Annotated in this window: 65 protein-coding genes (2 of these 65 only partly in view); 27 read left to right on the top strand and 38 right to left on the bottom strand. The window is 61.2% G+C overall.

Features of this window, described 5'->3' with window-relative positions; all coding sequences use genetic code 11:
* The 8 genes from LGT41_RS01200 to LGT41_RS01165 all read right to left on the bottom strand — a co-directional run.
* Positions 1-520: the 5' portion of a type II secretion system F family protein gene (locus LGT41_RS01200; protein WP_274128177.1), read on the bottom strand. Its footprint begins 443 nt before the window's first position; the window shows 520 of its 963 coding nt (coding positions 1-520); the start codon lies at positions 518-520; the stop codon falls past the left edge of the window.
* Position 521: 1 nt separating this feature from the next.
* Positions 522-1,970 (bottom strand): TadA family conjugal transfer-associated ATPase, encoded by a 1,449-nt coding sequence (locus LGT41_RS01195; RefSeq protein ID WP_274128176.1) that lies wholly within the window; start codon positions 1,968-1,970, stop codon positions 522-524.
* 10 nt (positions 1,971-1,980) lie between these two features.
* Positions 1,981-3,201: a CpaE/TadZ family protein gene (locus tag LGT41_RS01190; RefSeq protein WP_274128175.1), complete on the bottom strand. Its 1,221-nt coding sequence runs from the start codon at positions 3,199-3,201 to the stop codon at positions 1,981-1,983.
* Between the two features lie 290 nt (positions 3,202-3,491).
* Positions 3,492-4,115, bottom strand: coding sequence for an OmpA family protein (locus LGT41_RS01185; protein ID WP_274128173.1), 624 nt, complete (start codon positions 4,113-4,115; stop codon positions 3,492-3,494).
* 4 nt (positions 4,116-4,119) lie between these two features.
* Positions 4,120-5,463 (bottom strand): type II and III secretion system protein family protein, encoded by a 1,344-nt coding sequence (locus LGT41_RS01180; RefSeq protein ID WP_274128172.1) that lies wholly within the window; start codon positions 5,461-5,463, stop codon positions 4,120-4,122.
* A 133-nt stretch (positions 5,464-5,596) separates the two neighbouring features.
* Positions 5,597-6,442, bottom strand: coding sequence for a Flp pilus assembly protein CpaB (gene cpaB / locus LGT41_RS01175; protein ID WP_274128171.1), 846 nt, complete (start codon positions 6,440-6,442; stop codon positions 5,597-5,599).
* A gap of 104 nt (positions 6,443-6,546) precedes the next feature.
* Positions 6,547-6,732: a hypothetical protein gene (locus LGT41_RS01170; RefSeq protein WP_274128170.1), complete on the bottom strand. Its 186-nt coding sequence runs from the start codon at positions 6,730-6,732 to the stop codon at positions 6,547-6,549.
* Between the two features lie 116 nt (positions 6,733-6,848).
* On the bottom strand, positions 6,849-7,046 hold the full coding sequence (locus tag LGT41_RS01165) for a Flp family type IVb pilin (RefSeq protein ID WP_274128169.1): 198 nt from the start codon (positions 7,044-7,046) through the stop codon (positions 6,849-6,851).
* Between the two features lie 350 nt (positions 7,047-7,396).
* Between LGT41_RS01165 and LGT41_RS01160 the strand changes: the two genes are divergently transcribed.
* Positions 7,397-8,842 carry a UbiA family prenyltransferase gene (locus LGT41_RS01160; protein WP_274128168.1) on the top strand — a complete coding sequence of 482 codons (1,446 nt, stop codon included), beginning with the start codon at positions 7,397-7,399 and terminating at the stop codon, positions 8,840-8,842.
* Here the strand turns inward: LGT41_RS01160 and LGT41_RS01155 are convergent.
* Genes LGT41_RS01155 through LGT41_RS01135 form a run of 5 tightly spaced genes read right to left on the bottom strand, consistent with a single transcriptional unit; the run spans position 8,839 to position 13,210 of the window.
* Entirely contained in the window at positions 8,839-9,576 is a 738-nt protein-coding gene (locus tag LGT41_RS01155) for an SDR family NAD(P)-dependent oxidoreductase (protein WP_274128167.1), read from the bottom strand. The two genes, LGT41_RS01160 and LGT41_RS01155, sit on opposite strands and share 4 nt — an antisense overlap.
* Positions 9,573-10,895: an FAD-binding oxidoreductase gene (locus tag LGT41_RS01150; protein WP_274128166.1), complete on the bottom strand. Its 1,323-nt coding sequence runs from the start codon at positions 10,893-10,895 to the stop codon at positions 9,573-9,575. The genes LGT41_RS01155 and LGT41_RS01150 overlap by 4 nt, the downstream gene beginning before the upstream one ends.
* Positions 10,896-10,899: 4 nt before the next feature.
* Positions 10,900-11,862 carry a lysylphosphatidylglycerol synthase transmembrane domain-containing protein gene (locus LGT41_RS01145; RefSeq protein ID WP_274128165.1) on the bottom strand — a complete coding sequence of 321 codons (963 nt, stop codon included), beginning with the start codon at positions 11,860-11,862 and terminating at the stop codon, positions 10,900-10,902.
* Between the two features lie 13 nt (positions 11,863-11,875).
* Entirely contained in the window at positions 11,876-12,505 is a 630-nt protein-coding gene (locus LGT41_RS01140) for a CoA transferase subunit B (RefSeq protein ID WP_274128164.1), read from the bottom strand.
* Positions 12,506-12,508: 3 nt separating this feature from the next.
* Positions 12,509-13,210 (bottom strand): CoA transferase subunit A, encoded by a 702-nt coding sequence (locus LGT41_RS01135; RefSeq protein WP_274128163.1) that lies wholly within the window; start codon positions 13,208-13,210, stop codon positions 12,509-12,511.
* A gap of 147 nt (positions 13,211-13,357) precedes the next feature.
* Between LGT41_RS01135 and LGT41_RS01130 the strand changes: the two genes are divergently transcribed.
* Positions 13,358-13,723: a diacylglycerol kinase gene (locus LGT41_RS01130; protein ID WP_274128162.1), complete on the top strand. Its 366-nt coding sequence runs from the start codon at positions 13,358-13,360 to the stop codon at positions 13,721-13,723.
* Here LGT41_RS01130 and LGT41_RS01125 read toward each other — a convergent pair.
* Positions 13,697-14,068 (bottom strand): hypothetical protein, encoded by a 372-nt coding sequence (locus LGT41_RS01125; RefSeq protein WP_274128161.1) that lies wholly within the window; start codon positions 14,066-14,068, stop codon positions 13,697-13,699. The genes LGT41_RS01130 and LGT41_RS01125 overlap by 27 nt on opposite strands.
* 132 nt (positions 14,069-14,200) lie before the next feature.
* Between LGT41_RS01125 and LGT41_RS01120 the strand changes: the two genes are divergently transcribed.
* Positions 14,201-14,374: a hypothetical protein gene (locus LGT41_RS01120; RefSeq protein ID WP_274128160.1), complete on the top strand. Its 174-nt coding sequence runs from the start codon at positions 14,201-14,203 to the stop codon at positions 14,372-14,374.
* Between the two features lie 36 nt (positions 14,375-14,410).
* Here LGT41_RS01120 and LGT41_RS01115 read toward each other — a convergent pair whose 3' ends face one another.
* Positions 14,411-14,641: a hypothetical protein gene (locus LGT41_RS01115; protein ID WP_274128159.1), complete on the bottom strand. Its 231-nt coding sequence runs from the start codon at positions 14,639-14,641 to the stop codon at positions 14,411-14,413.
* Positions 14,642-14,781: 140 nt separating this feature from the next.
* Between LGT41_RS01115 and LGT41_RS01110 the strand changes: the two genes are divergently transcribed.
* Positions 14,782-15,243: a YbjN domain-containing protein gene (locus LGT41_RS01110; protein ID WP_274128158.1), complete on the top strand. Its 462-nt coding sequence runs from the start codon at positions 14,782-14,784 to the stop codon at positions 15,241-15,243.
* Positions 15,244-15,369: 126 nt separating this feature from the next.
* Positions 15,370-15,834: a YbjN domain-containing protein gene (locus LGT41_RS01105; RefSeq protein WP_274128157.1), complete on the top strand. Its 465-nt coding sequence runs from the start codon at positions 15,370-15,372 to the stop codon at positions 15,832-15,834.
* Positions 15,835-15,843: 9 nt separating this feature from the next.
* On the opposite strand, the gene rimO is transcribed toward LGT41_RS01105, so the two are convergent.
* A complete protein-coding gene (rimO, locus tag LGT41_RS01100) occupies positions 15,844-17,232 on the bottom strand; it encodes a 30S ribosomal protein S12 methylthiotransferase RimO (protein WP_274128156.1) in 1,389 nt (462 codons plus the stop codon).
* Positions 17,233-17,293: 61 nt separating this feature from the next.
* The gene (locus LGT41_RS01095) at positions 17,294-18,064 is read right to left on the bottom strand and encodes an SDR family NAD(P)-dependent oxidoreductase (protein ID WP_274128155.1); all 771 of its coding nucleotides are present in this window, start codon (positions 18,062-18,064) and stop codon (positions 17,294-17,296) included.
* A gap of 519 nt (positions 18,065-18,583) precedes the next feature.
* Here LGT41_RS01095 and LGT41_RS01090 point away from each other — a divergent pair.
* Complete coding sequence (locus tag LGT41_RS01090; protein ID WP_274128154.1) at positions 18,584-20,590, top strand: hydantoinase/oxoprolinase family protein; 2,007 nt, start codon at positions 18,584-18,586, stop codon at positions 20,588-20,590.
* Here LGT41_RS01090 and LGT41_RS01085 read toward each other — a convergent pair.
* From LGT41_RS01085 to LGT41_RS01075, 3 genes are all read right to left on the bottom strand, one after another.
* Positions 20,587-21,348 carry an ABC transporter permease gene (locus LGT41_RS01085; RefSeq protein WP_274128153.1) on the bottom strand — a complete coding sequence of 254 codons (762 nt, stop codon included), beginning with the start codon at positions 21,346-21,348 and terminating at the stop codon, positions 20,587-20,589. The genes LGT41_RS01090 and LGT41_RS01085 overlap by 4 nt on opposite strands.
* Positions 21,345-22,277 carry an ABC transporter ATP-binding protein gene (locus tag LGT41_RS01080; RefSeq protein WP_274128152.1) on the bottom strand — a complete coding sequence of 311 codons (933 nt, stop codon included), beginning with the start codon at positions 22,275-22,277 and terminating at the stop codon, positions 21,345-21,347. Before LGT41_RS01080 ends, LGT41_RS01085 begins: the two co-directional genes overlap by 4 nt.
* 65 nt (positions 22,278-22,342) lie before the next feature.
* The gene (locus LGT41_RS01075) at positions 22,343-22,819 is read right to left on the bottom strand and encodes an Lrp/AsnC family transcriptional regulator (RefSeq protein WP_274128151.1); all 477 of its coding nucleotides are present in this window, start codon (positions 22,817-22,819) and stop codon (positions 22,343-22,345) included.
* Positions 22,820-22,957: 138 nt separating this feature from the next.
* Between LGT41_RS01075 and hppD the strand changes: the two genes are divergently transcribed.
* Both hppD and LGT41_RS01065 read left to right on the top strand, forming a co-directional pair.
* The gene (gene hppD / locus LGT41_RS01070; RefSeq protein ID WP_274128150.1) at positions 22,958-24,061 is read left to right on the top strand and encodes a 4-hydroxyphenylpyruvate dioxygenase; all 1,104 of its coding nucleotides are present in this window, start codon (positions 22,958-22,960) and stop codon (positions 24,059-24,061) included.
* A gap of 134 nt (positions 24,062-24,195) precedes the next feature.
* Complete coding sequence (locus LGT41_RS01065) at positions 24,196-24,567, top strand: hypothetical protein (RefSeq protein WP_274128149.1); 372 nt, start codon at positions 24,196-24,198, stop codon at positions 24,565-24,567.
* Between the two features lie 54 nt (positions 24,568-24,621).
* Here LGT41_RS01065 and LGT41_RS01060 read toward each other — a convergent pair whose 3' ends face one another.
* Positions 24,622-25,797 (bottom strand): type III PLP-dependent enzyme, encoded by a 1,176-nt coding sequence (locus LGT41_RS01060; protein WP_274128148.1) that lies wholly within the window; start codon positions 25,795-25,797, stop codon positions 24,622-24,624.
* A gap of 414 nt (positions 25,798-26,211) precedes the next feature.
* Positions 26,212-26,361, bottom strand: a complete 150-nt coding sequence (locus LGT41_RS01055; RefSeq protein WP_274128147.1) for a hypothetical protein — start codon at positions 26,359-26,361, stop codon at positions 26,212-26,214.
* Here LGT41_RS01055 and LGT41_RS01050 point away from each other — a divergent pair.
* From LGT41_RS01050 to LGT41_RS01040, 3 genes are read left to right on the top strand one after another with little or no spacing between them, the layout of a single operon-like run.
* Positions 26,360-26,854, top strand: coding sequence for a thioredoxin family protein (locus LGT41_RS01050; protein WP_274128146.1), 495 nt, complete (start codon positions 26,360-26,362; stop codon positions 26,852-26,854). The genes LGT41_RS01055 and LGT41_RS01050 overlap by 2 nt on opposite strands.
* Complete coding sequence (locus tag LGT41_RS01045; RefSeq protein ID WP_274128145.1) at positions 26,823-27,167, top strand: ArsR/SmtB family transcription factor; 345 nt, start codon at positions 26,823-26,825, stop codon at positions 27,165-27,167. Before LGT41_RS01050 ends, LGT41_RS01045 begins: the two co-directional genes overlap by 32 nt.
* On the top strand, positions 27,167-28,366 hold the full coding sequence (locus LGT41_RS01040; protein WP_274128144.1) for a winged helix-turn-helix domain-containing protein: 1,200 nt from the start codon (positions 27,167-27,169) through the stop codon (positions 28,364-28,366). Before LGT41_RS01045 ends, LGT41_RS01040 begins: the two co-directional genes overlap by 1 nt.
* On the opposite strand, the gene LGT41_RS01035 is transcribed toward LGT41_RS01040, so the two are convergent.
* The 4 genes from LGT41_RS01035 to LGT41_RS01020 form a co-directional block, all read right to left on the bottom strand.
* Positions 28,363-29,250 carry an esterase-like activity of phytase family protein gene (locus LGT41_RS01035; protein ID WP_274128143.1) on the bottom strand — a complete coding sequence of 296 codons (888 nt, stop codon included), beginning with the start codon at positions 29,248-29,250 and terminating at the stop codon, positions 28,363-28,365. The genes LGT41_RS01040 and LGT41_RS01035 overlap by 4 nt on opposite strands.
* On the bottom strand, positions 29,226-30,086 hold the full coding sequence (mepA, locus tag LGT41_RS01030; protein WP_274128142.1) for a penicillin-insensitive murein endopeptidase: 861 nt from the start codon (positions 30,084-30,086) through the stop codon (positions 29,226-29,228). The genes LGT41_RS01035 and mepA overlap by 25 nt, the downstream gene beginning before the upstream one ends.
* On the bottom strand, positions 30,086-31,441 hold the full coding sequence (locus LGT41_RS01025) for an MFS transporter (protein ID WP_274128141.1): 1,356 nt from the start codon (positions 31,439-31,441) through the stop codon (positions 30,086-30,088). The genes mepA and LGT41_RS01025 overlap by 1 nt, the downstream gene beginning before the upstream one ends.
* Before the next feature lie 82 nt (positions 31,442-31,523).
* Entirely contained in the window at positions 31,524-32,072 is a 549-nt protein-coding gene (locus tag LGT41_RS01020) for an acyl-CoA thioesterase (RefSeq protein ID WP_274128140.1), read from the bottom strand.
* A gap of 122 nt (positions 32,073-32,194) precedes the next feature.
* Between LGT41_RS01020 and LGT41_RS01015 the strand changes: the two genes are divergently transcribed.
* Positions 32,195-32,482, top strand: coding sequence for a YggT family protein (locus LGT41_RS01015; protein ID WP_274128139.1), 288 nt, complete (start codon positions 32,195-32,197; stop codon positions 32,480-32,482).
* 49 nt (positions 32,483-32,531) lie between these two features.
* Here LGT41_RS01015 and LGT41_RS01010 read toward each other — a convergent pair whose 3' ends face one another.
* Genes LGT41_RS01010 through LGT41_RS00995 form a run of 4 tightly spaced genes read right to left on the bottom strand, consistent with a single transcriptional unit; the run spans position 32,532 to position 35,034 of the window.
* A complete protein-coding gene (locus LGT41_RS01010) occupies positions 32,532-33,002 on the bottom strand; it encodes a GNAT family N-acetyltransferase (RefSeq protein WP_274128138.1) in 471 nt (156 codons plus the stop codon).
* On the bottom strand, positions 32,999-33,421 hold the full coding sequence (locus LGT41_RS01005; protein WP_274128137.1) for a hypothetical protein: 423 nt from the start codon (positions 33,419-33,421) through the stop codon (positions 32,999-33,001). The genes LGT41_RS01010 and LGT41_RS01005 overlap by 4 nt, the downstream gene beginning before the upstream one ends.
* Positions 33,399-33,800: an ACT domain-containing protein gene (locus LGT41_RS01000; protein WP_274128136.1), complete on the bottom strand. Its 402-nt coding sequence runs from the start codon at positions 33,798-33,800 to the stop codon at positions 33,399-33,401. Before LGT41_RS01000 ends, LGT41_RS01005 begins: the two co-directional genes overlap by 23 nt.
* A 4-nt stretch (positions 33,801-33,804) precedes the next feature.
* Positions 33,805-35,034 carry an argininosuccinate synthase gene (locus tag LGT41_RS00995; RefSeq protein WP_274128135.1) on the bottom strand — a complete coding sequence of 410 codons (1,230 nt, stop codon included), beginning with the start codon at positions 35,032-35,034 and terminating at the stop codon, positions 33,805-33,807.
* Positions 35,035-35,208: 174 nt separating this feature from the next.
* Between LGT41_RS00995 and LGT41_RS00990 the strand changes: the two genes are divergently transcribed.
* The 5 genes from LGT41_RS00990 (at position 35,209) to LGT41_RS00970 (ending at position 39,504) form a co-directional block, all read left to right on the top strand.
* On the top strand, positions 35,209-35,865 hold the full coding sequence (locus LGT41_RS00990) for a sulfotransferase family 2 domain-containing protein (protein ID WP_274128134.1): 657 nt from the start codon (positions 35,209-35,211) through the stop codon (positions 35,863-35,865).
* A 121-nt stretch (positions 35,866-35,986) separates the two neighbouring features.
* Positions 35,987-36,736, top strand: coding sequence for a hypothetical protein (locus LGT41_RS00985; RefSeq protein WP_274128133.1), 750 nt, complete (start codon positions 35,987-35,989; stop codon positions 36,734-36,736).
* 15 nt (positions 36,737-36,751) lie between these two features.
* Entirely contained in the window at positions 36,752-37,504 is a 753-nt protein-coding gene (locus LGT41_RS00980; protein ID WP_274128132.1) for a hypothetical protein, read from the top strand.
* On the top strand, positions 37,501-38,733 hold the full coding sequence (gene ilvA, locus LGT41_RS00975; protein WP_274128131.1) for a threonine ammonia-lyase IlvA: 1,233 nt from the start codon (positions 37,501-37,503) through the stop codon (positions 38,731-38,733). The genes LGT41_RS00980 and ilvA overlap by 4 nt, the downstream gene beginning before the upstream one ends.
* A 9-nt stretch (positions 38,734-38,742) precedes the next feature.
* Positions 38,743-39,504 (top strand): alpha/beta fold hydrolase, encoded by a 762-nt coding sequence (locus LGT41_RS00970; protein WP_274128130.1) that lies wholly within the window; start codon positions 38,743-38,745, stop codon positions 39,502-39,504.
* A gap of 4 nt (positions 39,505-39,508) precedes the next feature.
* Here the strand turns inward: LGT41_RS00970 and LGT41_RS00965 are convergent, their stop codons facing one another.
* Positions 39,509-39,904, bottom strand: a complete 396-nt coding sequence (locus LGT41_RS00965; RefSeq protein ID WP_274128129.1) for a MerR family transcriptional regulator — start codon at positions 39,902-39,904, stop codon at positions 39,509-39,511.
* Between the two features lie 75 nt (positions 39,905-39,979).
* Here LGT41_RS00965 and LGT41_RS00960 point away from each other — a divergent pair, with 75 nt between their 5' ends.
* Positions 39,980-40,303, top strand: a complete 324-nt coding sequence (locus LGT41_RS00960) for a hypothetical protein (protein ID WP_274128128.1) — start codon at positions 39,980-39,982, stop codon at positions 40,301-40,303.
* A 3-nt stretch (positions 40,304-40,306) separates the two neighbouring features.
* Positions 40,307-40,522, top strand: a complete 216-nt coding sequence (locus tag LGT41_RS00955; protein ID WP_274128127.1) for a GDCCVxC domain-containing (seleno)protein — start codon at positions 40,307-40,309, stop codon at positions 40,520-40,522.
* Here LGT41_RS00955 and LGT41_RS00950 read toward each other — a convergent pair.
* Positions 40,519-41,700, bottom strand: coding sequence for an acetyl-CoA C-acyltransferase family protein (locus tag LGT41_RS00950; RefSeq protein WP_274128126.1), 1,182 nt, complete (start codon positions 41,698-41,700; stop codon positions 40,519-40,521). The genes LGT41_RS00955 and LGT41_RS00950 overlap by 4 nt on opposite strands.
* A gap of 79 nt (positions 41,701-41,779) precedes the next feature.
* Entirely contained in the window at positions 41,780-42,403 is a 624-nt protein-coding gene (maiA, locus tag LGT41_RS00945) for a maleylacetoacetate isomerase (RefSeq protein ID WP_274128125.1), read from the bottom strand.
* 73 nt (positions 42,404-42,476) lie between these two features.
* Between maiA and LGT41_RS00940 the strand changes: the two genes are divergently transcribed.
* Positions 42,477-43,661, top strand: coding sequence for a serine hydrolase domain-containing protein (locus LGT41_RS00940; RefSeq protein ID WP_274128124.1), 1,185 nt, complete (start codon positions 42,477-42,479; stop codon positions 43,659-43,661).
* Positions 43,662-43,990: 329 nt separating this feature from the next.
* Here LGT41_RS00940 and LGT41_RS00935 read toward each other — a convergent pair whose 3' ends face one another.
* On the bottom strand, positions 43,991-44,500 hold the full coding sequence (locus tag LGT41_RS00935; RefSeq protein WP_274128123.1) for a GNAT family N-acetyltransferase: 510 nt from the start codon (positions 44,498-44,500) through the stop codon (positions 43,991-43,993).
* Between the two features lie 281 nt (positions 44,501-44,781).
* Here LGT41_RS00935 and LGT41_RS00930 point away from each other — a divergent pair, with 281 nt between their 5' ends.
* From LGT41_RS00930 to LGT41_RS00920, 3 genes are all read left to right on the top strand, one after another.
* Positions 44,782-46,305, top strand: a complete 1,524-nt coding sequence (locus LGT41_RS00930; RefSeq protein WP_274128122.1) for an ABC-F family ATP-binding cassette domain-containing protein — start codon at positions 44,782-44,784, stop codon at positions 46,303-46,305.
* A gap of 164 nt (positions 46,306-46,469) precedes the next feature.
* The gene (locus LGT41_RS00925) at positions 46,470-47,477 is read left to right on the top strand and encodes a fumarylacetoacetate hydrolase family protein (RefSeq protein ID WP_274128121.1); all 1,008 of its coding nucleotides are present in this window, start codon (positions 46,470-46,472) and stop codon (positions 47,475-47,477) included.
* The gene (locus LGT41_RS00920) at positions 47,474-47,758 is read left to right on the top strand and encodes a hypothetical protein (protein WP_274128120.1); all 285 of its coding nucleotides are present in this window, start codon (positions 47,474-47,476) and stop codon (positions 47,756-47,758) included. Before LGT41_RS00925 ends, LGT41_RS00920 begins: the two co-directional genes overlap by 4 nt.
* Positions 47,759-47,979: 221 nt before the next feature.
* Here LGT41_RS00920 and cbiB read toward each other — a convergent pair whose 3' ends face one another.
* On the bottom strand, positions 47,980-48,915 hold the full coding sequence (gene cbiB / locus LGT41_RS00915; protein WP_274128119.1) for an adenosylcobinamide-phosphate synthase CbiB: 936 nt from the start codon (positions 48,913-48,915) through the stop codon (positions 47,980-47,982).
* Between the two features lie 120 nt (positions 48,916-49,035).
* On the opposite strand from cbiB, the gene LGT41_RS00910 reads away from it, so the two are divergent.
* The 4 genes from LGT41_RS00910 to LGT41_RS00895 all read left to right on the top strand — a co-directional run bounded on the left by LGT41_RS00910 (position 49,036) and on the right by LGT41_RS00895 (position 51,703).
* On the top strand, positions 49,036-49,407 hold the full coding sequence (locus tag LGT41_RS00910; RefSeq protein WP_274128118.1) for a DNA-binding transcriptional response regulator: 372 nt from the start codon (positions 49,036-49,038) through the stop codon (positions 49,405-49,407).
* A 100-nt stretch (positions 49,408-49,507) separates the two neighbouring features.
* Positions 49,508-49,849 (top strand): hypothetical protein, encoded by a 342-nt coding sequence (locus LGT41_RS00905; RefSeq protein ID WP_274128117.1) that lies wholly within the window; start codon positions 49,508-49,510, stop codon positions 49,847-49,849.
* Positions 49,849-50,847, top strand: a complete 999-nt coding sequence (gene dgcA, locus LGT41_RS00900) for an N-acetyl-D-Glu racemase DgcA (protein WP_274128116.1) — start codon at positions 49,849-49,851, stop codon at positions 50,845-50,847. Before LGT41_RS00905 ends, dgcA begins: the two co-directional genes overlap by 1 nt.
* A 1-nt stretch (position 50,848) precedes the next feature.
* A complete protein-coding gene (locus LGT41_RS00895; RefSeq protein WP_274128115.1) occupies positions 50,849-51,703 on the top strand; it encodes a D-amino-acid transaminase in 855 nt (284 codons plus the stop codon).
* Here the strand turns inward: LGT41_RS00895 and LGT41_RS00890 are convergent, their stop codons facing one another.
* The 3 genes from LGT41_RS00890 to LGT41_RS00880 all read right to left on the bottom strand — a co-directional run.
* Positions 51,704-52,522, bottom strand: coding sequence for a metal ABC transporter solute-binding protein, Zn/Mn family (locus tag LGT41_RS00890; protein WP_274128114.1), 819 nt, complete (start codon positions 52,520-52,522; stop codon positions 51,704-51,706).
* Between the two features lie 181 nt (positions 52,523-52,703).
* Positions 52,704-53,003, bottom strand: a complete 300-nt coding sequence (locus LGT41_RS00885) for a DUF1244 domain-containing protein (RefSeq protein WP_274128113.1) — start codon at positions 53,001-53,003, stop codon at positions 52,704-52,706.
* Positions 53,003-53,357, bottom strand: the 3' end of a protein-coding gene (locus LGT41_RS00880; protein ID WP_274128112.1) for an N-formylglutamate amidohydrolase. Its footprint extends 395 nt past the window's final position; only the last 355 of its 750 coding nucleotides appear in the window; its start codon lies off the right edge, out of view; its stop codon occupies positions 53,003-53,005. The genes LGT41_RS00885 and LGT41_RS00880 overlap by 1 nt, the downstream gene beginning before the upstream one ends.

The following is a 53,357-nucleotide window of genomic DNA, read 5'->3' as shown; positions in this document are numbered from 1 at the left end:
CGACGATATTGATCGAGCTTGAAAACGGATGGCCGACACGCAGCGAGCGCACGATCAGCTCTACCGCATCGGGAAGCTGTTCTTCAAACAGGGCCAGCCGCTTTTTGGCCTTCGAGCCGAGCCAGACGAAAACCGCGCCATAGCCCATAGCAATGGCCACCGGAATTTTTGTGGTGATGCCCGCGCCGGTGAAAAAATGCAGCCCGATGAAGGTGACAACCGTCAGCAGCAGCACAAGCGCGACCAGCGCAACCGGCGTGAAGGCGATATTGGCGGCCGCGGCGCGCTTGGCCAGCGGCGTGAACAGCGGAATATTGCGGCCTTCGCGGTGCTGCTCACGCTCTTTGCGCAGCGTTTCCATGACCGTTTCGCGGGTTTCGCCCTTTTCAAGCAGCTGCAAGCGGCGGTTCACACGGCTTTCAAGCCGCACCGATTTGCCGAAAGCGGCAAGGTAAATCCCCTCGATCAGGAAAAAGACTGCGATGAAGATCAGCGCATAAATGAGGGGTTCAATACTCATTCTAGCTTACCTTGGGTTGGCGGGGCGCTTCCGCGAAAATATGGTTGGGCAGCGGGTGGCCCCATTGTTTGAAACGTTCTGCAAAGGCGGTGCGCAACCCGGTTGCCGTGAACTTGCCGTGGATCTTGCCGCTTTCATCGACACTTTCGCGCTGGAACTTGAAGATTTCCTGCATCGAAATGATCTCGCCCTCCATCCCCGTCACCTCGGTGATCGAGACCATGCGGCGCGACCCGTCCGACAGGCGGCTGACCTGCACCACAAGGTTCACGGCACTGGAAATTTGCGCGCGCATCGCCTTGAGCGGCATTTCGATGCCCGACATGGCGATCATGTTTTCCATACGGCTAAGGCCGTCGCGCGCCGAGTTGGCGTGGATTGTGGTCATCGAACCGTCATGGCCGGTATTCATGGCCTGCAGCATGTCGATCACCTCGTCGCCGCGCGTCTCACCCACGATAATGCGGTCCGGGCGCATACGCAGCGCGTTGCGCAACAGGTCGCGCTGGCCAACCTCGCCGCGCCCTTCCACGTTGGGGGGGCGGCTTTCCATCCGGGCCACGTGAATTTGCTGAAGCTGAAGTTCCGCCGTATCCTCGATCGTGCAGATGCGTTCGGAATTGTCGATATAGCTTGAAAGCGCGTTGAGCGTGGTGGTTTTACCCGAGCCCGTGCCGCCGGAAACAACGATATTCAGCCGGCAGGCCACGGCGGCTTCCAGATAGGCGGCCATGTTTTCGTTGAAGGCGCCAAATTCGATGAGTTCTGGAATCGACAGCTTGTCTTTGGAGAATTTACGAATCGATACCAGCGCGCCGTCAACCGCGCAGGGCGGCACCATCGCGTTGAAACGCGAGCCATCGGCAAGGCGGGCGTCGACATAGGGGTGGCTTTCGTCAACCCGGCGGCCAACGGCCGATACGATCTTGTCGATCACCCGCAGCAAATGCCGGTCATCCTTGAAGCGTGTCTGGGTCAGTTCCAGCTTGCCAAACCGTTCGACAAAAATCTGGTGCGGGCCGTTGACCAGAATATCGTTGACGGTCGGGTCTTGCAGCAAGGGCTCAAGCGGGCCAAGGCCGGTAACCTCGTCCATCAGGTCTTGCAAAAGCTGCTTTTGTTCGGCGCCGTTCAGCACCACGCCCATTTCCTGCACGCCTTCGCGGGCAATCGCCCCGATTTCGCGGCGCAAATCGGCGTCGGATGCTTTTTCGATGGCGGCAAGGTTGAGCGTTTCAAGCAGGCGCTTGTGAATATCCATGCGGATATTCATGAATCGTTCGGCTTTCTTGCGTTCACGCTCCATCCGGTCGCGCTCTTCTTCGGAAAGCTTGGGCGGCGTATGTTTCTTGGAGCTGACAATCACCTCCGGTTCCAGCGTCAGAGGCGGCAGCTTTTCCGGTGCCGCGACATCGGGCGAATTATCTGGGCGATTGAACCGTCGAAACATGGCTTACATCCTAATTGGCGATAGCGGCACGCGCCTCGGTCGCCAGGTCAACGATTGTGGTGGCGATCTTGCGAATTTCCTTGCGCAGCGGGTTTTTGGCCGCACCGTCGGACAGGGGCACGCCCTGATCGGCGGCAACCGTAATTGCGCGGCCCCCGTCGGGCAAAAGAATTTTGATCTCGATGCCCAGACTTTCGGAAAACCGTGCAATGCGGCTTTTGCCGTTCAGGTTGGTAATACCCGGCGCACGGTTCAACACATACTGGATTTTCTCGCCCGGCAGGTCTTCGGCGCGCAGCGCGCGCAGATAGCGCATCAGGTTCTGGGCCGAGCGCATGTCAAGCTCCAGCAGGCAGAAGAATGTTTCAGCCTCGGTCAGAATCGTGCCCGACCATTCGGTCAGCGCGCGCGGCAGGTCGACGACGATAAAATCGTAGCGTTCGCGCAGCAGGCCAAGAATGCGCTGGATGTCCTCGGGTTGCAGAATATCAAGCGGCATCGCTTCGGGCGGTGCGCTCATCACGGCCATGCTCGATTTGAACGAGGTCATCGCCTGGCTCAGCGTATCGGCGCTGATCGAGGTCGGGTCGGTCAGCAGTTCATACACGGCATCACGGCGCGGCAGGTCCAGCAGGGTGGCGACCGAGCCATATTGAAAGTCGAAATCCACCAGCGCAACGCGCTGGTCGGTCTTGCGGGTATGCTGCGACATTTCCCACGCCAGATTCGCCGCAAAGGTTGTGCTGCCAACCCCGCCCGACGGGCTGTAAACCGGCATGATCAGCCCGTGGCGATTGCGCTGTTTGGGGCTGTTGGTGATCATATGTTCGCGCTTTTGCTGCAAACGATCGAAAATATTGGCCAAGGCGTTATGCGGAAGCGGGTAGGGGGCAAAATCATCGGCGCCCAGTTGCAGCAGGTGGTGCAGCATTGACGGGCCGACATCGCGCGCCACGATGATTACCGGCAAATGGGCGCGCTTGGCCGATTTGATATAGGCCTCAATCGGGCGCAGGTTGCTTTCATCGCGCTGCTCGACACAGGCAATGACAATTTCCGAACCCTCAAGCTCGCCGCGGCCCAAAGCCTCCCCGGCCTTGTCATAGGTAATCTCTGCCCAGTTTTCGCCGAACAAACCGTCAAGATCCGAGCCTAGCTTTGCAAAGCTGTCGGGGTTCTGTGCGACCGAGTAAGCCTCGATATTCCGTTCTTTTAACTTTAACAGCGCCATTGTTTCGCCTCTGCCAATTTCAGTCGCCGCACCGTTTTGTTGGCAAACCCAGACGTATTCTGGAAAGGAGCCCGGATTCGGCGAAAAGCCTAAAACACTTAATCATATGCTCAATTTAACAACGTAAGGATTAACATAGTATATGACAATACTACAACTGGATAGACGGTGAAGCGCTGTGCAACAGCCGGGGCAACAGCCGGGGCAACAGCCGGGGCAATAGCCGGGCAAACCGAAGGCCACGCAGTTGCCTGACGTGGCCTTCAAATCCGGCAGGACTGCACCCGTTGTTACAGGCTGGTATCGGTCACGATTTCCGAGCCGGTATCACCCACATATTCACCATAGACGATGACGGCGCGCTTGCCATCAAAGTCGGCGGCATCAAAGCCCGGGGCAAAGCCGGTGACATCGGTCACCGTGCGGCGGTTCAGCCGCTCGCGCAGCTCGGTATTCACCAGCGGCTGGGTTTCTCCAAGCGAGGTATAGGCCTCAAGCCGGTTGCGCGGCACACCGATGCTGATCAGGTAGCGCACGGCAGCGCGGGCGCGCCGCAGGCCAAGCGCCTGATTGTAGCTGTTGCTGCCCACACGGTCGGTATGGCCGTAAACGCGGAAGCGCACGATGGGGTTGGCTTTGATCCAGTCGGCCTGGGCGCGCAGAATATTGCGGGCCTCTTCGTCAAGTTCGGCCGAGTTGAACTCAAAGTTGATCATCGTTGGCACCTCGGCGCGGAACCGCGCCGACATGGCTTGCAGATATTCAACACCGTTGCGCGTAACGCTTTGCGCCATGATGTTATTGGCGGTTGCCCCTGCAAATGCGTTCTGGTTGTTGAGCGACCCTGCAGGCTGAAAGCAGCCAGCCAGAAGCAGAGCGGAGGATGCTGTCATGATTTTACCAAGTGTTTTCATGTGCTTACTCCAATACGTAGCCAGTTGTGCCGGTCAATCCGCCCACATCGTTGCCCGACGTGGTTGAACGCCCTTCGACCCGGCCAAACAGGAAGAGTTCCTCTTCGGTTGGGATGCGCATACGGTCGGTTGGCAATGCCAGGGCTTCAGCACTGGTCGGCACCACAAGATGCGCGGTGACGATGATCACCAGTTCGGTTTGTTCGCGGCGATATTCTGCGCTGCGGAACAACGCGCCAAGAACCGGCACATCACCAAGCCAGGGCACCTGATTGTTCACATCGCGGAAATCATCCTGCAACAATCCGGCAATGGCGAAGCTTTGGCCATCGCGAATTTCAACCGTGGTATTGGCACTGCGGGTTGAAAAGCCAAGAATGGTGTCACCGTTCAATACCAGCGCGTTCGATGTATCAAGCGACGATACGACCGTGCCGATTTCAAGGTTGATCAGGTCGCCATCCACCACCGTGGGTTTGAACAGCAACTGAACACCAAACGGGCGGTATTCGATTGCGCCATCGGCTGCGGGGGTTGGATATTCGCCACCGGCAAGGAAGTTTGCATCCTGTCCGGATATGGCGACCAGGTTGGGTTCTGCCAGGGTGCGCACAACGCCGCGCGTTTCCAGCGCCTGCATCATCAGATCGATGGCAACACCACCAAAGCCCAGCTGGACATTCAGCTCGCCACCGCCATTGGTGCCAGCCGTGAACGAGCCGGTATCTGCGGCGCCACCGAACCCTGCGTCACCGCCAAGGAAAGAGCCAAGCTCTTTGGCAACCGAGCGGCGCATTTCAGCGAATCGCACCCGCAGCATTACCTGCTGGCTTCCGCCAACCATCATCAGGTTGGTCACGCGGCCCGGCGCATAGCGTTCGGCCAGTTCCAGGGCGCGGGCAACCTTGCGTGCGCCCGAAACGCGGCCCGAAAGCACGATCCCGTCATTGGCGGTGCGCACTTCGATCTGCTCGCCCGGCAGAATTTCGCCAAGGCGTTCCTTGAATTCAGTCAAATCGGGCTGAACACGCAGATCGACATTGGCGATAAGCTGACCGTTCGGGTCGAGCAATGTCATCGTTGTAGAGCCCGCTGCCTTGCCCAACACATAGATCGTGCGGTCGGACAATGACGCGATGTCGGCGATTGCCGGGTTGGCAACCGAAATTTCTGCGAAAGGAACTTCGCTCTCAACGACGATAGCGCGATTCACGGCAACCGTGATCGAGCCGGACGTTGAGCCACGCATTACTGACAATACACCGGTCTGTGCCGATGCCGTGGCGACGCCTGTGATCGCAATCGCGAATCCCAGCAGCCCCGCCTTAAATAGGCTGTTGACGTGCATATCTTTCCTGCCTCTCAAAACCGTTTCCGGCAATTGTGTTCGGATCTTCGGTGTCCGATATCCCGGGCAGAATGCGCCAAGTTGCGATTGATTTCAAGAATCAATGTGTTAGATGGCGCTCTTGATGTCGGATTTACTGGCTTCGCACCGGTTCTTCGCAGGGAATTACCTCTTCAACCACCTCTACACCGCGCCGAATTTTACGTGTGCAGATGATTTCTTCTATCGGCGCGGGGGCGCTTTCACCCACAACAGTGCTGCGATCTACCTCAAAAGTTCCAACAATAGAGCTGTCTTCAAGGCCGCGCAGCGACAGGGTCAAGCGGCCGGTGGCCTGGGCCTGTACCATTTTTGCAACAATCGTCGGAGAAACTTGCAAAGTTGCCGTGCGGGCAAGCTGTGGGCGGTTCACATCCTGGTCGGCGGTTTGGTCGATGGCGATCAGAACAAGGTCTTCCTCGATCAGCCGGGTTACGGTTTCGCCATTCGCGCCGGTGCCGCTCCAGTAAACGTCAACCCGGTCGCCGGGTTGCAGAAAGCCACCCACGCCGCTGACCGCGTCAACGTTGATGGTGAAGGCGCGCATCCCGTCTTCGAGTGTCGAGCGAAGGTCGGCGGGCTCGCCGATATTGGTGACTTTGGAAACAAGAATAGGCTCACCCGGCTCCATAACGCGGGTGACAGAGCGCGGCGCGCTGCCTTCGGGGCCAAACAAGACGGCCATGTCATTGAATGCATTCGCGGGGGCGGAAGATTTGGGCCATTGAATTTCGGACACATCAGCGCGGGTGAGCTGTTGGCCAAATCGCACTTCGCGTGCCGCAATGATAACGGTAACGGTTTCAATCGGCGCAACGCGCTCGTTTTCCATGCGCTGGATTTGCGCCTGATAGCCCTGAAACTGCTGCATGACCTTCATCACCGCAAAACCGGCAAGGCCAAGGCCCAGAATCAAAACCAGCATGAATACCAAACGCATAGATCGCCCCTAACTCTGACCCCATGATCGGGGAATAGTTTCTGGTTAGTTGCAAATCGGCGCGGAAAAATCAATGGCAATGGCGGTTGCCCGCAGCGATTAATTCAGTTTAAGAGCGAAGAAACGGAATCAGTGATAGCAGCACTGACTTCGTTTGCAGAACTGTTCGCGCCGGGCGCAAAGATGGCGATAACACCCACGCCCATGACCACCATTACGGCTGTCAGCACGACCCAATCCACGGTCACAGCGCCAGCGTCATCGCGGGAGAATTTTTTCAGAAAGTTCATTCAGGACTCCTCACATCGCGTGGGCGACTCAGTTGAACTCAACGCGCATGGGAAAATGCAAAATCATGACTGTTGAGCAAAGCGGGCCGGTGCGCGAACGCACCGGCCAAATATTATTAGGTAGCAACTGCGCCGGCGATAACACCGGTTAGAGCTTCATCGATATCCACAGCAGCGTTGTTCAGGCCGGTTTCGATGGTTGCTGCAACAGCAATGGCGATACCGACGATGGCTGCGGTCAGAACAACCCAGTCAACGGTTACGGCGCCGTCTTCGTCTTTGGCGAATAGTTTGGTCATTTTCAAAAGTTTCATTTTAGTCCCTCCAAGGATACGAAACGTGGTTACTACTTGCCCGGAATGGGCGATCGCATGTCAAACGTTGATCCACACCCCTGACTCGAACCGGGTCTAAGTGCCCGAAGCTTGTCAAAATCACTACGCCGGATCAGGCTCGCAATTGATATAGCCAATTTCTGACCCCCAAATGTGGCGAAACAATGGCAAGTGCCCGATTCTTGCCGGATTGAGGTAGCAGAAAATAAATTAGTGTAAACAATACCTTAACGTCTGATTGCCTTCATTTCCAAATTTCGTTATGCCTCAATTGGGGCCGGATTTGCCCCATTTGCTCCAATTGGTGCCTGATTTCGGAGAATCGATTTATGCAAGCTCAACCCGAGTCTTCGCTGCCATTGGTGGTTGATCTTGATGGCACATTGCTCGCGACAGATTCGCTTTACGAATCGTTCTGGGCAGGGCTGGGGCAGGCGCCGGTATTCACCCTTTTGTGCGTGCTGCGCAATATTTCCAACCCGTCGCGGCTAAAATCTGCGCTTGCGGCGCGCGTTCAGCCGGACATTGAAAACCTGCCCCTACGTCAAGAGGTGCTGGACCAGATCGCACAGGCACAGCAGGCCGGGCGCATGGTTGTGCTGGCATCCGGCGCGGACCAGCGCATTGTCGATGCGGTCGCGCAGCGCCTTGGGCTTGCGGGCGTTCATCTCGGTTCGGATGGCACCACAAACCTGACCGGCGCCGCCAAGGCTGCGGCGCTCGTGGCGCGGTTTGGGGCCGGGGGCTTTGCCTATATGGGCGATTCGCGCGCCGATATTCCGGTATGGCAGGCGGCGGGGCAGGCGGCGGGGCAGGCGATTGTTGTCGCGCCAGGCAAAAAACTGCGCCGCAGGATCAAGGCGCTTGCCCTGCCGGATGTCACCTTCATCGGCGCGCCACCATCTGCTTTGGCGCTGCTGCGCGCCATGCGCCCGCACCAATGGGTGAAGAACCTTTTGCTGTTTCTGCCGATGCTCGCCGCCCACCAGTTTGACCTTGCAACCTTTGGCGCGATTCTGCTTGGGGTTGCAAGTTTTTGCGCGGCGGCCTCGAGCATCTATATCGTGAATGACCTGCTCGACCTGTCGGCCGATCGTCAGCACGCGCAAAAACGCTTTCGGCCCTTTGCTTCGGGTGCTGCAAAAATCGTGCATGGCATGGCGCTCAGCGTCGCGCTTGGCGCGGTGTCATTGCTGGTGGCGGCATGGCTTGGCTGGGGGATGTTCGGGCTTGTGCTGCTCTATATGGCGCTGTCGCTGGCCTATTCGCTAAGGCTCAAACGGTTGCGCTGGCTCGATGTGTTCATGCTTGCCACGCTTTATACCTTGCGCGTTGTCGCGGGCACCCTGGCGGGGCAGCTTGTTTTGTCGGGCTGGCTGGCGAACTTCATTTTTCCGGTGTTTCTGGCGCTTGGCTGCGTCAAACGCCTGACCGAACTTGCGGGCGCACCCCCCGGCAAAGCATTGGCCGGGCGCGGCTATGCGCCGGAAGACCGCGCCGATCTGCGCAATATCGCCATAGCCGCCACACTCGCCGCGACGGTGATTTTCGGGCTTTATACCTTTTCCAACATTGCCAGCGCGCTTTACATCGCCCCCTGGCTGTTGCGGCTTGCGGCGCTGATCATCCCCATTTGGCTGGCGCGGATGATCTTGCGCGGCTGGCAGGGCCGCATGAACCATGACCCGATCGTATTTGCACTGACCGATGCGCCGGGCGTGGCACTGCTGCTATTTGGGGCGGTGCTGGTGCTTAGCGCCGCCGGGCTGTTCTAGAATTTCATCTTCTTGAAGATGAATTCCGGCACTTGGCGGATGATCGTCATGATCAGCCACCAGAAGCCCGGCACATAGACCGTGTTGCGCCGCTTCTTCGCCGCGCGCCACATGCGCCTGGCCGCTGCATCGGGGCTGGCCACCAGGAACAGGCCGGGCAGCCCCCAGGTCATCGCCGTATCAACAAAGCCGGGCTTGACTGTCAGCACATGAACGCGGGCGCGCGAAAGCCTTGCGCGCAGGCCCGACAGGAATGCCGTGAACCCGGCCTTGGGCGCGCCATAGCCGAAGTTGGAGCGCCGCCCGCGATCACCGGAAACCGAGCTGACACCCACAATCGCGCCACCGGGTTTTTCTTCCATATCAGGCAGGGCCATCAGCAATAGCTGCGCGGGGCCGGTAAAATTGTCGGCCACCATGCCGGCCAGGGCTTCGGGGGTTTCCTCCAGCTTTGCCTGATCGACCATCCTGCCGCTGAACACCGCAATGCTGGGCGTTGCATCCAGCGCGAACAGCGCATTCAGCAGGGGCGCAAAGCCTTCAGGCTTACGCGCATCAAACTGCATCGGTTGGGCTGAAGCCGCGCCGCGCAGCAGCGCATCACTTGCCTGTAGGGCCAGATCATCGCCATCGCGCCCGGCAAGAATAACATGCGCGCCCTCGGCTGCGGCCAGCCGCGCAAAGGCCCGCGCCATTGCCGAACTGGCCCCGAGTATCAGCCATGCGCTGCTCATGGCAAATCTCCACACAGGTTCAGCCGGCGCGCCAGATCAGTGCGGAACACGCCCTTCGGGTCGGCCTTGGCCAGCACATCGCGGAACCTGTCAAGATCGGGATACATGGCGGCCAGCAAATCGGGTGTCAGCGCGCTATCCTTGGCCAGATAGACACGGCCACCCGCCTCGGCCACCAGGGTGTTGAGCCTGTGCAGTAGGGGCAATGCCCCGCGCCCGGCACGAATATCCACCGCCAGCGTGACCCCCGCCATAGGAAAGGACATATATCCCGCACGCCCCGAGCCGAGCTTTTTCAGCACCGAAAGCGGCGAGGCCTGGCCGGAATTCACCACCGCCTCCAGCACGCGCGGCAGGGTGATTTCGGCGGTGGTTTGCGGCAGCACGCATTGGAACTGGTGAAAGCCGCGCCGCCCGTAAAGCCTGTTCCACTGCGCGATACCGTCCAGCGGAAACAGCATGTCCTGCACCGGGCGGATGCGGCTGCGCCCTTTCAGGCTAGCGCGGCGCAGATAGGCTGCGTTAAAGGTTTTCACAACCGGGCGCGACACCAGCAACCCGCCCATATAGAACGGCAATCTGCGCGGGGCTTTGGGGGCACGAAACGCCCCTTCGACAAGCGTGCCTTCCTCGAACACGCCGCGCCCGAATTTGGCGCCGCGCGCGGTTGCATCAATCCAACCCACGCTATAGGGCGCGGTGCTGGTCTCGAACGCATCCAGAAAGGCTTCAAGGTCGGGAATGCGGGTTCTGGTCAGCCGCACCTTGCCACCGGGGCAGCGCATAAGCCGCAACTCGGCCGAAAGAATAACCCCCGTCTGCCCCATCCCGCCGATTGTGGCGCGAAACAGGGTGGGGTTTTCAACCTCTGACAGGGTCAGCACCTGACCATTGGCATCGAGCAATTCGATGGACGCCACATATTGCCCGAAGCTGCCACGCTCGTGGTGGTTCTTGCCATGCACATCGCTGGCAATCGCGCCGCCGACGGTCACAAAGGCCGTGCCGGGCAGAACGGCGGGCATCCAGCCTTGCGGGCCGAAAATCTGCAACAAGTCCGACAGCCGCACGCCAGCCTCGGCGCGCACACGGCCTGTTTCGGCGTTGAATTCCAGCAGCCGGTCGAGCCGTGTCATATCAATCAGATGGCCACCATCGTTCAGCGCGGCATCGCCGTAAGAGCGCGCAGCACCTATGGCCGGAGCCGGGGTGCTGGCCATGATATCATGCAGAACCGATTGCCGTTCAGGCCGGGCAATGCGCGATGGGCTGCGCAAGGCACGGCCCCAGGCGGTGTGTTCGGCTGCTTTCCACGCCACGGTTTTACGCCCTCGGTTCCGGGCGTTGTGCCCGTTCTGCAAATGGCAGTAGCACAAGGCCGATTACAATCGCAAACCACAATGTTGTTGCGCGGATGATCAGCGTTGCCGGCAGGGCAATGGCCAGCGGCACAGCGGCCAAACCAAGCAGCCCCAGCAGTGCCGCCTCGGCCCCGCCAAGCCCGCCGGGCAGGCCGGTGGCCCCGCCGCCAAGCATGGCAAAAACGAATATGCCAATGGCCAGCCACAGATCGATCGGCGCACCCATCCAGCTTAGCAGCAGCGCAAAGGCATAGCCTTCGGCAAACCAGCCGATGAGGCCAAGCGCAATGGCGGGCAGGGCGATGGCCGGGGCCGAAAAAACCCGCAACTGCCGTGCCGCATGGCGGATGGTGGCGAAAGCCCGGGCGATTTTGCCGCCCGCGCGGCCCGTCATCCGCCAGCCAAAGCCGGTCAGCGCCATCAGCAGGCGGGGGCGGGTGGCCAGCACGGCGACAAGGGCGGCCACAAGTGCCACAGGGGCCGCCCGGCTAAGCCCGCTGGCCAGTGAGACCGACAGCGCCAGCAAAAGCGCCACGGCCAGCAAGTCGCTTGCGCGGTCCACCAGGCCCATCGGGGCGACACGTGCCAGCGGCGCCCCGCTGTCGCGCGCCAGCCAGCGCAGGCGCACCAACTCGCCCAGGCGCCCGGGTGTCAGCGTCAGGCCAAAGCCGCCCAGATAGGTGAGGATATCGCCCCAGGCCCGCGTTTGCAGGCCAAGCGCGCGCACGCAAAGCCGCCAGCGCAGAGCGCGCAGCAGGTAGTTGACGGCTGACAGGCCCAAAAGCACGGCAAGCTGCCAGAATTGCAGGCTGCCAAGCGCGGCCAGCAGCGCCGCCCAGTCGGTTGCGAATACCGCAAGCGCCACCATGCCCAGGGCCACGGCCACAATCAGCAGTATCGCCAGCCGTGAAACCCGAACGGGCATAGCGCCCCCGCTGCTAATTGACGAGCGTCGCCTCGGTCGCCGCATCGATATCGGCGCGGCTTACGCCATCGGCCATTTCAACCAGCTTCAAGCCACCCTCGACCACGTCGAACACACCCAGATTGGTGATGATCCGGTCGACAACCTTTTGCCCGGTCAGCGGCAGGGTGCATTCCTTCAGCAGCTTGCTGTCGCCGTGTTTGGAGGTGTGGTCCATAATCACAACAACCCGGCCCACACCGGCCACAAGGTCCATCGCGCCGCCCATGCCCTTGACCAGCTTTTTGGGGATCATCCAGTTCGCAAGGTCGCCGTTCTCAGCCACTTCCATCGCGCCCAGAATGGCCATTGCAATCTTGCCACCGCGGATCATCGCAAAGCTTTGCGCGGAATCAAAAAAGCTGGTTTGCGGCAGCTCGGTAATGGTTTGCTTGCCCGCATTGATCAGGTCGGCATCTTCCGCGCCTTCATAGGGAAACGGCCCCATGCCCAGCATACCGTTTTCCGATTGCAGCGTCACTTCAATACCCTCGGGAATGTAGTTGGACACCAGCGTCGGAATGCCGATGCCAAGGTTCACATACCAGCCGTCTTGCAGTTCTTGCGCGGCGCGTGCCGCCATTTGGTTCCGGTCCCAAGCCATTCTTCAAGCCCCCCGCTGGCGCACTGTGCGCTGCTCAATACGTTTTTCATGCGTGCCCTGAATGATCCGATGCACATAGATGCCCGGCAGGTGGATGCTGTCGGGCTCGAGGCTGCCCAGCGGCACGATCTCCTCAACCTCGACCACGCAGACCTTGCCACAGGTGGCGGCAGGCGGGTTGAAGTTGCGGGCGGTTTTGCGAAACACAAGGTTGCCCGACGGGTCGGCCTTCCAGGCTTTCACAATCGCCAGATCGGCCACGATGCCGGTTTCCAGAATATAGGTCTGGCCGTTGAAATCCTTATGCTCCTTGCCCTCGGCAATAACGGTGCCAACGCCGGTTTTGGTGTAAAACCCCGGAATGCCCGCACCACCGGCGCGCATCCGCTCGGCCAGGGTGCCCTGCGGGTTGAACTCCAGCTCCAACTCGCCGCTCAGATACTGGCGCATGAACTCGGCGTTCTCGCCGACATACGAGCTGATCATCTTCTTCACTTGCCGCGTTTCCAGCAGCAGGCCAAGGCCAAAACCGTCTACTCCGGCATTGTTGCTGGCCACGGTCAGCCCTTTTGTGCCGGTGTCGCGCAAGGCTGCGATCAGCAATTCGGGAATGCCACACAGCCCGAAGCCCCCTGCAGCAATTGTCATGCCGTCAAACACCACGCCTTCCAGCGCGGCGGCGGCGTTGGGATAGATCTTTTTCATACATCCTCCGGGGTCAGCCAAGTGCCTATGTCAACCGCGTCGGGCCAGCCAAGTCAAGGCGGGTTTTGCAGCGCACAAAATGCCGGGCGCAAGAAACAGTGGCGCGCCGGCGGATGGCGGTTAATATACGGCCAAAACGGGGGGCAAATGCAGACCATCATCAACGAAGCGCGCCGCCTTCGCATGGCGTGGAACAATTCACTGGCGGGTTTTGGCGCGATCTGGCGCAGCGAGGCCGCCTTTCGCTGGTGGTGCCTTGCCAATCTTTTAAGCCTGGTTGCGGCGCTGATACTGCCGCTAAACGCAACCGAACGCGCGCTGGTCATCGGCTTTTCGCTGAACGTGCTTCTGGCTGAGCTTGGCAATACCGCCATCGAAAAAACGATCGACCGGATCGGCCCTGAACGCCACGAGCTTTCGCGCATCGCCAAGGATCTGGGCAGCGCCTGGGTCATGGCTGCGGCCATTGTGGCGGGTATTGTCTGGCTAATCGTGCTGATCGGGCTGTTTTAGCGCCATAAGCAGGCGGCACAGGGTGAAGGCCAGCGCCGCCATTGTGGCGAAATATCCAAAATACCAGATTTTGCCTGCCACCGCGTCCTCGGCATAGCTGGCGGCAAACTCCGCCTTGCCATAAAGCGTGATCGCGCCTGTTGCCGCCAGCAGCACAAGCCCCGCCCATAGCGCCCAAACACGGCCTTGGCCAAGCACAATGCCGGCGGCGGCACCAATCAGCCCGCCAACAAGCGCACCCTGCAAAGCCCAGAAGGGATGCGCCAGAAACGGCACCCAAAGGCCGGTAAACTGGCCCAGAAACAGGGCCAGCAGCACAACCGTTGCAATCAGACCTTGGCGCATGATGTCTCCTTCAAGGGAACGATAGTCTGAACGGCCGAACTTGTAGCCGCAAATCACAAAACCACAATTTGTTGTGTAGATCACAAAAATGCAGTAGATTTGCGCCACGATAGATCAACTCAGGAGCATAAAATGAACTTGAATGCACCAACCAAGATTATCTTTCTGATCTCGCTGATCCTCGTCGTTCTGGCGCTGATCGGCGCATATGTCGTGGTTATCCCGTTTGTGACGGTCTATTCGGGGTGGCTGATGCTGGCGGGCTATATCGTGCTGGCAGGCGGCTGCCTGATGAAGGGCGCCTGAAGCTTCGGGGCGCGCCCACAGATGCGTGGCGCGCCCCTATTTCGCCCGTGTATAGGCACCGGCAGGCAGGTTGATCGCGGCTTTCAGATCTTCTAGCTGTGCATGGGTCAGGGTAATTTCATCGGGCAGGTTCGCCTCGATATTGAACTGGCGGATCACCACAGATTCGGCGCCGATCTCGATCACCACATCGGCCTGGTCTTCGAGGTCGGTATCATCGACCAACGTGATTTTGGTCACCGAAAATTCATCTTCTATCGTAAACATCGCAGGCTCCTTCGCGCTGGCCCCAACATGCGCGCGAACCTGCCTTTGGGCAATGGCTGCGCCTGTGGGTCTGGCAAGTTTGTTTACTTTGCACCACCGCCTCGCTACCACTTTTGGCATCATCAACCAACGGAGTCTTCATGCGACTACTAGCCCTTTCCTGTGCCGCCCTCCTGGGGTTGGCCGCGCCTGTTCTTGCGCAGAATATCAGCTCGACCAATCCCGAAGGCATGGTCGAAGCCCTGGCAAATCTTGGCCAGAATCCCGAGCTTGGCACCGATCAGGTAGGCGATCCGCTCATCTCAGCCGAGGGTGAAAGCGGGCCCTATACCATCTGGTTTTATGGCTGTTCCGGGGGCAGTGGCTGTATCGCAACCATTTTCAGCGCCGGGTTTGACCTGCCGGACGGTGCCGACATCGCGCTCGTCAATGCCTGGAATGCAGGCAAGCTGATGGGCCGCGCCTATCTTGATGATGAAAGCGACCCGTTTCTTGACCAGTATCTGGTTTCGGGCGGCGGCATGACCCTGCTGACCTTCGCGCAATTCGTCAATGAATGGGACCGCGCCCTGGGCGAGTTCCGCGCAGAACTCGACCAGTAACCGCCATAAAGTCCGGCCCGCCAGATGCAGAACTGCGGATGGCGGGCAATCAATTTACAAAAATACTATCGTCAATGGCTTTGTCTTGTTAGCTTTCATCTATTGGATACAGATTGAGGAAAGATTATGAGAAAGATCCCCCATTTTGCCGCGGCATTCACGCTGCTGGCCACATCGGTTTTTGCAGAAAACGTGACTGCGGCCGACCCGCAAGGCATGGTTGCCGCCTTGCAGGAACTTGGTTATCGCGCGACGCTGGATCGCTCGTCCAACGGCCGCCCCTTCATTGAAAGCAGCGCAAATGGCGTGGGCTACCGGATGTGGTTTTATAGCTGCGACGATGCGTTCAACAATTGCCGCGCCATCAATCTCAGCGTGGGGTTCAACCTGATCGACGGCACAACGCCCGGCGTGGTGAATGAATGGAACATGACCAAGCTGGTTGGGCGCGCCTATCTGGATGAGGATTTCGACCCCTGGCTCGACTTCTACTTTGTCGCCAATGCGCCCATCCAGATGGATACGTTCGAGTTGATCATCGCGCAATGGGGCCGCTCTATGGGGCAGTTCAAGGAACATATCGACTTTTAGGCGCTGAAATCACCGGGGCAGGCTGCCCCATAAATCATAGTCCCCGGCCTCATCCACCATAACCTGAACGATGTCGCCGGGGGCAAGCCCCTCAAACCCGTCATCAATGAACAGGTTGCCGTCAATTTCCGGCGCATCGGCCTTGGTGCGGCATGTGGCACCTTCACTATCCACTTCATCCACGATCACATCCAGCACCTGGCCAAGTTTGCGCGCCAGCCTGGCAGCGGAAATTTCTTGCGATTTTTCCATGAAGCGGTTCCAGCGCTCCTGCTTCACCTCGTCCGCGACATGGCCGGGCAGGGCGTTTGAGCGCGCACCGGCCACGTTTTCATACTGAAAACAGCCAACCCGTTCGAGCTGCGCCTCATCAAGCCAGTCGAGCAATGTCTGGAACTCGTCCTCGGTCTCACCCGGATAGCCAACGATAAACGTGCTGCGCAGGGCAATATCGGGGCAATCGGCGCGCCAAAGGGCAATTTCATCCAGCGTTTTGGCGGCCGCGGCGGGCCGCGCCATGCGGCGCAAAACCTCTGGGTGGGCGTGCTGGAACGGAATGTCGAGATAGGGCAGCACCAGCCCTTCGGCCATCAGCGGGATAAGGTTGCGCACATGCGGATATGGATAGACATAATGCAGCCGCACCCAGGCGCCAAGGCTGCCCAGATCGCGCGCAAGGTCGGTAATATGCGCACGGTGGCCACGGTCTTCGGCGTGTTTGATGTCCACGCCATAGGCGCTGGTATCCTGGCTGATGACCAGCAGTTCCTTCACGCCATTATCAACCAGCTTTTCCGCCTCGCGCAAAATCGCATGGGCCGGGCGGCTGGCCAGTTTGCCGCGCATATCGGGGATGATGCAGAATTTGCACTTGTGGTTGCAGCCTTCGGAAATTTTCAGATAGCTGAAATGGCGCGGCGTCAAATGCACCGATTGGCCCGGCAGAAGGTCGATAAACGGGTCGGGGCTGGGGGGCACGGCGGCATGAACCGCATCCAGCACCTGCTCATACTGGTGCGGGCCGGTGACGGCCAGAACCGACGGGTGCGCGCCGGTAATATAGTCAGGCTCGGCGCCCAGACAGCCGGTGACGATGACCCGGCCATTGGCGGCCAGTGCCTCGCCAATCGTTTCAAGGCTTTCGGCTTTTGCAGAGTCGAGAAAGCCGCAAGTGTTCACAATCACCGCCTCGGCCCCGGCATAATCGGGCGAGATGGCATAGCCCTCGGCGCGCAGCCGCGTCAGAATCCGCTCGCTATCCACCAGGGCTTTCGGGCAGCCAAGGCTGACCATGCCGATACGGGGTTGGTTCGGGCGGGGCTGGTGCGGGCGCGCGGCTTCAACCACGCGGGCGCGCGGGGCAAGATCGGGGCGAAGGCTGGGAGGATTCTGGCTCATCCTGCGCCCTATACGCCGCCTTTTGGCCGCTGGGAAGGGGATAGCGGTGCCAAAAGCGGCATCAGGCCATCATCTTTTGCACCATGCGCATCGCCATGCGGCGTGGCATCAGCGGCATGACCCAGTTGAGCAGAAAGGACAGGCCCGGCTCATTCACACCCACTGGCTTGCCCTTTTGCATGAGCCGATAGCCAAATTCCGCCACGCTTTTGGCAGATTTGCCACCCTTGGCCATACGCGAATCCGCCATGCCCGCCACATCCATGAACTCGGTCTTTACCGCGCCGGGCGCCAGCAGCGATACGGTCACGCCTTTGGGGCGCAGCTCGAAATCCAGCGCCTGTGAAAAGCTGTTCACAAAGGCCTTGGTGGCGAAATACACCGCCTGCGTTGGCCCCGGCATATAGCCGGCGGTCGAGCCGACATTCAGAATTTTGCCCGCGCCGCGCGCCGCCATATCGGCCCCGAAACGGTGGCAGAGTGTGACCAGCGCCTTCACATTCAGATCGATCATTGCCTGTTCGGTGGCCAGATCGCGCGCGATATGCGCGCCATGCCCGCCAAAGCCTGCATTGTTGATCAGATAATCGGGTTTCAACCCCAGCTTGGCCACGGCATCATAAAGCGCATCCGCACCACCGGCGGCGCCAAGATCCTGGGCGATGACATGCACGGGAATGTCATGCGCGGCCACAAGCTCGTCGCGCAACGCCTCGAGCGCGCTGCTGCGGCGCGCGGTCATGATGAGACCACCGCCCTGTGCGGCATGGGCGCGGGCGAGTTCGGCACCGATGCCCGAAGACGCGCCGGTGATCAAAGCCAGTTTATTCATATGTTGCACCTGATAATTCAATTCAGCACCGGATATAGGTGTGGCACCGGCTGATTACACCCCTGAAGCCCTGGCTTTCGGGACTGCGATCCACCTCGTTCCAGAAGGTCTGGTTGATGCTGGGCATGATGCGCAAGCTGCGGGCAATGACCGCGGGCGGCAAATGTGTCGCCAGGTCGGTTTGGCAGGGCAGGGGCGAGGCCCCGGGTCGGGCCCGGGGCGGTGCGGGTTTTCGGGCGGCTGTCTGGTGGTTGTGCGGCACGGGCAAAGCTTTGCCCGGCATCCGGCTGCACCGGCTGATGGGCCATAAGTGGGGGTGCAGGCAGCACGGTGGCGGTAAGCAGACCCGTCAGTCGCATCATATCTTCCTGTCCTTTCTGTAATGCTGTTACGTCAAGCAGTGCCAAACGGATCATTCTTGCCGCCCCCCGCGCCGGGAAAATCCGGGCTTATGGTCGTAATTGGGCCTGACATGGGCGCGCCACGGCGTTATGTCCTGCAGAAAATATGGGGCAGGGCATGAGCATTTTTTTGGGCATCGACACTGGCGGCACCTATACCGATGCCGTGCTGATCAAGGATGAGCGCGAGATTCTGGCCAGCGCAAAATCGCTGACCACCAAGGACGATCTTTCGCGCGGGATTGGCGGGGCGGTAGCCGCAGTGCTGGCGCAATCGGGCATTGCGGCGGCTGATATTGCGCTAGTGTCGATGTCGACCACGCTGGCCACCAATGCGCTGGTAGAAGGGCAGGGCGGGCGCGTGGCGCTGGTCGCCATCGGGTTTTCGCCGGCCGATATGAACCGCGCGGGGCTTGATCAGGTGATTGGCGATGACCCTGTGCTGTTTGTGCCCGGCGGCCATGACCATGCCGGCGGCGCCGCGGCCCCGCTGGATGAAAACGCGCTGCGCGCCGCTGTGCAACGCATTGACAGCCATGTTGGCGCTTTTGCCGTGGCCGCGCAATTCGCCACCCGCAACCCCATGCACGAGCTGGCCGCGCGGCAGATCATCCGCGAGCTGACCGGCAAGCCTGTCACCTGCAGCCACGAGCTTTCGGCCCGGCTGAACGGCCCCAAACGCGCGCTGACCGCCATGCTGAATGCGCGGCTTGTATCGATGATCGAACACCTGATTGCCGCCACCGAAGGGCTGATGGCGCAGCATGGCATTGACGCGCCCTGCATGGTGGTGCGTGGCGATGGCGCGCTGATTGCCGCCGATGTGGCCCGCGCCCGCCCGATTGAAACCATTCTTTCCGGCCCGGCCGCCAGCATTGTCGGCGCGCGCTGGCTGACCCAGGCTGAAAACGCCATCGTTTCCGATATTGGCGGCACGACCACCGATATTGCCATTTTGCGCGACGGCCAGCCGCTGATCGACCCGGATGGCGCGCTGGTGGGCGGGCATCGCACAATGGTCGAGGCGGTGGCCATGCGCACCAGCGGGCTGGGGGGCGATAGCGCCGTGCAGCTTGTGCATGAGGGGCTGGCTTCGGTGCTGCGGCTGGGCCCGCGGCGCGTGCTGCCGGTCAGCCTTTTGGCGCATGAATACCCGGACATCGTGCATGGCGCGCTAAATGAGGCTGTGGCGCGCGAGCGGCTTTCGGAATTTGACGGGCAGTTCGTGCGCGCTGTCAACCGCATCGGGCGCAATGAATCCGGGCTGAGCGCGCGCGAGGCGGACCTGCTGGCGCGGCTGGGCACGGGGCTGCATACGCTGGCCAGCATGGTGAAAACCCGCACCGATATGCCCGCCATGCACAAGCTGATCGCGCGCGGTCTGGCGCAGCGCGGCGCGCTGACCCCAAGCGATGCCAGCCATGTGCTGGGCCTGCAATCGGGCTGGGATGCGGGGGCGGCGCAAAAGGCCGCCACGCTGTTTGCCCGCCAGAAAACCAATGCCGGCCTGGTCTTCGCACCCGATGGTGAAAGCGTGGCGCGCGCGGTGATTGACCAGCTTCACCGCCAGACCGCCGAATGCCTGATGGCCGCGGCTTTGGCCGAGGACGGCTTTGCCAATGCCGATGATCTGGCGCGCCACAGCCTGGTGCTGGCCGGCCAGCCCGGCCATGTCGGGGCGGCGCGCATATCGGTCGGGCTTGGCCTGCCGCTTGTCGGGCTTGGCGCTTCTGCGGCAACCTATTATCCGGCGGTGGGCGCATTGCTGGGCTGCGATTGCGTTCTGCCCGAACATGGCGGCGTGGCCAATGCGATTGGCGCGGTCGTGGGGCAGGTGACAATGCGCGCCAGCCTGACGGTGACCAGCCCGGCCGATGGTGTATATCGGCTGCATCTTCCCGAAGGCCCGCTTGATATGGGCCGCGAGGCGGATGCCGCCGCCCATGCGCGCGCGTTTGTGGCCGCCGATGCGGCTTCGCGGGCCGAGGCGGCGGGGGCCGAGGGCATCCATATTTCACCAAGTGAGGAGATTACCCGCTCGCAGGTTGAAGGGCGTTCGGTATTTGTCGAGGCGCTGTTCAGCGCCGCGGCATCGGGCCGCCCGCGCACGGCCCAAAGCCACTAGGATTTGAGCTTGTAACCCGATTTGAAGATCCAGGCGATCACGCCCAGGCAGGCGGCCATGAACAACGCGACCATGCCAAAGCTGATCATCGGGTTGATGTCGGACACTTCAAAGAACGCCCAGCGAAAGCCGCTGACCAGATACAGCACCGGGTTGAGCAGGGCGACATCCTGCCAGGCTTCCGGCAGCATCGAGACCGAGTAGAACGACCCGCCCAGAAACACCAGGGGCGTGATGACCAGCAGCGGCACAAGCTGGAGCTGCTCGAAATTCCCCGCCCAGATACCGATGATAAAGCCAAGAAGCGCGAAGGATATGCAGGTGAGCGCCAGAAAACCCAGCATCCAGAACGGATGCGCGATGCTGAAATCGACGAACAGATTGGCGGTGGCCAGAATGATCATGCCGATCAGCAGCGCCTTGGTCGCCGCCGCGCCGACATAGCCGATCAGCACTTCCACAAACGAGGCGGGGGCGGATAGAATCTCGTAGATCGTGCCGGTGAATTTCGGGAAATAGATGCCGAACGCCGCGTTGGACACGCTTTGCTGCAGCACGGTCAGCATGATCAGCCCGGGCACGATGAACGCCCCGTAGCTGACCCCTTCAACCGACTGGATGCGGCTGCCGATCGCCGCGCCGAACACCACGAAATAGAGCGAGGTAGAAACGACGGGCGAGACGATGCTTTGCCACATCGTGCGGAAGGTGCGGGACATTTCAAAATGGTAAATGGCCCAGATCGCGCGATAGTTCATGCCTGCTCTCCCTTGACCAGAGCCACGAAAATTTCTTCCAGGCTGCTTTGGCGCGTGGCCACGTCGCGCAGCGCCATGCCGCAATCTGATAGCGCGCTCAGCAGGCGGGCAATGCCGGTGCGCCGCGCATTCGTATCATAGCTGTAGGTCAGGTTCTGGCGGCTTTCATCCAGGCTCAGCGCAAATTCCGTCAGGCTTTCGGGCAGCGGGTTGGGCGCGGGGGCGGCCAGTTCCACATGCAGCTCTTTCTTGCCCAGCCGCTTCATCAGCTCGGTTTTTTCCTCTACAAGCACCAGCCTGCCCTTGTCGATCACGCCAATCCGGTCGGCCATTTCCTCGGCCTCTTCAATGTAATGCGTGGTCAGGATGACGGTGACGCCATTGTCGCGCAATTCGCGCACCATGTTCCACATATCCTTGCGCAGTTCGACATCAACCCCGGCGGTCGGCTCGTCCAGAAACAGCACGGTCGGCTCGTGGCTCAGGGCCTTGGCGATCATCACGCGGCGCTTCATGCCGCCTGACAGCGTCATGATACGGGCATCGCGCTTGTCGCTCAGGCTCAGCTTTTTCAGGATGTCTTCTAGCAAGGCGGGGTTGGCGGGTTTGCCGAACAGGCGGCGCGAAAAGCGCATGGTCGTCACAACCGGCTCGTAGGATTCAACCGTCAATTCCTGGGGCACCAGCGCGATTTGCTCGCGGCATTTGCGAAAGTTGCGCACGGTGTCATAGCCGCCCACTTCAACCGTGCCCTGGCTGGCCTTGACCAGCCCGCAGATGATGGAAATGAGCGTGGTCTTGCCCGCGCCATTTGGCCCGAGCAGCGCCAGAATCTCGCCCTTTTTGATGTCAAGCGAGACATTGTCGAGCGCGGTATGGCCGTTGCCATAGGTTTTGGACAGATTTTTTATGGAAACGATTGTGGACATATGGCTCCCTTTCAGGCTGGGCAACGTAAGCTTTAACTTTGAAGGATCAACCCCAAAAGCGTGCCCTAGCCTGTCTGCCGGCCAACGGGCAGTGGCGCATTGGCCTTCACACGATCCATTGCAATCTGGCTATGCACGCGGGCGACGCCGGGTTCGGCAAGCAGCACATGATGCACAAGATGGTTGAGCGCGCCAAGATCGGCGCAAAACACATGCAGCATGTAATCGGCCTCGCCGGTCATCGTCCAGGCGGCCACAATCTCGGGGCAGCGGCGGGTCAGCGCGACAAAGGCGCGGCCAACCTGCGGCGCATGGCCCGCCATATGCACCGAGATGAACGCCTCGACCCCAAGGCCAACGCGCGCCGGATCGACCCGCGCGCTATAGCCGGCAATCAGCCCCTCATCCTGCAAACGCTGTCGGCGCCGCCCGGCCTGACTGGGCGAAAGATGCAGCGCCGCGCCAAGCTCCTGCGCGGTGGCCGCACCGTTTTGCTGCAAAAACATCAGCAGGCGCTGGTCGGTGCTATCCAATTCTGTCATGCGGAAATTCCGTGCAACTTGTGGCTTTTGTGCGGGTATATCGCAAAAATCTGGGAATCGACACCCATAAACGCGCACATATTGCGCCAATCATGCAGTATAATCGCGCCAAAGCATCATCATATTCAGGAGCGCGCTATGGGCCCTTTCCCGCACCAAGCCCCCAAGGCTGAAATTTCCGCAGAAAACCCCGCCGGCACCGACGGGTTCGAGTTTGTCGAATTCGCCCATCCGCAACCCGAGGTGCTGAAAGACGTGTTCACCAAAATGGGCTATGTGCTGGTTGCCAACCACAAGACCAAGGCCATCAGCCTGTGGCGGCAGGGCGATATAACCTATGTTCTGAATGCCGAGCCGGGCAGCTTTGGCCAGCGTTTCGCGGCGTTTCACGGCCCCTGCGCCCCGTCTATGGCCTGGCGGGTTGTAAATGCCCGGCACGCTTTTGACCATGCGGTTGAAAAGGGTGCCGTGCCCTATACGGGCGATGACAAGGTGCTGGATGTGCCCGCCGTGGTGGGTATTGGTGGCAGCCTGATCTATTTCGTCGACCAATACGGGGCGGGCGCGAATGCCTATGCCGATGAATATGTGTTTGATGCGGGTGTTGATACCAGCGGCGTTGGTTTCTTCTATCTCGACCACCTCACCCATAATGTTCACAAGGGCAATATGGATACTTGGTTCGATTTCTACGGCAATATCTTCAATTTCAAGCAGATCCGCTTTTTCGATATTTCCGGCAAGCATTCGGGCCTGCTGAGCCGCGCGCTCACCTCGCCCTGCGGGCGCATCCGCATTCCCATCAACGAGGACCGGGGCGAAACCGGGCAGATTGTTGAATATCTGAAACGCTATAACGGCGAAGGTATCCAGCATATCGCGGTGGGCAGCAATGACATTTACGCCGGAGCCGATGCGATTGCCGCGCGCGGGCTGAAATTCATGCCCAAACCCCCCGCCACCTATTACGCGCTATGCCATGAGCGCGTGCCCGGCCATGAAGAGCCGGTGGATGAGATGATGAAACACGGCATTCTGATTGACGGCGAAGGCGTGGTCGATGGCGGCGAGACCAAGATACTGTTGCAGATCTTCTCCAAAACGATGGTCGGTCCGATTTTCTTTGAATTCATCCAGCGCAAGGGGGATGACGGGTTCGGCGAGGGGAATTTCCAGGCGCTGTTTGAATCCATCGAGGCCGACCAGATTGCCCGCGGTGTGCTGAAAACCGACGCCGCCTGAGCGGCACCGCCCGGCGGGGCCCGTCTGGTAGGCCCGGCTGGTGGCCCCGTCTGGTGGGCACGACATTACCTTGACGGCGCGCCAATGGCGGCTAGACTCCGTTCTGACGAGACTCGGATCAGAAAGGACTGGCCATGCGGAACCTGTTGGTTTTCACGCTTCTTGCAAGCACCCTGGCGGGCGGAGCGGTGGCGCAGGATATTGTGCGCGAGAATCCGTTTCTGGGCACATGGCGCTGTGCCGGCTTTGGCCGTCAACCGGTCGGCATTCTGACCATTACGAACCCGATGTATGAATTCGTGGCGGTCGATGAAAACTGGCAACCCATCGAGAGCGACAGGAATGGCGGCGGCATCATGACATTCGGCGCCGGGCAGGCCTTGCCCTTTGGCGGCCCGCTGCTGACCGTCTTCGCCGCTTTGGGCAAATTTGAATCCGACATGGAGATGATGTTCTGGACAGGTGCCGAAGGCTTCAACATGAGCTGCATGGAACAGGTCAACTAAAGCCCCGGCGGGCCAGGCCGGGCAGGCGCCGGGCATGGCCCGGCGCGCGTCGGTTCAGATTGCAACCACATCCAGCGGCGGGAAGCCGTTGAAGCCCACGCTGGAATAGGTGCTGGTATAGGCGCCCGTGGCGCGGATGATGAATTTATCGCCCGCCCTCAGCCCCATCGGCAGATAGACCATGCGCTTTTCATACAGCACATCGGCGCTGTCGCAGCTTGGGCCGGCCAGAATGCAGGCACCCTGCTCCTCGTCATCCCGCTCGGTGATGAACTGGTAGCGAATCGCCTCGTCCATCGTTTCGGCCAGGCCGCTGAATTTGCCGATATCAAGATAGACCCAGCGCACAAGATCGGCTTCCGATTTGCGCGACACGAGCAGCACTTCGGCGGCAATCATCCCGGCTTCGGCCACAAGGCCACGGCCCGGCTCGGCCATGATGCGCGGCACATCGCCAAAACGCTCGGCCACTTCGGCCAGCACACCGGCGGCATAGGCGGCGGGGGTGGGGATATCTTCGCCATAAAAGGCCGGAAAGCCGCCACCGATATTCAGCAGGCTCAGCATAAAGCCGGCCTTGCGCGCCGCGTGCCAGACCTCGGCCACGGAATCAAGCGTGCCACGCCACATTTCCGGGTGGCGCGTTTGGCTGCCCACATGGAAGGAAATGCCAACGGGCCGCAGACCAAGGCGCACAGCCAGATCCATCAGCGGCAGGGCGTAATCCGGCGCGCAGCCAAACTTGCGTGACAGCGGCCAGTCCGCCTCGGTCGAGCCTACCAGCAGGCGAATGTAAACCTGGGCCGCGGGGGCGTTTGCAGCCAGCTTGTGAAGCTCTTCTTCGCTATCGGCGGCAAACAGCGAAATGCCGTTTTCAAACGCCCATTTGATATCGGCGCCGCGTTTGATGGTGTTGCCAAAGGAAACAGCCTCGGGCTTGGCGCCCTGTTCCAGCACCAATTCGATCTCGCCGCGCGAGGCCGCGTCGAAATGGCAGCCTTCGGCCACCAGCGTTTCAATCACCTTCGGATGCGGGTTTGCCTTGACCGCGTAATGCAGCATGGCATCGCCCAAACCGGCTTTCAGCCCGCGATATTGTTCGCGCACCAGATCGGTGTCGATGATCAGTGTCGGGCGATCAAACACGGTTGTGCGGGCATAGGCTTCGAGCTTCGCATCGCGGGGAATATGGGTTTCGGCGCGCGCGGGCGCACTTACAATAGCGTTCATGGTCATCTCCATCAGACCCGGCCATTCATGACCGCTCAGTTCCAACAAAGACGTTACCGTCGCTACGTAAACGCTTGGATATTGCCCAAGGCCAGAGGCGCGTGCGTTGGCGTCACTAGCGCGCCATATGGGGTAACCTCTGCGTCTTTGCAAATGAAAAATTGCGTCGCATCGAAGATTTTTCATCCGTTGCATTTTGGCACTATTGCCAGAGTTCAGGGCCGAGTTCAGGGCCGATGCCCCGGGCCTCATATTCGGCCGGTTCATTCGCAGATACCGGCGGAACGGCTGGTTCGCGAATTGGCCATGTGCCCCATATTTCAAGCCCGCAAGATAGGGCAAAGGTTTGAAACAGCCCGGCGCGAACATATCAGCCGCCCCCCGCATGGGGTGAAAAGCACCCGCGCCGCACTGCTACCAGACAGCCGCCCGAAAACCCGCGCCGCCCCGGGCCCGCCCCGGGGCCTCGCCCTTGCCCTGCAATACCGAGCCGGCGACATGCTTGCCGCTGCTCCAATGGCCATCGGGGTCGGGGTTGAGCGGGTTGTCAGCCACATTTTCCATGCCAAAGCCAATTGCCGGTTGTGCTGCCGATCATATTCGCATATTTACATTCAATATGCGTAGAATTCGCAGTCAGCATGAAAACAGCAAGATGGGTAGAATACTCGGCCTCGTATTTGCAAGTCTGGCAGGCTATTTGGCCCCGGCCAGTGCCGAAATGCGGCCTGCCATGTTCGAGCAGCCCGGCTGTAACTATTGCGAAAGATGGACCCGCGAAATTGGCGATGCCTATTCTCTAACAGAAGAAGGCAAAATCGCTTCGCTTTGGCGAATAGATATACAGTCTGACACTCCTGAAATGATTGTTTTGCGCCAAAAACCGGTCTATACACCCAGATTTGTATTGATTGATGAAAATCACCACGAAGTCGCCCGGTTTGAAGGGTATCCTGGTGAAGACTTCTTTTGGGGATTGTTGCAATCCATGCTATTGGAATTGCCGGAATCCGGGGCAGAGAGCGATGAACATACCATTGATGCGCACCAAGGCTGATGACGAAAACCTGACCGAGGCGCTGAACGCGCAGGCGAAAAATGCCACGGATTTTCTGAAAGCCATCGCCCATGAGGGGCGCTTGATGATCTTGTGCCACCTTGTCGATGGCGAGAAATCTGTCACCTCGCTGGAAACCCTGCTCGATTTGCGTCAGGCGGCGGTAAGCCAGCAGCTTTCGCGCTTGCGCCTTGAAGGGCTGGTGACCAGCCGTCGTGAGGGTAAAACCATCTATTATGCGCTGGCCGATGCGCGCGTGGTTGGCATGATCTCGGCGCTTCACAGCATGTTTTGCGCCGATAACCCGGCCTGATGCGCCGCCTGAGCCTTGCGCAGGCGCGCCACCTTGCCCTGGCCGCCCAGGGGTTTGGCGGGCCGGCTGGTGGTGCAACGCCCGGCTGGGCCGCGCAGCATCGCACCATAAAGCGCCTGCAATTGCTGCAAATCGACAGTGTGAACGTGGTGACGCGTTCGCATTACCTGCCGCTATTTTCGCGGCTTGGCCCTTATGACACCGCCGTGCTTGATGCGCGCACACTCGCCCCGCGCGGGCGCGCACTGTTTGAATGCTGGGCGCATGAGGCCAGTTTCGTGCCGCTGGCCATGCACCCGCTGATGCGCTGGCGTATGGACCGGGCGCGCGCTGGCAACAGCCGCTATAAATCCATGCGCGATTTTGCCACCCGCGAGGCCGGGTTTCTGGCCCGAACGCTTGATTTCGTGGCCGATAACGGCCCAACCGCCACCGCCGATCTGCCCGAAGGGGCCAAATCAGAGGGTGGCTGGTGGGGCTGGGGGCGCGGGAAAATGGCGCTGGAGGTGTTGTTCGAGCAGGGCCGCCTGACCATTGCCGCGCGCCCCGGCTTTACCCGGCTTTACGATCTGCCCGAACGGGTGATCGCACCCGAGATTCTGGCCCTGCCCACCCCGCCCGAAGCCGAGGTTTTTGCCGAGCTTACCCTGCGTGCCGCAACCGCGCTTGGCATTGGCACCGCCTTTGATCTGCGCGACTATTTTCGCCTGCCGCCCGCCGAGGCGCGCAAGGCGTTGGAAACACTTCTGGCCGATGGGCGGCTCGTGCCGATCGAGGTGGCCGGATGGCCCGCCCCCGCCTATATGCTTGACGGCGCCAAAATCCCGCGCCAGGCGGGCGGCGATGCGCTGCTTTCGCCTTTTGATCCGCTGGTCTGGGACCGCGGTCGCGCCGAGCGTTTGTTCAATTTCCACTACCGTATCGAAATTTATACCCCGGCCGCCAGGCGCCGGTTTGGCTATTATGTGCTGCCCTTCCTTATGGGCGAAACTTTGGCCGGGCGCGTATGCCTGAAGGCTGACCGTCAGGCAGGTATGCTGCGCGCCAACGCGCTGCATGTTGAAGACGGTTTTGCGCCCGCCGAAGTGGCACCGCGCATGGTGGCGCAGCTTCATGCAATGGCCGGCTGGTTGGGGCTGGAGGGGGTTGCGCTTGGCGCGGCGGGCAATCTTGCCACGGCCGCGCGCAAGGCCAGCTAGTTTTCCAGCCGGAATTCAACCAATTGGTTGCGCTGGTAAAACCGGAAATTGTCATCTGAAACAACACTCACGCGCAGAATTCCGGCCGCGTCGCGCCACACATCCAACCCTTCCAGATTGTCATAATGGCCAAGGCGGCTGGACATCAGCTCCACCTCATCCACCAGCGCATCATCTGCGATTGTGAAGCGGCGGATCCGGCTTTGAAAGCCGCCAAAGGGCAGGTAATAGCGCTCCAGCACGTAAAGATCGCTGCCGTCTATATCGGCATCTGTCACCAGAAATTCACCGCGCCGGGGCAGGGTCATGCTGTCATCCCAGACACCGTCGATCAGCCGATAAACCGGAAAAGGCCGCGTCAGCGCGCCAGAGCGTTCGGGAATGGCATAGATCATGCCCGCCGCGTCAGAGGCCAAAGCCTCAAGCCCGGAATTGGTTTGCAAAACGCCAAACGCCTCGGTGCTGGGCAGAAACGTGCCCGCCGCATCCAGCCCGTCATGGCGCATCACGCGGTGGTTGGATTCAAAGCTGACAATCAGCGCGCCATCGGGCAGTGCCGCCAGGCCTTCGGCATCGGTGTTATAGCCGTCCAGCGGGTGGCCCTTGCTGTCCAGAATAGGCATAAGTGCGGTAATTTCGGCGCTTTGCGCCACACCGTCTTGCCGCGTGATCTGCCCGGTGACAAATCGGCCACGGTCGGAAATGGCCACAAAACTGGCCCCGTCTGCACCCATGACCAGCCCCGAAATGCCGCCGAAATTGCTGTCTTCCGAGCGCAGGCGCAGGTTGCTTTCCTCGACCAGGCGCGGCTGGGCGGAAAGCGGGCTGCACAGCCCCAGTAACAGGGCCGGCAGCAGGGCTAGCGACGCAAGACAGCGGCGCATTGGTTCGGCAAATCGGCAAGGGTCAGGGGGCCGCGCGGCCGTGGCGGCGGTGCGTTCGGGTCGGGCGGCGGCGGGGGCGGCGGGTTGAGCATGTTGTTCAGAAAGGTCTGCGCTTCGGCACAGCCATCGCCCGGCGGGGGTGGCGCCTGGTCTTCGCATTGCCCCGCGCCGCGCGGGCAGGACAGGCGCACATGGAAATGGTAATTATGCCCCCACCAGGGCCGCAGGGTGCGCAGCCAGCTGCGATCGCCGGTCGCGTTCTCGCACATCCAGATCTTGGCGGCAGGGGTAACAAAAATCCGGGCAACCGCCGGGTCGGACGCTGCGGCGCGTATCACGGCCATATGCGATGCCGTCCAGTTGCTGCTGACCGATGAAAAATCTTCGGTGGCAATATTGACCGAACTGATCGTCTCGCGCTCTTGCGGGCTCAGGTTCAGGCTGCGTGGCGGCAACATCCAGATATCGGCATCCAGCCCGATCTGGTGGCTGGAATGGCCGGTCAGCATTGGCCCGCCGCGGGGTTGCGACATGTCGCCCACATATATCCCCGCCCAGCCCGCGCCTTGGGCGGCGGCGCCCAGCCGTTCGATAAAGCTGATCAGGCTGGGATGGCCCCAGTTGCGGTTCCGGCTCAGGCGCATCGCCTGCCAGCCTGGCCCGGTTTCGGCCAGTTGGTCGCCCGAGCGCAGGCAGCCACGCGCATAAGAGCCAAAGGGCGTGTTCCAGCCGCGCGAAGCGGTGGTCTGCGCGCCAAACAGCTCTTTTGCGGGGGTTTGTGCCAGCGCGGGTGCTGCAAATGCCAGCAGCGCCGCCAGAATGAAACCAAAGCGCATCAGCCTTCCTTTCGCTCGACCTTGACCATCAATAACAGCACCAGCCCCAGAACGAAAAGCCCCACCACTGGGGTTACGCCAAGCTGCTGGCTGTCAAAATAGCGCGTGGCGACATAAATGAGCGACGGGCCGATAAAGGCCGTGGCCTTGCCCGACAGCGCGTAAAGCCCGAAGGCTTCGGCCATTGGCATCCGCCCCTCGGCCTGATGCACCAGCAAGGTGCGCGACGCCCCCCAAAGCGCGCCACCTGCCGCGCCAATGATCGCCCCGCAGGCCATGAACACGATATCGGCAAGGTTGCTTTCCGGGTCGACCGCGATACCGATGATCATGCCGCGCGAGGTTGATACCGTGACCAGCCCGACGAGAATGAGCAGCAGAACGGCAGACACAATCACCGGTTTGGGGCCTTTGCGCTGGTCGAAAATCCCGCCAATCCATGCGCCCGCAGCCCCGGTCAGCGCGGCGATGATGCCGAAAATGCCCAGCAAGAACGCCGACCAGCCCAGCACGCCCGCCGCGTAAATGCCGCCAAACAGGTAAAGCGCCAGCAAGGCATCGCGGTAAAACGGGCTGGCCATCAGATAGGTGAACAGCGAGCGGTGGCGCGGCAGGCTTGCCACCGTGCGCCCAAGGCTGGCCAGCCCGTTCCTCACAACACCGCCCAGGGCGCGCCGTTTGGCGGTGTCCGGTGTCCATAAAAACAACGGCAGCACGAAAATCAGGAACCAGATTGCGGAAAGCGGGCCGGTGGCGCGGGCCGGCTCACCCTGTGCCACATCCAGCCCGAAAATCGGTGTGATGCCCAGCATCGTGACATCGGAATCGGGCAAAGGTGACATGAACAGCAGCACGATGAACAGGATCACCACGCCGCCCAGATAGCCAAAGCCCCAGCCCGCACCGGAAATGCGGCCGATTTCGGCGCGGTCGCCAAGATCGGGCAGCATGGCATTGGCAAAAACCAGCATCATTTCGGCGCCGATGAAGGCGGCGGCGAAATAGACCAGGATCATCGTTGGGTCTGCCATGTTCGGCACCGCCCCCCATAGCCCGAAACAGCCGATGACAAACAGCACGCCAAAGGCGGCAATCCACGGTTTGCGCGGGCCGGACTGGTCGGCAATCGCCCCGAGAACGGGCGCAAGAAAGGCGATGATGATCGAGGCGATTGTCGTGGTCTGCGCCCAGGCCGCCTGGCCTTCGGCAGCAGTTTCGGCCAGATGCACATAGACATAGGGCGCGAAAATGAAGGTCACGACCAGCGTGTGAAAGGGCTGCGTGGCCCAGTCAAACAGCATCCAGCCCCAAATTCCGCGCCGCTTTGCGCCTGCATTCATGGCCCTGTCGCCCATGCTCACCCCCCAAATTGCCGTATTCGGCTTGGGGGCGAGTGTGCGCGGGCTGCGCGCGGCGTTCAAGCCTTCAAATGCACGCTCAGGCGGATTCGCGCGGAAGATCTTCGGGCGGCCATTGGCGCATTGCTTCAACATCAGCCCAGGCCTGCACCCAGTCGGGCAGGGGCGGGTTCCAGCCGGTCGCGCCCATCGCCTCCAGCACCTCGGCCACAGGCACGATGCCGTTTTTGCTGGTCACGGCAGAACGATAGACCACCGAATTCAGCGCCTCGCCGCCCCGCCACATGCTTTGTTGCAGATAGATGAACCGCCCGTCATGCCCCAGCGCGCGGCTGTGCATTTCAACCTTGTGGAGCGCGCGCACACGGCGACGATAGCGCACCGTTGCGCCCGCCATTGTCAGCCCCCAGCGGTTTCGCCGCAACACATCCGCCAGCCCCACGCGCATGGCCAGCGGGATGCGCCCAAGATCGAACAGCGTCAGCGTGCGGCCATTGTTCAGCTCGCGCCACATATCCAGATCCCAGGGCAGGCAATAATGCTGGCTGACATGCACATCCTCAAAGCCAAGCCTTGGGTCGTTGCGGTGCTTGAACATTTGCCAAGCCATGCGGATGAATGGATACATCGGGCCCTCCGCCAGCTTTCTGCCGCCCGCTCACGAAATTGGCAAGACATGACCTCGCGTTCGCCTCTTGCCCTGTGGGCGCGCAGCGACTACCTGTTGGCGCACCGCAATCAGGGCCGCTTATGCAACAGCTTTACTATATCCTCAGCTTCGCACTCGATGCGTTTTGGTATGTCATCATCGCCCATATCGTGATGAGCTGGCTGATCAATTTCGAGGTGCTGAACCTGCGCCAGCCGCTTGTGGCCCAGCTTTGGTTCGGGCTGAACAAGCTGCTCCAGCCGATTTATGTGCCCATCCGCCGGGTATTGCCGCCAATGGCGGGGCTGGACCTGGCCCCGCTTGTGCTGATCTTCGGCATTTTCTTTCTGCGCCAGTTTTTGCAGGCCAGCATGTCGGCCTTTGGCTGACAGGCCCGGCCAGGCAAAGGCGGGCAGGGCCGATCTGCACGCCAGCGGTTCAATCGATGCGCAGCAACAACAGGTCTTCGCCATCCACCACATCGCCCGTGGCGGCAAAGCCCCGGGCCTCGTAAAACGGGCGCGGGCTGCCATCGCCCGGCACGGTGGAAACATAAAGCTTTTTCAGCCCCCGGGCCTTCGCCCAAACCGCCGCCGCCCCAAGCGCCGCCTTGCCATAGCCGCGGCCTTGCTGGCGGACATCAACCATCAGCCGCCAAATGAACGCCCCGTCGCGCGGCTCGCCATCCGAAATGCTTGGCCCCTCGCGGGTCATATCCAGAATTGACATCAGCCCGACAGGCGCATCGCCCGCGTAAAGCGCCAGCAAGTCTGCCGCCGGCTCGTAAGCCGCTTGCGCAATGGTTACGGGGTTGGGGGCGACAAACCTCTCCTGCCCCGGCGCAAGCCTAAGCTTCATCAGGGCATTCACATTGTCCCAGGTCACGGCACGGGTTGAAAACCTGCTCAATGCTGCCACCATTTGCGCGGCCGTGTCAGGTTCCTGACCTTGCGGATCTGGCCGGTATCCGGGCGGATGGTCAGGATAACCTTGTCGCCCGCCTTGGCCGTATGAATCACCTGAGCAAAGCCCATACCCACAAGCAGCGGGCCGGTTTCCTTCAACCAGAGCAGTCGTTCCGAACGCGGCATGACAATGCCCGAAGCCGCCTGCGTTTTGCTGTTTTCACGCTGTAGTTTCGCGCTTAGCCGGCGGGATTCGAGCTTGGAAATCTCGCCCTCCATTGTCTCGCAGCGCAAATGCACGAACATGCCGACAAGGATAAGGTCGAGCATCACCTGAAGCGTAGAAATCCAGCCCGGCACAGTGCCGCGCGGCACGAATTGCCGCGAAAGTCCGTCGGCTTCAACCTTCTTTCGCTTGCTCATCGCGGCTTATTTTCTCCAGAATCTGCATTGCCCTGTTCCGGTCATTCCAGGCCACAAAAACATGGTCATGGAAATATCCGGCGATGACATTTGCCGAAACCCCCGCTTGCGCCAGCGCGCCCGACATTGCCGCCGTCAGCCCCACCGCCTCCAGCGCAGAATGCACCGAAAGGCTGATCCGAGCAAAGGGTTCCGCTTTCAGCCCCGCGGCCTGCAAATCGGCCAAAGGCGCCACAACCGTCAGCCCCTCATCCTCGGCCACGGTTGCAAAGGGGGTTATCGCGGGCAGGTTCGCGCAATGCGCAAACCCGTAGGGCTGCGCATGAAGGGCAGGCGCCATGCTGGCCAGCAGTTTTGCCAAATTACGCTCGCCCGTCATATGGCTACCGCCTGTTGCGCGCGGCCAGCAGCTTCAGGCGCAGTGCGTTGATTTTGATGAAGCCTGCCGCGTCGGCCTGGTCATAGGCGCCGGCGTCGTCTTCAAAGGTCACATGCGCTTCGGAATAAAGGCTGTCATCCGACCAGCGGCCAACGACCATCGCGCTGCCTTTGTAAAGCTTCAGCCGCACGGTGCCGTTCACGCGCTCCTGGCTTTTGTCAATCGCGGCCTGCAGCATGTCGCGCTCGGGGGAAAACCAGAATCCGTTATAGATCAGCTCGGCATAGCGCGGCATCAGCTCGTCTTTCAGATGCGCGGCACCGCGGTCGAGCGTGATGCTTTCAATGCCGCGATGCGCGGCCAGCAGCAGCGTGCCGCCGGGGGTTTCATAAATCCCGCGCGACTTCATGCCAACAAAGCGCCCTTCAACAAGGTCGAGCCGCCCGCAGCCATGCGCGCCGCCAAGCTCGTTCAGCCTGGTCAAAAGCGTCGCCGGGCTGAGCGCCTCGCCGTTGATGCTGACCGCATCGCCACGCGCGAAGCCAATTTCAACATATTCCGGCGTGTCGGGCGCATCTTCGGGGTGAACCGTGCGCTGATACACATAATCGGGCGCCATTTCTGCCGGGTCTTCCAGCACCTTGCCTTCGGATGAGGTGTGCAGCAGGTTTGCATCCACCGAAAACGGCGCTTCGCCGCGCTTGTCCTTGGCAATCGGAATCTGGTTGGCTTCGGCAAATTCCAGCAGGCGCGTGCGGGAGGTCAGATCCCATTCGCGCCAGGGTGCGATCACCTTGATATCGGGGTTCAGCGCATAGGCCGAAAGCTCAAAGCGCACCTGGTCATTGCCCTTGCCGGTTGCGCCATGCGCCACGGCATCGGCGCCAACCTCTTCGGCAATTTCCACAAGCCGCTTGGAAATCAGCGGCCGCGCAATGGATGTGCCGAGCAGATACAGCCCTTCATAAACCGCATTGGCGCGAAACATCGGAAAGACGAAATCGCGCACGAATTCCTCGCGCACATCCTCGATATGGATGTTTTCGGGCTTGATGCCCAGCATCTCGGCCTTTTTGCGTGCCGGTTCCAGTTCCTCACCCTGGCCCAGATCGGCGGTGAAGGTCACAACCTCACAGCCATATTCGGTTTGCAGCCATTTCAGAATGATCGAGGTATCAAGCCCGCCCGAATAGGCGAGAACAACTTTTTTGGGCGCGAGTTTTGCGGCAGGCATGGGGCGGGCTCCGTAATTGGGGTTCGCACAGGGGTTTATTGCGAATTGTGGCCACCAACAAGGGGGGCATGTGCTAAATCCGGCCCCGCTTGCGCGTTGACAGGCCGTGCAGGCTGGGGTGGTGTAGCGCGACAATATATAAACCCCGCCCGCGCCGACACTTGGAAAGACCCGATGCCGATTATTCTGGACAATGAAAACATGGCGGTCTTTACCGCGCCAAAGGTGGCCTCAACCACGCTCAAGCAGCTTGCCTATAAGGTGCAGCATGGTGAAAGCTTTGCCCGGCATATGGAAAATGGCAAGCCGGTGCATATCCATCATATCTACCCTTCTGTGCCGTTTGCGCGCATAAACCGCGCGAAATTCGCCGATATGCGCTGCTATGCGCTGGTGCGCAGCCCGCTTGGGCGCGTCATCTCATGCTATGGCAACCGTGTTCTGGCGGGCAAGGCGCTGCAAGGGTTTGAGGTGCAGGCGGCCTTGCGCAAACTTGGCCTTCCGCTTGCGCCCAGCCTGACAGAGTTCATTGAAAACCTTGGCGCCTATCACGCGCATAGCAAGGTCATCCGCTGGCATTTGCGCCCGTTGACGGTATTTCTGGGCCATGATCCGCAGTTTTATACGCGCATTTTCCGCTTTGACGAGTTGGAGGCGCTGACCGCGCTTATGGCCGCAAGCCAGACCGCGCCATCCGCGCCAGGGCATTTTCAGAAAAGCCCGCAAACCGTGGCGCCCGTTGCGCCCGGCGCGCGCGCCAAATCGTGCCTGCACAGCATGTTCAAGGATGATTATGCGGCCTTTGGCGCCTGGTTCGAGGATGAATGCTAGGCGCGCGGCGTGGCACATTGGTGCCATTGCCGCTTGATTGCAACAATCCAGACTGGCCACGATTCCTGCATCATGCTAGTCGGGAACGCGTAAGGGTTTACAGGCAAGATCGGAGCAGGCAATGCGGCTGTTTATTCATTCATGGCGGCAGGTGGTTGGCAATTTCGCGCAGGCATTGCGTGTCGGCAAGCTGCTTCTGGCGCTGACACTGGCCTCGCCTCTGCTGATGCTGCTGGGTCTGGGCGGGGCCGTGCAGGGCCTTTTGTTCATTGCGAGCATCGCGCTGTCCATTACCACGGCAATCGCCTGGCACCGCTTTGTTCTTCTGGCCGATCCGGATGCGGCCGACCCGCTCAACCCGCCTCCGGGCAGCTTTCAGGCCTATTTCCTGACGGGGCTGCGCGTGGCCCTGCTGCTGTTTGTTGCCGTTCTGCTGGCCTCTACCTTTGCAAGCCTTGTGGCTGGCCTGGTGTTCGGCGCATCCTTCATGGTTGAACTGCCCGATGGCACAATCGCCCCCGGCCCGGCCTATCTGCCGATTCTGCTGTTCATCGCCGTGGTCATGAACACCATGTTCAACCGCTTTGCGCTGTGCTTTCCGGCCATTGCGGTGGGCCGCCGCATTGGTTTGCGTGAATCATGGGAAAGAACCGCGCCCATGAACGGGCAGATCATTGTCACATCGGTGCTGATGATCGCGGCAATCGCAGCATTACAGGCCATTGCGCTGGGCCTGCCATCCAACAGCGCCGGCGGCGCGCTGCTGGGCATTGTCATCGCCGTGCCGATCTGGATTTTCACGATGCTCGGCATTTCGGTAATGACCACGCTTTACGGCCATCTTGTCGAGGGCCGCGCGCTGAACGCCTAGGGGGGGAATTTCACGATGCAGCTATTTTTTCATGCCCTTGCGCAGCTTATCCGCAATTTCTGGATGGCGATTGTCGTGAGCTGGATGCTGCCCGCCGCGCTGGTCGCCATGAATTTCGCCGTTCTGCCGCAACTCAATGGCGCGCCGGGCTATGACACGCTGATCGTGGTCTTCGGGCTGGCAGTTTTCTATCTGGTGATGACCGTGCATGTGGCCGTGGCCTGGCATCGCAACATCTTTCTGGCCGATGAGGCGCGCAGCGACAAAACCGGCGAAGGCGCCTATCTGCGCTATTTTTTGTGGTCGGTGCTGCTGGGGCTGATCGGCATTCTGCTGTCCGCTGCCATTTTCGTGCCGCTCATCTATATGATCCTCAATACGTCCGACCAGAGCCTGTGGCAGCTTGTCGGCAATAATCTTGGCATGAGCGCGGGGGTTTACGTTATTGTGGTTGCCCTGCTGGCGACAATCCCCAGCTTCGTCACCACGCGCCTGGCGCTTGTTCTGCCCGCCTCCACCATCAAATATCCTGTCTATCCGCTCAAATCATGGGTGCTGACGCGGCAAATCCGGATGCCGATTTTCCTGTGCAGCTTTCTGCTGGTCGGCGGGCTGACGGCGTCGAATATCTATTTCGGCCTTCTGCCCACAACACCCTATACCGTGGTGGCCGAATCGCTTGTGGCCTGGTTTGTCACGATGCTGGGCATTTCCATTCTTACGGTGATGTTCGAGGTATGCGTCGCCCCGGAACCGGCCGAAGAATGAGCGATTTTATCCAACAGGTTGACGCGGCCACAAGTGCCATGCGCGCATTGTTCGAGCCGACACCGCTCCAGCATAACCTGTATCTTTCGGCCAGATTTGGTGCCGAGATATGGCTCAAGCGCGAAGACCTTGGCCCGGTGCGCAGTTACAAGCTGCGCGGCGCGCTCACGGCCATGAAGGCCGCGCTTGATGGCGGTGCCACCGGCCCGTTCGTCTGCGCATCGGCGGGCAACCATGCCCAGGGCGTGGCCTTTGCCGCGCGGCATTTCGGGGTGCAGGCGGTGGTGTTCATGCCGGTCACAACGCCCGACCAGAAAATTGCCAAGACCCGCGCCTTTGGCGGCGATTTCATCGAAATCCGCCTGACGGGCGATTTTTTCGACGCCGCCCTGAAGGCCGCACAAACCTATTGCGCGCAGGTCAATGGCCGCTTTCTGCCGCCCTTTGATGATGAACAGGTGATGATCGGCCAGGCCAGTGTGGCTGCAGAGATTGCCGAACAGCTTGGCGGCTTGCCCGAAATGCTCTTGCTGCCCATCGGCGGTGGCGGGCTGGCGGGCGGCGTGAGCCGCTATTTTGGAAATGGCTGCACCTACAGGTTTGTCGAGCCGGCAGGCGCCACCAGCCTTGCCGCCGCCCTTGCCGCGGGCGGGCCCGTTACCCTGCCGCAAGTGGACAATTTCGTTGACGGTGCCGCGGTGGCCCGCATCGGTGCGCGCAACTATGCGGCCCTTGCGGGCTTCACCCCCGATCACTGCATGGCCATTCCCGAAGACCGGCTTTGCGAAACCATGATCGACATGCTCAATGTCGAAGGCGTGGTGCTGGAACCTGCCGGTGCTTTGGCCATTGATGCGCTGCGCGACCTGACAGGTATTGCAGGCAAACGCATTGTCTGCCTTGTGTCGGGCGGAAATTTCGATTTCGAACGCCTGCCCGATGTGAAGGAACGCGCGCTGCGTTCCGCTGGCCTGAAGAAATATTTCGTGCTGCGGATGCCCCAGCGCCCCGGCGCGCTGAAGGAGTTCCTCAACCTGCTCGGCCCGGATGATGACATTGCCCGCTTTGAATATCTCAAGAAATCGGCGCGCAATTTCGGCTCGGTCCTCATCGGTATCGAAACGCATGACCCGGCCAGCTTTCCCGCCTTCACCCGGCGCATGGCCGAGGCAGGGTTTTCCTTTCAGGACATCACCGACAACCAGATGCTTGCCAATTTCATTGTATAGGGGCTGATCATGCTGAATTTCATTACCGAAGGCGCGCCAGATGGCACCCCGCCGCTGATCATCGCGCATGGGCTTTATGGTTCGGCCCGCAACTGGGGTGTGCTGCAAAAACGCTTCGCCGCCAGCCGGCAGGTTATCGCGGTCGATATGCGCAACCACGGCGAAAGCCCGCATTTGCCAAGCCAGTCCTACCCCGATATGGCGCGTGATCTGGCCGAGGTGATAGAGGCAAATGGCGGCCGCGCCGATGTGCTGGGCCATTCAATGGGCGGCAAGGCGGGCATGGTGCTGGCGCTTACAAGGCCCGATCTGGTCAACCGCCTGATCGTGGCCGATATCGCCCCCGTCGCCTATACCCATAGCCAGGGTGACAAGATCGTGGCGATGCGCGCGGTCGATTTGTCCACCACCACCCGCCGTTCCGATGCCGATGCCCAGCTCAAACCGCATCTGGCCGATGACATGCTGCGCAGCTTCCTGTTGCAATCGCTGCGCCTTGGCGAAGGCGGCGCAAGCTGGCGGCTGAACCTTGATGTGCTGGAGGCCGACATGCCCAAAATCATCGGCTGGCCCGAGGTTTCCGGCCAGTTCACCGGCCCAACCCTGTTCCTGCGCGGCGCCCTGTCCGACTATGTGCTACCCGACCACGCGGCGCTCATCACCCGCCTGTTCCCCCACGCGATAACCGAAAGCGTTGCGGGCGCGAACCACTGGCTGCACGCAGAAAAACCGCGCGAATTTCAGGCGGCGGTGGAGGGGTTTTTGGGGTGAGGTATCAGAAGAACCCGCTGCGCAACTGAGCCAGCATCGGGCAGTTCACCCGGCCTGCATTGCAGTTCTCAGTCAGTTCAACCAGCGCCGCCTCAAGGTGCTGCAACTCGGCGATTTTCTGGCGCACCGTTTCCATATGCATCACTGCAACCCGCTGAACCGACTGGCATTCGCCTTTGGGATCGGCGGCCAGAACCGATAAATGCTGCGCGTCGCTCAACCCGAAACCCAAGTCGCGCAAGCGTTTGATAAGCCTTAAGCGGCCAATTTGCTCAGGCGAGTAGCTGCGTCGGTTACTGGCGCTGCGGCCCGGTTTCTCAACGACGCCGCTACGCTCATAAAACCGGATTGTCTCAATGCTCAGCCCGCTTCGTCGGGCCGCTTCGCCAATTGTTGCCATGAAAAAACTGCTTGCTCCTGTAGCTACTACAGAAGTTATACCCGACTCACGCATGAAACGGAATGCGAGGTTGGTATGAAAAATTCGCTGAGATTGAGTTATGGCTCGGCTTTGGCATCGGTCGGGGTCTCGGCTTGCTGCATTTTGCCCGTTGTTTTCATTCTGCTGGGCATGGGGGGAAGCTGGCTCGCCATCTTCGGAAAAATTGCCGCAGTCAGCTTTTACGTTGTCGCGGCATCGAGCCTGATCATCGGGCTATCCTACTATCTGGCTTTGCGGCGCGGTGCGCTCGGTCGGCTGAAATGGTGGTTGCTCGGTGCGACAGCCCAGACGGGTATCGCCTGGATTGTCGTTCTCTACCAGGACAGCATCAACAATTATCTGATTTCAGGACTCTAGCCCATGACAAAGCCGCAAATCGAACTGCAATCAACAATAACCTGCCCGCATTGTGGCCATGAATCACAAGAGGAAATGCCAACAGATGCCTGCCAGTGGTTTTATGAATGCCAGTCCTGCCACGCTGTGCTGACCCCGAAGAAGGGTGATTGCTGTGTTTTCTGCTCCTATGCGACCCGTCCTTGCCCACCCATTCAGGCAGGCAAGGGCTGTAGCTAGGTCAGCCGCTCAATCGCCAGCGCAATGCCCTGACCACCGCCAATGCACATCGTCACCAGCCCATAGCGCCCGCCGGTGCGCTTCAGCTCATACAGCGCCTTGATGGTGATGATCGCGCCTGTCGCGCCGACCGGATGGCCAAGGGCAATCGCCCCGCCATTGGGGTTTACGCGGGCCGGGTCCAGCCCCAACTCCTTGCTCACCGCGCAGGCCTGGGCGGCGAAGGCTTCGTTGCTTTCGATCACGTCAAAATCTGCGGCCTTCATGCCCGTGCGCGCAAGCAGCGCCTGCACGGCAGGCACGGGGCCGATGCCCATCACCTCGGGGCGCACGCCGGCATGGGCGTAGCCGATAATCCGCGCCATCGGTTTCAGCCCGGCCGCCGCGGCCGCATCGGCACGGCCCAGCACCAGAGCCGCCGCACCATCGTTGATGCCGGATGCATTGCCCGCCGTCACCGTGCCATCTTTCTTGAACACCGCGCGCAGCCCTGCCAGCACTTCGGGGCTGCTGGCTTTGGGGTGTTCGTCCACAGCAAACTCCACCGTATCGCGCCGCAGCTTCACGCCGATCGGTGCAATTTCTGCGTCGAAATACCCCGCCGCGATGGCCGCCAAAGCCCGGCGCTGGCTTTCAGCGGCAAAGGCGTCCTGCGCCGCGCGACTAATTCCATGCTCGGCGGCCACGTTCTCTGCCGTCACGCCCATATGGCCCGCGCCAAACGGGTCGTGCAAAGCGCCGATCATCATATCAACCGTGGTGACATCGCCCATCTTCTGGCCCCAGCGAGCGGCCTGCATGATATGCGGCCCGCGGCTCATGCATTCGGCGCCACCGGCCAGCGCGAAATCGGCATCATTCAGCATCAGGCTCTGGCTGGCCGAAACTATCGCCTGCACGCCCGAGCCGCACAGCCGGTTGACATTCATTGCCGGCGTTTCATTGGGAATGCCCGCCTCGACAGCGGCCACGCGCGACAGATACATATCGCGCGGCTCGGTATTGATGACATGGCCAAACACCACATGGCCGATCTGCCCCGGCTCGACCCCGGCGCGCGCCATTGCCGCACGGCTGACATGCGCGGCCAGATGCGTGGGCGGCAGGCCCGCAAGTGAGCCACCAAAAGTGCCAATCGCGGTGCGCGCCCCGCCCAGAATTACGATATCATCTGCCATGTGCCATCTCCCGAATGCGTTTATGGGCAGGTTACGCCGCCCAGCGCCAAGGTCAATGCAATGCGCGCGCGACCTGGCGTTAAGGTGCGTTGTTTTCCGGCAGGGCCGCGGCCACAGCGGGCAGGGCGGCAAGGCGCGCATCTATCGCGCAAAGCTGCGGCATCGCGCTCAAATCCACCCCCGCGCGGCGGGCATTGTAAAGCTGCGGCACAAGGCAGATATCGGCCATGCTCACCCTGTCGCCATAGCAATAATCGCCCGCGCCCGTGGCCAGCATCGTCTCGAACGCCGCCAACCCCCTGGTGATGAAGCGCAATTGCCAGGCATCGGCGCTGATCTTCCCACCGCTTTCCTGCTCCACAAATGTGCGGACCGACAGGTTGCAAATCGGCGCGGTTTCCATTGCAATGGCGTAAGACAGCGCGCGCACCCGCGCCCGCCCGGCGGGGTGTTCGGGCAAAAACCCGGCTGCGTGAACCTCGTCCAGATATTCGATAATCGCCAGGCTCTGGGTCATTACCAGCCCGTCAATCTCCAGCACCGGCACCAGCCCTTGCGGGTTCAGCGCCAGATGCGCGGGGGTTTTATGCGCGCCCGCCAGCAGGTTCACCGCCACCTGTTCATACGCCACGCCCATCAGGTTCAGCGCAATGCGCAGCCGGTAAGCGGCGGATGACCGCCAGTAATCGTGCAGCCGTATCATGACGGGCGCTCCTGTCTTGCCAAGCCCTGCTCAAAAGCTAGTCTGTGCGAAACGTCTAAACAAGAGAGCATCCATGCGCCGCATCAAGCAAATCTTCATTCTTATCGTCTTGGTTCTGGTGGTTCTGCTCACCTTCAACTGGGGGCGGATCAGCCGGCTGGTTGCGGTTGTCACCCTGTTTGACGAAGACAGGATCGTTGCCAATTTCAGCCAGATGGATGCGGCTTTTGAAAGCGCGCCGCTGCTCACTGGCAATGCCCAGCCCCTGCCCGAAGCCCCTGCACCCCTGCCCGAAAGCTTTGCCTTCAACGGGCAGGACGTGCCCTTGCAGGCCTGGCTGGAAGACAGCAGCTATACCGGGCTGGTCGTGCTGAAGGACGGCGCAATCGCCCATGAATCCTATGCGCTTGGCACCGGGCCGGATGATGTGCGCATTTCATGGTCGGTGGCCAAAAGCTTCCTGTCGGCCCTGTTCGGCATTCTGGTGGATGAAGGCACGATCCCCGATCTGAACGCCCCCGTCACCGATTTTGTGCCCGCCCTTGTTGGCAGCGCCTATGACGGCGCGCGTATCATCGATGTGTTGCAAATGTCATCGGGCGTGGCCTTCAACGAAGACTATCTGGATTTCTGGTCGGATATCAACAAGATGGGCCGCGTTCTGGCGCTTGGCTGGTCGATGGACGGCTTTGCCGCCGCGCTGAACGGGTCGGCCCATGCGCCCGGATCAGCGCGCCAATATACCTCGATCGATACCCATGTGCTGGGCATGGTCATTCGTGGCGCCACCGGGCGCTCGGTGGTCGATCTGATGGGCGAGAAACTGCTTGCACCCATCGGGCTGGAAGGCCCGGCCTATTACCTGACCGATGGCTATGGCGTGGCCTTCGTGCTGGGCGGGCTCAACATGCGCACGCGCGATTATGCCCGCTTCGGCCTGCTGTTTGCCAACCAGGGCCGTCTGGGCGCGCGCCAGCTTGTGCCCGCCGAATGGGTCGCCGCCTCCACCGCCAATACGGCGCCCGCCGATGCCACGGGCGACCCGCGTGGCTATGGCTATCAATGGTGGTTGCCACCCGATGCCCAGCCGGGAGAATTTTTCGCCATCGGTATTTATGGCCAGTATATCTATATCGACCAGCGGCGCGGCGTGGTCATCGCGCTGAACGCCGCCGATCGCAATTTCCGCGACGAAAGCCGCGATGCGATGAACCGCAACATCGCCATGTTCCGCGCGATTGCGGCGGGCTTGGAGTGATCGGGCTGGCATCCATCGCCGCCGCCAGCCGTCAATAAACCCGAAGGAAAAAGCGCGGCCATGTGGGTATTGCGGGCGCGCTATTCGCTTGCGTATGAGCTTGCCGAAAAAGCAAGGGCAGCATTGGCTTGAGCACGTCACACCGCACTGCGCGGCACAGCGCACCGCACACCACACCGCGCCGTCCCGGGCTTGACCCGGGACCTCTTGCCGCCCTTAGGAGGTCCCGGGTCAAGCCCGGGACGGCGTTTGTCATAGGGGCGACGCGCTAAACGGGGGGGAGGGGCGACGCACTCGACACGGGCAGCGCGCTAAACGGGGGCGGTGCGCTAAAGCAAACGCATGCGCAAGCTGATAACCCCGAGCACATTGGCGGCATGTTCATCCGGTTCCGGGTCAGGCTCAAACCCAAGCGAGCGATAAAGCCCAAGCGCTTCGTCATGCCGATCGAGCGCGCCCAGCCGCATTTGCCGATAGCCAAGCGCCCTGGCGCGGTCAAAAAGCGTTGTGCATAAACGTCGTCCCACGCCATGCCCCCGTGCTTCCGGCGTTACGAACATCCTGTTCATCTCGCATAATTCACCCTGCACGGGTTTCAGCATCACAATGCCCACACCCACGCCCTCCAGCCGCGCCAGAACGCATTCACCTTTAGGCGGGTTGAAATAGCTGCGAAAATCCGCGAGCATTTGCACAAATCTCTGACGTTCGAGATATTCATCGATCTGCGCAATCCGTTCAGGATAGCGATCTTTCAGAAACGCGACGAATTCCCATGCCAGCCGGGTCACTTCGGCAATATCATCGTCGCTCCGGGCCGGGTCAATTAACACCGACATGGCCTGCCTCCTTTGTTTCGCCTTTCTGGCAAGGCTAGCAGGGCCAAGCGCGACATCCTACTATTTTCGCGCCCTTGCCAGATGTCATTCATTCCCTTAACCTTGCCCCCGTCTCAACCATTCGCCACAAAAGGGGGTTCAGTGCCAAGCCGTTACCACGACCGAACCCGCGGCCCTGTGCGCGCCCCGCAAATCCGTTTGCGGGGCTGATCAGGGTTCATACCGGCTGATCTGCCCCAGATCGCGCATATGCGCGCCATTTCCAGATCATGAGACCCTGAATGTCCCTTCTTGCCCTCAATGCCCTGTCCGCCATGCGCGGCGACATGCTGTTCGCCAATCTCAACCTCACGCTCAACAAAGGCGACCGTATCGGCCTGATCGCCGCGAACGGGCGCGGAAAATCGACCCTGCTCAACATTCTGCACGGCAGATATGAGGCTGCTTCGGGCGAGGTTACGCGCGCGCGCGGGCTGAAAACCGGCCTGCTTCGCCAGGATGTGCCACCGGATTTGCTGGCGTTGCCGCTTTATGATGCCGTGCTTGGTGCCCTGCCGCCCGAGCAGGTGGATTTTGATAGCTGGCGCGTCGATGTTGCGCTTGATGAACTGGCCGTGCCGCACGATCTGCGCGACCTGCCGCTGGCGGCCCTGTCTGGCGGTTGGCAGCGCGCGGCCCTTCTGGCGCGGCTTTGGCTGGGCGCGCCCGATGTGATGCTGCTCGACGAGCCGACCAACCATCTGGACCTTGGCCGCATCGGGCATTTGCAAAACTGGCTTGATACCGTGGCGCGCGGCACGGCCTGCATCATCGCCAGCCATGACCGGGCGTTTCTTGATGCCGTCAGCAATCGCACGCTGTTCTTGCGCGCCGAGGCCAGCCAGATTTTCGCACTGCCCTTCACCGCCGCGCGTGCAGCCCTTGCCGAATCTGACACCACAGCCGCCCGCCAGTTTGAAAACGACATGAAAGCCGCGCGCCAGTTGCGCCAGCAGGCGGCCAAGCTCAAGAATATCGGCATCAATTCCGGCTCCGATCTGCTGATCACCAAAACCAGGCAGCTCAAGGACCGCGCCGAAAAAATCGAAACCGCCGCACGGCCCGCCCATGCCGAACGTTCGGCGGGCGATATCCGTCTGGCCAATTCCGGCACCCATGCCAAAGCGTTGCTGGCGCTGGACAGGGTCGACATTGCCACCCCCGATGGCCGGGTGCTGTTCAACACCGGCACGCTCTGGGTCAACAAGGGCGACCGCGTGGTGCTTTTGGGCGCAAACGGCGCGGGCAAATCACGGCTGCTGGCCGCGGTGCTGGCCGCGCAGTCAGGCGAAGCTACGGGGCTGCGCATGGCAGGCTCGGTCGTGCTTGGCGCATCCGACCAGCAGCTTGCCCAGCTTGACGGTTTCGCCACGCCAATGGCGGCCGTGGCCGGCGCCTTTGATGTGGGCGATCAGCGCGCGCGCAGCCTTCTGGCCGGTGCGGGCATCGCGCTCGACCGGCAAACCGGGCCGATCTTTGCGCTGTCCGGCGGCCAGAAATCCCGCCTTGCCATGCTGGTGCTGCGCCTCACCCAGCCAAATTTCTACGTGCTGGACGAGCCGACCAACCATCTGGATATCGAAGGCCAGGAGGCGCTGGAGGCCGAGTTGACCACGCAAGGCGCCGCCTGCCTGCTGGTCAGCCACGACCGCAGCTTCGTGCGCCATGTCGGCAACCGTTTCTGGGTGATCGAAGGCAAAAAGCTGGTCGAGGCCGAAAGCCCCGAGCCGTTCTTTGCCGCGGCTCTGGCCGACGGCTGGCCATAGGCGCGGCCGGTCTTTGCCAATGCGGCCGGCCAGTTTCATGGCCGGGGTCACGCGGCCTTGCGCATGTCGGCTGGTCGCGCATTGCCGCTCGACACGCCCGGCTTACTGGCTAAACTGGCCCAGATATATGACCCGCCCACCCGTATCACATTCAGGGAGCCTTCATGAAACTTGCCAGCCTCAATAACGGCACGCGCGACGGTGCGCTTGTCGTCGTCTCGCGCGACCTGACCCGCTGTTCCGATGTCCGCCATATTGCCCCCACGCTGCAAAACGCGCTCGATGAATGGCCAAGTGCGGCCCCCGCGCTCGAAGCCGTGGCGCGCGGGCTTGAATCCGGCTCGGTGCCCAGCGTGCGCTTTCATGAACGCGACGCGCTTTCGCCCCTGCCGCGCGCCTTTCACTGGGCCGATGGCTCGGCCTATGTGAACCATGTCGAACTGGTGCGCCGGGCACGCAATGCCGAAATGCCGGCAAGCTTCTGGCACGACCCGCTCATGTATCAGGGCGGGTCCGACAAGTTTCTTGCCCCGCGCGGCCCCATCCCGCTGGGCGGCGATGATTGGGGCCTGGATTTCGAGGGCGAGGTTGCGGTTGTTGTCGGCGATCTGCGGCAGGGGGCTTCCAAGGCCGAAGCTGCCGCCGCCATCCGCCTTGTGATGCTGGTGAACGATGTGTCGCTGCGCGGCCTCATCCCCGGCGAGCTTGCCAAAGGGTTCGGCTTTTACCAGTCCAAACCCTCTTCGGCCTTCTCGCCGGTTGCCGTTACCCCGTCGATGCTGGGCGATGCCTGGGTTGATGGCAAGCTGCACCTGCCGCTTTGTGTCGACCTCAACGGCCAGGCCTTTGGCCGTGCCAATGCCGGTGTGGACATGACCTTCGATTTTCCCAGCCTCATTGCCCATGCCGCCAAAACCCGCCCGCTGGGGGCCGGGGCGATCATCGGGTCGGGCACGGTGTCCAACAAGCTCGATGGCGGGCCGGGCAAGCCGGTGGCCGAAGGTGGCGCGGGCTATTCCTGCATTGCCGAGCTGCGGATGATCGAAACCATCGATACCGGCGCCGCCGCCACGCCCTTTCTGGGCCTGGGCGACACGGTGCGCATTGAAATGAAAGATGCCGATGGCCATTCGATTTTCGGGGCGATCGAACAGGAGGTCGAGGCCGCATGACCACCACGCAGAGCATCATCCTCGGGCTGCAAAGCCTGTCCTTCACGCTTTGGGCGGGGCTGATGTTCTGGACCCTGTTCCGCCTGCGCCGCCGCGCACAGGCGCAAGCGAGGGTTGAGAATGCCGGAATGTTCCGCCAGATCGCGCTTTCTGTCACCACATTCGGGCTGTTTTTCAAACACCCCGACTTTGCCCCCGACCGCCGCCGCCTTGCATTGGCGACGCTTGTGATGGCGACCGCAATGGTGCTGTTCTGGTGGTCGGTCCGCGACAATAGCTAGGGCCTGCCGCGCCGCAGCCGCGACCGAAAGGTCGCGCTGCCGCTTGGCGGTGGCGGCGCGCCAGCGGCAGTGCCTGATGCCCCTTTAGGCCCGCGCCGCGACCCAGCTTTGTGCTTCTGGCTGCGCTGCTGAAAATCGCCAAGGCTGAAGGCGGCGCGGGCGCACCGGTGCAGCCATTCTGAGCCAGTCGCGCCGCCACCGGCAAACGCGAGCGGCAGGGTTTAGGCGATCGAGGTTAACCAGCCAAGCGTGACCAACACCACCAACCCCAGCAGCAAAATCGCCCAGGCCCGCCACAGCCGCCCCATCGCGGCACCAATATCTGCGGCGGTCAAATCGCGCCGCCCGAAGCTATTCATCCAGGGCAGCGGCGTCACCGCGCCGCCATAGGCGCGCGGCCCGCCAAGTGCGATGTTCAGGCTGCCCGCCATCGCCGCTTCCGGCCAGCCCGCATTGGGCGAGGCGTGGAGATCGGCATCATGCTTCATCACATCAAACGCGGCGCGCGCGCGTCCCGTGGCGCAAATCAGCAAGCCACTCAGCCGCGCGGGCACATAGTTCAGCACATCATCCAGCCGTGCTGCCGCCCAGCCAAACGCGCCATAGCGCGCGTCTTTATGGCCGATCATGCTGTCAGCGGTGTTGACGAGCTTGTAAACCAGAATGCCCGGCAGCCCGAAAATCAGGAACCAGAAGGCGGGTGCGACAACCCCATCGGAAAAATTCTCGGCCCCGCTTTCGATCGCGGCGCGCGCCACGCCGCTTTCATCGAGGCCGGAAACATCGCGCCCCACGATCATGCCCACCGCCTTGCGCGCCGCATCCATGCCTTGCGCACAGGCCCGCCGCACCGCCTGCATATGGTCGAGCAGGCTGCGATGCGCCATCAGCGCCACGCCGCCCGCCACTTCCAGCAGGCCGTAATCCGGGATCCAGGCCAGCAGGCTGCCCAGTATTGCGGCGCCAATCACCAGCCCCAGAACAACCACCAGCCCCTTGGCCCGGCGCCCGGCACCGTGGTTCGTGCGCGACTCGCAAGCGGCAATCAGCCTGCCCATCCACACCGCCGGATGACCGATGCGCGCCCATAGCCAGGCCGGATCGCCCAGGGCGGCATCGACCAGCAGCACTAAAACGAGCATTTCAACATGGGTCATTTTTAGTCCTTTAGTCCTATATAGCACCTTGGTCGCACGAAAAGCACAACTAGCGCTCGTAAAATATTGTTGGCCTGTTTAATTTGTAACCCGTAACTTGATCTTCGAATTGGATAGTCTGTGCGTGTTCTTATTGCGGAACATAAGGCCGATCTGGGCCCACTGTTAAGCGACCATTTTACATCGAATGGTGCCGAAGTCTCTTTGGCGCCGGCTGTTGATGCGGCCTTCCAGCTTTTGCGCTTCCACAGCTTCGATATTCTCATCCTGGCCTTTGATCTGCCGGAGAATGGCGCGATTGCGCTGGCCGATTATCTGGCTCTGCGCCTGCCCGATCTGCCGGTGATCGTTACCGTCGCCCCGAGCTTTGTCAGCGATTCGGCGGTGTTTACCCTTGTGCCGAATGCGCGCGCGGTCATGCATCTGCCACTCAAGCTCGACGATCTTCTGGTGATGGCCGAACATTACGCCGCTCGCTCGAAAGGCTCCTAGCGAAAAATCACGCCTGCGCGCGCAAATGTCATAAATATTTCTGCCAGGTCACTTGATTTGTTAACCCCGCTGGCCCCAAACTTGGGCAAAGGAGTCGCCCATGTCGTATTTGTCCAAAGAGGTTCTTGACGGTTTGCGCAGCGCCGAGCGCCGTGGCCTTGGGCGCAAGCACCGGCTGCGCATTCAGGTTGATGGCGAGACCTATCCGATCCTCGATTTATGGGATGACGGGTTTGCCATTGCCGCCGATACCGCCCCCGCCTTGCGCGGCTATGTCGACCTGTATGACGGCGCGCGCCAAATGGCCAAATGCCTGATCATGCGCGCCGATGCGGATGGCGATGTGCTGACCTATACGTTCAAATGGCGCACCGAAGTCTTTGCCAATCCGCCGGTCGATTTTGAGCAGGATCCGGACGCGCCGGTGGCCTATTTGCGCTGATGCGCCCGCGTCTGGTGCAGCTTGGCGCTGCGCGGTTCCCGCTGGAAACGCCCTTTACCATTGCGCGCGGCACCCGGCTGGCCGCCGAGCTTGTGACCGTCAGCTTGCATGATGGCACCCATTTTGGCCGGGGCGAATGCCAGCCCTTTGCGCGGTTTGGCGAAAGCCCCGAGAGCGTTCTGGCGCAAATCGAAGCCATCGCGCTGGCTGAAATGCCCGGCCCCGACGCGCTGCAAACCTTTGCACCCGGCGCGGCCCGCAACGCGCTGGATTGCGCGCTATGGGATTTGCGCGCCAGGCAGGCCGGCAGGCCCGTCTGGCAGCTTGCCGGGCTTGCGCCGCCCGAGCCTGTCACCACCCTGCTGACCATCTCGCTTGACACGCCAGCCGCAATGCACCGCGCCGCGATTGCCGCCGCCAGCCGCCCGGTGCTGAAGGTCAAGCTTGGCGGTGCGGGCGATCTTGACCGGCTTGCCGCCGTGCATAAGGGCGCGCCGGGCGCGCGGCTTGTCGTTGATGCCAATGAAAGCTGGACGCTGGCCGACTATCTGGCGCTTGCGCCGCAATTCGCACAGCTTGGCGTGGCGCTGATCGAACAGCCTTTGCCGGCCGCCGCGCAGCAGGCTTTGCGCGGCCAGCCCCGCCCCGTGCCGCTTTGCGCCGATGAAAGCTGCATCGACCGCACCAGCCTGCCCGCGCTGGCGGGGCTTTACGACCTCATCAACATCAAGCTCGATAAATGCGGCGGGCTGACCGAGGCGCTGGCCTTGCGCGCGGCTGCACGCGCGCAGGGGTTTGGCATTATGGTTGGCTGCATGATCAGCACATCCCGCGCCATTGCGCCCGCGCTGCTTGTGGCGCAGGGCGCGGAATTTGCCGATCTCGACGGCCCCTTGTGGCTGCGCGCCGACCGGTTTAATGGGTTGGAATACGAGGGTGCGCAGGTGCATCCGGCAGCCCCTGGTTTTTGGGGCCAGCCGCCAGCCGCAAGGGGGTGAAATGGGCCGCATTACCTATGTCAACGGTAGCTATCTGCCTGAAGACGAAGCAAAAATCTCGATATTCGACCGCGGCTTTCTGATGGCGGATTCGGTTTACGAAGTTACAATGGTGCTGGATGGCAAGCTGTGCGACTTTCCCGGCCATATGGCGCGGCTGGCCCGCTCGCTCGATGCGCTGGGCATTCCCGCGCCGCTGGATGATGCCGCGCTAAAAGCCATGCACCGCACGCTGATCAGCCGCAATGCGCTCGTCGAAGGCGGCATCTATCTGCAGGTCACGCGCGGCGCGCATGACCGCGATTTTCTGTGGCCCGCCGGGCTTGCCCCCTCGGTTGTGGCCTTCACCCAGGCCCGCGATCTGGTGAATATGCCCAGTGCTGCGCGCGGCATCGCGGTTGTCACCGCGCCCGATATTCGCTGGGGGCGGCGCGACATCAAGACCACGCAACTGCTCGGCGCGGCACTGGCCAAGGACATCGCCCGCCAGGCCGGGGCCGATGATGCCTGGTTCGTGGAAGAGGGGTTCATCACCGAGGGCAGTTCGAACAACGCCTGGATCATCACCGCGAATGGCACGCTTGTCACCCGTCATCTGTCCACGCATATCCTGCACGGTATCACCCGCGCAGCCCTTATGCGCTATGCCGCCGAGGTGCAGATGAAGGTGGAAGAACGCCCCTTCACCATTCACGAGGCCCAGGCCGCGCAAGAGGCGTTTATCACCTCGGCCGGTTCGCTGCTCTGCCCGGTCGTGTCGGTGGATGGGGTGGCAATCGGCACCGGCAGGCCCGGCCCGATCAGCCAGAAACTGCGCGCGCTCTATATCGAGGAAAGCCGCAAGGCTGCGCGCTGATCAGGGCGCGCAACCCCGCAGTTCCGCGGCCAGATTGCGCAGCAGACTGGCCGAAAAATTGTCCGACTCCAACAGGTTGGCGCCAAGCGGGTCCAGCCGCACGACCGGCGCATCGCCCAGCAGGGCCAGGCCCTGGGCATTGGCTTCGTTCACGTCAATCACCAGGCAGGCCGGCCCGCGCATTGCCGCGATTGCGCCCAGGCTTTGCGCACCCGCATCCTGCCCGAACCCGTCGGAAAGCGCACCTGCAAATTGCAGGCCAAAAGCGGTTTCGAAATACTGCATCGAATCGTGGCCCATCACCAGCTGCACCGGCGCAAGCGGTGCAAGCTGCGCGTCAATTTCGGCGCGCGCGGCGGCAAGCGCGCTGCGCATCTGCTCGCGGTTTGCCAGATAGCGCGCACGCCCCGCCGGGTCGCGTTCGGCCAGCACATCGGCCAGCACCAGCCCCAGGCCTTGCAGAATGTCGGGGTCGAGCCAGATATGCGGATCGAACGCGTTCTGCGCGCCGCGCATGGGCAAAAGTCTGCGGCCAATCAGTGGCAGGCGGCCCAGCACGATCACATCGGTATCCGCCCCGATCTGGTCCGCAACGCCATCCCACCACGGCTCCATCCCGTTGCCCATCAGCACGATGATATCGGCCGTTTGGAGCGCGCGAATCTGGCTTGGGCGCAGCGTGAAATCATGCGGATCAACCCCCGGCGGGACAAGCAACTCGGGCATTTGCAATCCGGCGGAAATGTCTGCCACAATCCCCTGCACGGGCGTGATGCTGGTGACGATGTTCAGCGGTTCGGCCAGCGCCGGGACGGCCATTGCCGCCGCCAAAACCGGTGCGCAAACACACCAAAAACCGGCCTTAACGGTCCCGAAACGGCGCTTATATGTCACTATCTGACCCCCAAAATGCACGAAAATGCGGTTACAACGTAACTTCTGGCGGCAGATTTAGCGTTACAATGTAACTTTAACAAGCGCAAAATGTCAGAAAGGAACGTTACCCATGCGCCGCATGGCTGGTCTTGAACGCGTCTTTCTGGGCGTCGGTCGCCTCGGTCTGGTAGCGGTCGCGCCATGCAGAATAGGGCATTCCGTAAAAGGCTTCGCGCGCGGTTTCCTTATCCATTTCAATGCCTTGTGCCTCGGCGGCCTCCTGATACCAGCGCGACAGGCAGTTGCGGCAAAACCCCGCCAAATTCATCATGTCGATATTCTGGACATCGGTGCGGGCCTGCAAATGGTCGCGCAGGGCACGGAAGGCCGCGGCTTGCAGTTCAATTTCGGTTTGCGTATCCATCAGTCTAACCCTTTCAAAATATTAGATAAAACCGGCGCAAGCACCCCGGCCCACTGTGCCTGCCCGGCCTCGGTTTCGATCAGATCGTTGCGCAACTCAATCAGGACTTGCGGCAATCCGCGCCGGGTGGCGTGAAAATACATCGTATCGCCATGATACGAGCCGGCATAGGGCTCGTTGCTGCCGACAACCAGCGCCGGATTCTCGCTGAGCTGCTCGATCAGCGGTTGCGCCATGCGCCTGTCTTCATCCCATAAAACCCCTATATGCCAAGGCCTTGGCCCACGGCCGCGCAGTTGCGGGGTGAAGGAATGGATGGAAATGACAGCAGGCGTTATGCCCGCATTCAACCAC

It is taken from the genome of Abyssibius alkaniclasticus (genome assembly GCF_020447305.1).
GTDB classification, from domain to species: Bacteria; Pseudomonadota; Alphaproteobacteria; order Rhodobacterales; family Rhodobacteraceae; genus Abyssibius; species Abyssibius alkaniclasticus.
Note: the sequence above shows the minus strand (reverse complement) of the source record. Positions and strands in the feature narration are given on the sequence as shown.

Coding starts and splice junctions, on each gene's coding strand:
- LGT41_RS01195 (WP_274128176.1), bottom strand. CDS start 1,970: ATGTTTCGACGGTTCAATCGCCCAGATAATTCGCCCGATGTCGCGGCA.
- LGT41_RS01190 (WP_274128175.1), bottom strand. CDS start 3,201: ATGGCGCTGTTAAAGTTAAAAGAACGGAATATCGAGGCTTACTCGGTC.
- LGT41_RS01185 (WP_274128173.1), bottom strand. CDS start 4,115: ATGAAAACACTTGGTAAAATCATGACAGCATCCTCCGCTCTGCTTCTG.
- LGT41_RS01180 (WP_274128172.1), bottom strand. CDS start 5,463: ATGCACGTCAACAGCCTATTTAAGGCGGGGCTGCTGGGATTCGCGATT.
- cpaB (WP_274128171.1), bottom strand. CDS start 6,442: ATGCGTTTGGTATTCATGCTGGTTTTGATTCTGGGCCTTGGCCTTGCC.
- LGT41_RS01170 (WP_274128170.1), bottom strand. CDS start 6,732: ATGAACTTTCTGAAAAAATTCTCCCGCGATGACGCTGGCGCTGTGACC.
- LGT41_RS01165 (WP_274128169.1), bottom strand. CDS start 7,046: ATGAAACTTTTGAAAATGACCAAACTATTCGCCAAAGACGAAGACGGC.
- LGT41_RS01160 (WP_274128168.1), top strand. CDS start 7,397: ATGCAAGCTCAACCCGAGTCTTCGCTGCCATTGGTGGTTGATCTTGAT.
- LGT41_RS01155 (WP_274128167.1), bottom strand. CDS start 9,576: ATGAGCAGCGCATGGCTGATACTCGGGGCCAGTTCGGCAATGGCGCGG.
- LGT41_RS01145 (WP_274128165.1), bottom strand. CDS start 11,862: ATGCCCGTTCGGGTTTCACGGCTGGCGATACTGCTGATTGTGGCCGTG.
- LGT41_RS01140 (WP_274128164.1), bottom strand. CDS start 12,505: ATGGCTTGGGACCGGAACCAAATGGCGGCACGCGCCGCGCAAGAACTG.
- LGT41_RS01135 (WP_274128163.1), bottom strand. CDS start 13,210: ATGAAAAAGATCTATCCCAACGCCGCCGCCGCGCTGGAAGGCGTGGTG.
- LGT41_RS01130 (WP_274128162.1), top strand. CDS start 13,358: ATGCAGACCATCATCAACGAAGCGCGCCGCCTTCGCATGGCGTGGAAC.
- LGT41_RS01125 (WP_274128161.1), bottom strand. CDS start 14,068: ATGCGCCAAGGTCTGATTGCAACGGTTGTGCTGCTGGCCCTGTTTCTG.
- LGT41_RS01120 (WP_274128160.1), top strand. CDS start 14,201: ATGAACTTGAATGCACCAACCAAGATTATCTTTCTGATCTCGCTGATC.
- LGT41_RS01115 (WP_274128159.1), bottom strand. CDS start 14,641: ATGTTTACGATAGAAGATGAATTTTCGGTGACCAAAATCACGTTGGTC.
- LGT41_RS01110 (WP_274128158.1), top strand. CDS start 14,782: ATGCGACTACTAGCCCTTTCCTGTGCCGCCCTCCTGGGGTTGGCCGCG.
- LGT41_RS01105 (WP_274128157.1), top strand. CDS start 15,370: ATGAGAAAGATCCCCCATTTTGCCGCGGCATTCACGCTGCTGGCCACA.
- rimO (WP_274128156.1), bottom strand. CDS start 17,232: ATGAGCCAGAATCCTCCCAGCCTTCGCCCCGATCTTGCCCCGCGCGCC.
- LGT41_RS01095 (WP_274128155.1), bottom strand. CDS start 18,064: ATGAATAAACTGGCTTTGATCACCGGCGCGTCTTCGGGCATCGGTGCC.
- LGT41_RS01090 (WP_274128154.1), top strand. CDS start 18,584: ATGAGCATTTTTTTGGGCATCGACACTGGCGGCACCTATACCGATGCC.
- LGT41_RS01085 (WP_274128153.1), bottom strand. CDS start 21,348: ATGAACTATCGCGCGATCTGGGCCATTTACCATTTTGAAATGTCCCGC.
- LGT41_RS01080 (WP_274128152.1), bottom strand. CDS start 22,277: ATGTCCACAATCGTTTCCATAAAAAATCTGTCCAAAACCTATGGCAAC.
- LGT41_RS01075 (WP_274128151.1), bottom strand. CDS start 22,819: ATGACAGAATTGGATAGCACCGACCAGCGCCTGCTGATGTTTTTGCAG.
- hppD (WP_274128150.1), top strand. CDS start 22,958: ATGGGCCCTTTCCCGCACCAAGCCCCCAAGGCTGAAATTTCCGCAGAA.
- LGT41_RS01065 (WP_274128149.1), top strand. CDS start 24,196: ATGCGGAACCTGTTGGTTTTCACGCTTCTTGCAAGCACCCTGGCGGGC.
- LGT41_RS01060 (WP_274128148.1), bottom strand. CDS start 25,797: ATGAACGCTATTGTAAGTGCGCCCGCGCGCGCCGAAACCCATATTCCC.
- LGT41_RS01050 (WP_274128146.1), top strand. CDS start 26,360: ATGCCAAAGCCAATTGCCGGTTGTGCTGCCGATCATATTCGCATATTT.
- LGT41_RS01055 (WP_274128147.1), bottom strand. CDS start 26,361: ATGGAAAATGTGGCTGACAACCCGCTCAACCCCGACCCCGATGGCCAT.
- LGT41_RS01045 (WP_274128145.1), top strand. CDS start 26,823: ATGAACATACCATTGATGCGCACCAAGGCTGATGACGAAAACCTGACC.
- LGT41_RS01040 (WP_274128144.1), top strand. CDS start 27,167: ATGCGCCGCCTGAGCCTTGCGCAGGCGCGCCACCTTGCCCTGGCCGCC.
- LGT41_RS01035 (WP_274128143.1), bottom strand. CDS start 29,250: ATGCGCCGCTGTCTTGCGTCGCTAGCCCTGCTGCCGGCCCTGTTACTG.
- mepA (WP_274128142.1), bottom strand. CDS start 30,086: ATGCGCTTTGGTTTCATTCTGGCGGCGCTGCTGGCATTTGCAGCACCC.
- LGT41_RS01025 (WP_274128141.1), bottom strand. CDS start 31,441: ATGGGCGACAGGGCCATGAATGCAGGCGCAAAGCGGCGCGGAATTTGG.
- LGT41_RS01020 (WP_274128140.1), bottom strand. CDS start 32,072: ATGTATCCATTCATCCGCATGGCTTGGCAAATGTTCAAGCACCGCAAC.
- LGT41_RS01015 (WP_274128139.1), top strand. CDS start 32,195: ATGCAACAGCTTTACTATATCCTCAGCTTCGCACTCGATGCGTTTTGG.
- LGT41_RS01005 (WP_274128137.1), bottom strand. CDS start 33,421: ATGAGCAAGCGAAAGAAGGTTGAAGCCGACGGACTTTCGCGGCAATTC.
- LGT41_RS01000 (WP_274128136.1), bottom strand. CDS start 33,800: ATGACGGGCGAGCGTAATTTGGCAAAACTGCTGGCCAGCATGGCGCCT.
- LGT41_RS00995 (WP_274128135.1), bottom strand. CDS start 35,034: ATGCCTGCCGCAAAACTCGCGCCCAAAAAAGTTGTTCTCGCCTATTCG.
- LGT41_RS00990 (WP_274128134.1), top strand. CDS start 35,209: ATGCCGATTATTCTGGACAATGAAAACATGGCGGTCTTTACCGCGCCA.
- LGT41_RS00985 (WP_274128133.1), top strand. CDS start 35,987: ATGCGGCTGTTTATTCATTCATGGCGGCAGGTGGTTGGCAATTTCGCG.
- LGT41_RS00980 (WP_274128132.1), top strand. CDS start 36,752: ATGCAGCTATTTTTTCATGCCCTTGCGCAGCTTATCCGCAATTTCTGG.
- ilvA (WP_274128131.1), top strand. CDS start 37,501: ATGAGCGATTTTATCCAACAGGTTGACGCGGCCACAAGTGCCATGCGC.
- LGT41_RS00970 (WP_274128130.1), top strand. CDS start 38,743: ATGCTGAATTTCATTACCGAAGGCGCGCCAGATGGCACCCCGCCGCTG.
- LGT41_RS00965 (WP_274128129.1), bottom strand. CDS start 39,904: ATGGCAACAATTGGCGAAGCGGCCCGACGAAGCGGGCTGAGCATTGAG.
- LGT41_RS00960 (WP_274128128.1), top strand. CDS start 39,980: ATGAAAAATTCGCTGAGATTGAGTTATGGCTCGGCTTTGGCATCGGTC.
- LGT41_RS00955 (WP_274128127.1), top strand. CDS start 40,307: ATGACAAAGCCGCAAATCGAACTGCAATCAACAATAACCTGCCCGCAT.
- LGT41_RS00950 (WP_274128126.1), bottom strand. CDS start 41,700: ATGGCAGATGATATCGTAATTCTGGGCGGGGCGCGCACCGCGATTGGC.
- maiA (WP_274128125.1), bottom strand. CDS start 42,403: ATGATACGGCTGCACGATTACTGGCGGTCATCCGCCGCTTACCGGCTG.
- LGT41_RS00940 (WP_274128124.1), top strand. CDS start 42,477: ATGCGCCGCATCAAGCAAATCTTCATTCTTATCGTCTTGGTTCTGGTG.
- LGT41_RS00935 (WP_274128123.1), bottom strand. CDS start 44,500: ATGTCGGTGTTAATTGACCCGGCCCGGAGCGACGATGATATTGCCGAA.
- LGT41_RS00930 (WP_274128122.1), top strand. CDS start 44,782: ATGTCCCTTCTTGCCCTCAATGCCCTGTCCGCCATGCGCGGCGACATG.
- LGT41_RS00925 (WP_274128121.1), top strand. CDS start 46,470: ATGAAACTTGCCAGCCTCAATAACGGCACGCGCGACGGTGCGCTTGTC.
- LGT41_RS00920 (WP_274128120.1), top strand. CDS start 47,474: ATGACCACCACGCAGAGCATCATCCTCGGGCTGCAAAGCCTGTCCTTC.
- cbiB (WP_274128119.1), bottom strand. CDS start 48,915: ATGACCCATGTTGAAATGCTCGTTTTAGTGCTGCTGGTCGATGCCGCC.
- LGT41_RS00905 (WP_274128117.1), top strand. CDS start 49,508: ATGTCGTATTTGTCCAAAGAGGTTCTTGACGGTTTGCGCAGCGCCGAG.
- dgcA (WP_274128116.1), top strand. CDS start 49,849: ATGCGCCCGCGTCTGGTGCAGCTTGGCGCTGCGCGGTTCCCGCTGGAA.
- LGT41_RS00895 (WP_274128115.1), top strand. CDS start 50,849: ATGGGCCGCATTACCTATGTCAACGGTAGCTATCTGCCTGAAGACGAA.
- LGT41_RS00890 (WP_274128114.1), bottom strand. CDS start 52,522: ATGGCCGTCCCGGCGCTGGCCGAACCGCTGAACATCGTCACCAGCATC.
- LGT41_RS00885 (WP_274128113.1), bottom strand. CDS start 53,003: ATGGATACGCAAACCGAAATTGAACTGCAAGCCGCGGCCTTCCGTGCC.